Origin of the sequence: Ochrobactrum sp. S1502_03, assembly GCF_044435015.1 — a bacterium.
Taxonomy (GTDB): domain Bacteria; phylum Pseudomonadota; class Alphaproteobacteria; order Rhizobiales; family Rhizobiaceae; genus Brucella; species Brucella chromiisoli.
This window is the reverse complement of the sequence record NZ_JAYEXN010000001.1, coordinates 1-56,997: the sequence shown is the minus strand read 5'-3', so window position 1 is coordinate 56,997 and position 56,997 is coordinate 1. Positions and strand designations below refer to the sequence as shown.

Below are 56,997 nucleotides of genomic sequence, written 5' to 3'. Positions count from 1 at the left end.
CGGACTTGGTCTGGGGCTATTTATTGCGAAAACCTTGCTGGAGCGTTCGGGCGCGCAGATCAGCTTCAGAAACCGCAAGAATCCGGGACAGGGTGCGGAAGTGAAGGTGGTTTGGCCACGCGCCGCCTTCATTGTAAGCCAATGAAACCATTCAATATTCTATAAACCTGCGCCGTGAATTTCTTTTATATAAAAAGAAAAGGCTGTTTTGATCTTTGAGTCTTTGCTTCAAAAGCACGTGTAAATACAAGGATTTGCCTGCCTCTAATATGGCATTTTTTTGTTCGGATTGCCTCAACAATTCAATGGCTATTTGACTTTTTGACGCAGGGGTATCAATAAGGGAATAAAAATACAGGCAGGAAGCACCCATGGAAGACTTGAAGCAGGAAGACACCGAAGCCATTGGCAACGATCCCACCCTCCTTCTGGTTGATGATGACAAGCCTTTCTTGCAGCGTCTGGCGCGTGCCATGGAAGGCCGTGGCTTTCAGGTGACGACTGCAGAATCGGTTGAAGAAGGTATTGCTGCAGCGAAAGCCGCAGCACCCGCTTATGCTGTGGTCGACATGCGCCTTGGCGATGGAAATGGCCTTGATGTCATCGAAGCCATTCGTTCGCGCCGCACCGATACGCGTGCAATCGTGTTGACCGGCTATGGCAATATCGCGACGGCTGTGAACGCAGTGAAGCTTGGTGCAATCGACTATCTTTCCAAGCCTGCCGATGCCGATGAGGTTTTCGCGGCTCTGACCCGGCGTCCGGGCGAAAAAGTCGCGCCACCGGAAAATCCGATGTCTGCCGACCGGGTTCGCTGGGAACATATTCAACGCGTTTATGAAATGTGTGAGCGCAATGTTTCCGAAACGGCGCGCCGTCTCAATATGCATCGCCGTACTTTGCAGCGGATTCTGGCCAAGCGCGCGCCGCGCTAGTCAGTTGGGTTAATCAATGTCTGTCTCGGGGACATTGAGACCTGCAAGCTCTGCTATCGTCAGGCGTGCAGCACCCGCTCGTGCGAAGCGCAGCATCAGCGCCTTGCGGGTCGCGCCGGGAAGCTTGTGTTCCGGCGCATCGCGTAGAATTTCAGCCCCATAACCATCCGATAAGATAAAGCCGCAATCGTCCGGGAAGATGTCGCGTGGCACAGATGGATGTGTCGCAAAAAACAGCCGGTCGCAATAGGCGCGATAGTCCGGCCATTTCCGATCTGCCTTCCAGTCTTCGATGGATGATTTAATCTCAACAATCCAGATTTCGCTTTTGCGACTGACAGCGATCAGATCAGCACGCCGTCCTGAAGCAAGTGGCAATTCGGGCAGCGTTGCCAATCCCATGTCCAGAAACAGGCGTTGTACACCGCGACGCACGAGCATCGCGTTTTCAGATTGCCTTCCATCGGAAAGCGGGTGGGTTTTGTGGGGAATCACGATTGGCATGGCTGTATTGTGCGCTCCTGCCCGCGTGTCGGGCAAACACAAAACACAACCGCGAGGAAAATGGCAAAAAAGAGGCTGCTCATAAATTTTTAAATCACGGTTAACGGCTGGTTAAGAATCCTCCCGCATATTTGCGACCAAGAGAGCAATGCGCTCGTGTTTTTGCTATTTTGGTCTGGGGGAAATTCATGAAGTCTCGCGTCTTGCAACTGGCCGCAACGCTGCTTCTGGGCGGAATGCTCGCCGGCTGTTCCACTGTTGGTGGCACATTCTATACGGCATCCTATTCGTCGGTCAGCGATGCTGGTTATACAATTCCCGCCATTCCGAATGAAAAAATCCCGCAGCAATATCGTCGCCAGATCGTCAAATATCAGACCAACGAAGCGCCGGGCACGATTATCATCGATACGGGCGAGAAGTTCCTTTATCTGGTGCAGCCGGATGGCAAAGCGATGCGTTACGGCATCGGCGTGGGTCGCGAAGGCTTCGGCTGGTCGGGAACAGCGCGTGTTGCCATGAAGCGTGAATGGCCGACATGGACGCCACCAGCGGCTATGATCAAGCGTCAGCCGGAGCTGGCGAAATATCGCAACGGCATGCAACCCGGTCTCAAGAACCCGCTGGGTGCACGTGCGCTTTATCTCTACAATAAGAGCGGCGACACCGGCTATCGTATTCATGGAACGCCGGAATGGTGGTCGATCGGCAAGGCGATGTCATCAGGCTGCGTTCGCATGATGAATCAGGATATTCTAGATCTTTATGAGCGTGCCGAACAAGGAGCCAAGGTTATCGTCCGATAAGATAAGATATAAAAAGGCCGCTGAAAAGCGGCCTTTTCGTTAGCAGTTATAAAGACTTAAATCTGCTCGACCTGCTGCACTTCCGGTACGAAATGGCGCAGAAGGTTCTGAATGCCGTGCTTGAGCGTCGCCGTCGATGACGGGCAACCGGAGCATGCACCCTTCATGTGCAAAAACACGGTCCCGTTTTCAAAACCGCGGAAGGTGATATCGCCGCCATCCTGTGCCACAGCCGGGCGGACGCGGGTTTCGATCAGCTCCTTGATCGTTTCAACGATCTCAACATCGGCTTCATCGAAGAATTCTTCTTCATCATGAGCATCCCCGGCGGCTGCACCGGCATTGCCAGCCATGGCAGCTGCGCCCGACATGAAATGTTCCATGATCGTGCCCAGAATAGCCGGTTTCAGATGCTGCCATTCGCCGTCTTCCTTGGTGACTGTGATAAAATCATAACCAAAGAAAACGCCGGTGACGCCCGGAACTGCGAACAGCTTGGCTGCAAGCGGCGATGTATTGCCTGCGCTTGCGGCATCGCGGAAATCCGCAGTACCCTCTGGCATGACCACTTTACCCGGCAGAAACTTGAGGGTTGCCGGGTTTGGTGTAGTCTCGGTCTGGATGAACATCGTCGTTCTCCGCTTTCACTGTCTGAAATTTTTCGTAAACATGGATAGGCGTAAAGGCAGATTTTGCCAAGAACGGTCCTACATAATCTATCATCAATATAGGGTGATTAGGTCACCGCATCAATGTCTTCATCGGAAAGACTGGATGGAATGACGGTCACAGGGATCTGGAACTGGGCGCGATTGGCAATAGACTGGACGAGAGGGCCGGGGCCGTCTTTGCCGGAACCTGCCGCCAGCACAAGAATGGCTATGTCTTGATCTTCTTCAATGAGGCTAGGCAATTCATCACTGATCAACCCTTCGCGGATGATCAGCTCCGGCTCAATGCCCTGTTCTTCACGCACTTTGGCTGCGAATTTTTCAAGCGTCGAGCGTGCACGTTCTTCAGCTTCAGCACGCATAATTTCGCCAACGCCCAGGATTTGTTGAAAATCGGAATTGTCGATGACAAAAAGCATGACCAACGCGCCATTTGAGTTTTTGGCGCGGCGCGCGGCATAAGCAACGGCACGCCCGCATTCAGGCGTCTCGTCAATCACGGCAAGAAACTTGCGGCGGTGACCGGCTTCCCGGCTAAGTCGTTTTGATACCATGGCGATAATGTGGCATTCTAAGACGTCGCCTGCAAGCAGGCGACGTCAGAATATTACACGTCATATTTATCAGTCTTGCAGCCAGCCGATGATGTCGCGCACATGACGCATATTGGTTTCTGCAACCGTTCTTGCGCGTTCGCCACCATCTTTCAGAACACTGTCGATATAGGCAGGATCAGCCACCAGACGACGCATTTCATGGGTGATTGGCGATAGTTTTGAAACAGCCAGATCAGCAAGAGCTGATTTAAATTCGGAGAACTGACGTCCACCGAATTCACCCAGAATGTCTTCCTTCGACTTTGAAGAAAGGGCTGCATAGATACCGACAAGGTTGTCCGCTTCCGGCCGTCCAGCCAGGCCATCAATTTCCGAAGGCAAGCCTTCCGAGTCGGTCTTGGCCTTGCGGACCTTCTTGTTGATGGTGTCTTCGTCATCAATCAGATTGATGCGCGACAGATCCGACGGATCAGATTTCGACATCTTCTTGGTGCCATCGCGCAGCGACATGATGCGCATGGCCGGACCCGAAATCATCGGCTCGGTCAGCGGGAAGAAGCCGGAAACCTGCTCGTCTCCCACCTGCATATCCACGCCGATACCGAGTGACGCGATGCGGTCGGAATAATCATTGTTGAATTTTTGGGCGATGTCGCGCGTCAGCTCCAGATGCTGTTTCTGATCTTCGCCCACAGGCACATGCGTTGCGCGATAAAGCAGAATGTCAGCCGCCATCAGGCTTGGATAAGCGAAGAGGCCGAGCGAAGCATTTTCGCGATCCTTGCCAGCCTTGTCCTTGAACTGCGTCATGCGGCTCATCCAGCCGATGCGCGCCACGCAGTTGAACACCCATGCAAGCTCGGCGTGCTGCATCACGCGGCTCTGGTTGAAAACGATGCTACGCTTGGGGTCGATACCGGCGGCAAGGAAGGCAGCCGTGACTTCGCGTGTTGACTGAATGAGTTCGAGCGGATCGGGTGAGACGGTCAGCGCGTGCATATCGACCACGCAATAAATGCATTCCTGTGTTTCCTGCACCTCGACCCACCGCTTGATGGCACCCAGATAATTACCAAGGTGAAGGTTTCCGGTCGGTTGAACGCCGGAGAAGACAAGCGGCTTAAACGTGCTCATGATATGATCCTGATGTTGGCCTTCGCCGGTGGAGAGCGAAGGGTATTTATTATGATGCGGTGTTTTCGCAGAGCTGTGATTGCCTTTCAAGGCAATTATTCTTGATTGTCAGACTGTTTCTTTGTGCCACCACGCTTGATGCCGCGACGGATCATAGCCGTGTTCGCGCCGCCCAGTCCGAAGGCCAGACTAAAGTAGACGACCATGGCGCCTGCAACCATTGCCGCGACAGTTCCGGCGCGCACGCCAAAAGACGATGCCGATGACAACTCATGGGCAAAATAGCCAAGAGAAAAATGAATGCCCAAAGCCATGACAGCGGCTGCAATCAACAGGCGTGGAATACGCGTGAGAAGCGCAACATCATTGCCCCAATGACCGCGCTTCACCAGCGTTGCAAACAAAAGCGCTGCATTCACCCAGCCTGCGGTGATTTCTGCAATGGCGATGCCGCTCGGCCCCATGCGCGAAAACAGCGTGATCGCAAGTGTGATGTTCACAGCAACCGAAATGGCTGCGAAGATCATCGGCGTTCGGGTATCTTCGCGGGCAAAGAAGCCCGGAATAAAAGCTTTGATCAGCACATAGGCAGGCAGGCCGATGCCATAAATTGCCAGAATATTGGAGACGACAAGTGTCGATTCCGCACTGAACTGCCCGCGTTCAAACAGCAGTCGAACGATTGGTTCCGACATCACCAAAAGGGCTGCTGCTGCGGGAAGCGTGAGAAACAGCGTGAACTCGACCGAGCGATTTTGTAGGTTTGCGACCTCCTGCATATGCCCGCCGCGCAACGCGCGCGACAATTCCGGCAGAAGCACGGTTGCAACCGCAATGCCCACCACGCCAAGCGGCAACTGATAAATGCGATCAGCATAGACAAGTGACGAGACAGCCCCTTCCATGCCTGACGCAATATTGGTGTTGATCAGCAGATTGATCTGCGTGATGCCGCCGGTAATAGCGGCAGGAAGTGCGAGCACCAGCAGTCGTTTGACACCGGGTGTGAGGCGCGGACGACGAAAGCCGATTTTGATGCCAGCAACGCGCACATCGATCCAGACAATGGCAAGCTGCACAAGCCCCGCCGCCATCACCCCCCACGAAAGCGCATAGCCGACAGCCAGCGCGTCATAGCCCTGCCACCATGCGAAAGCCAGAACAGCAATCAGGATGATGTTGAGAAAGACTGGAGCTACGGCTGCTGCAAAATAGCGATGCAGCGAATTGAGCATACCTGCCATCATCGAAGCCAGCGACATACAGGCGAGATAGGGAAACATGATGATCGCCAGCCGCACCGTATTGTCGAATTTTACCGGATCATCGGTGAAGCCCGGCGCAATGACCGTGCGCACGATAAATGGCATGGAGATTTCCATGACGATGGTGATGAAAAGCAGCACCGTGAACAGAACGCCGAACACTTCTTCGGAAAAGCGGCGCGCGCCATCCATGCCGTTTTTTTCGATTTCCTTGGCAAAAAGCGGCACGAAGGCGGCGTTGAATGCGCCTTCGGCAAACAATCGGCGAAATGTGTTCGGGAAACGGAAAGCCGCATTGAACGCATCCGCAACCGGTCCGGTGCCAAGCGCTGCCGCCATGAACATTTCACGCGTGAAGCCGAAAATGCGGCTCATCAGCGTGCCAGACGCAACGGTTGCGAATTTCTTGACCAAACTCATTGACTAAAAAACCTATGCTGCTGCGCGACCGTTGGTCTTGGCGGTGTTTTCGCCGCTAAGCACGGCAATAAGCTTGCGCCTGATATTGCCCTGACGCGTTGCGTTTGAAATTTTGTGTCCCACGAGATCCGTGACATAGAAACTATCGATGACCTTCTCGCCAAAGGTGGTGATGTGGGCTGAAGCAATATCCAGTGACAAGTCGGAAATAAGGCCAGTCAGTTCCGATAAAAGACCGGGCCGGTCAAGACCTTCCACTTCGACAACAGTGAATTTGTCGGAGAGTGTGTTGTTAATCTCCACATGCGGCTCGACTTTGAAGGCTTTGGTGCCCCTCTTGGGCTTTGTGCGTTTGGCCAGCACATCCGGCAGATGAGCTTTGCCGGACAGCACATCTTCGATCACCTTGCCAACCCGCTCCGCACGGCGGCGTTCGTCTTCGTCGGTATCGAATTCGCGGCTGATCAGGATCGTATCAAGCGCGCGTCCATCGCCGGTGGTGAAAATCTGCGCGTCGACAATATTGCCGCCAGCCGCCGCGCAGGCACCGGTGATAATCGACAGAAGGCGTGGATGGTCGGGTGCAAGGACGGTAATTTCCGTCACTGCCTCAAATGTGTGTGGTTTGGCCATCGTGGCAAGGACGCGACCATTGCGATCTGTTTCGCGGATGAAATGCGCATGGCGCACCTGATCGTCGAGGCTGACGGTCAGGAAATAATTGGTGTAATGCAGGCCAAGATAGGCATCGCGCTCGGCTTCTGGCCAGTCGGCAAGCTTTTCAGCCAAAGCCGCGCGCGCCTGCCGGTCACGGTCTGCGCGCGGGAGTTCCGAGAAGCCCCCTGTCAGCACCAGTTCTGTTTCGTAAAAAAGTGTGCGCAGAAGCTGGCCTTTCCAGCCATTCCACACACCGGGGCCAACACCCTTGATGTCGCAAACAGTGAGGATCAGAAGCAGCCTGAGCCGTTCCATTGTCTGCACGGTATCGGCAAAATCGACAATCGTCTTGCGGTCATTGAGATCGCGCGATTGTGCAACCATGCTCATGGTTAGATGTTCGCGCACCAGCCATTCTACGGTTTTTGTTTCGGACGCGGACAGGCCAAAACGCGGGCAGAGCCTGCGTGCAATGCGGGCACCGGCGATAGAATGATCTTCAGGTCTGCCCTTGGCAATATCATGCAGGAGTAAAGCGACATACAGCACGACGCGATCCCGCCGCATGGCGCTGACGAGATGATTGGCCAGCGGATGCTCGTTTTCCAACTCGCCATGTTCAATCTCGGAAAGCACGGCTATACAGCGCAGAAGATGTTCATCGACCGTATAGTGATGATACATGTTGAATTGCATCATCGCGACGATCTTGCCAAAATCCGGGATGAATTTACCAAGCACGCCGGATTCATTCATGCGCCGCAGGATGAGTTCTGGATTGCGCGGCGAGGTCAGCACTTCTAGAAACAGCTTGTTGGCTTCCGGGTTTTCGCGCAACTCGGCATTGATCAGTTTCAGCGAGCGGGTGAGCTGCTGCATGGCATCAGGATGGAACTCCAGTCCCAGCTTGTCTGCCAGATGAAAAATCCGAATGATATTCACCCGATCGCGTTTGAACACATCGGCATCGGCAATGTTAATGCGATGGTTTTCTGAGACAAAATCATTGCTTCCGGCAAGTTTACGCTTGCGGCGTGAGAAGGTAAGGAAGATGCGGTTAAAGCCCGGCACGTGCTTGGCCTGTTCCTCTTCCAGCGCCGCACAAAGAATGCGCGTCAAATCGCCGACATCCTTGGCGACCAGGAAGTAATGCTTCATGAAGCGCTCGACATAGTTCTGGCCAGGATGGGCGGTATAGCCCAGACGCTGCGCGATTTCCGGCTGAATGTCGAAGGACAGGCGTTCTTCTGCCTTGAGCGTCGCAAAATGCATATGGCAGCGCACCGCCCAGAGGAAATCTTCTGCCTTGTTGAACAGCTTGAGTTCTGCGCGTGAAAGCACGCCAAGCTTGACCAGTTCTTCCTTGCTTTTGACACGGTAGAAATATTTGGCGATCCAGAACAATGTATGCAGATCGCGCAGGCCGCCTTTGCCTTCCTTGACGTTTGGTTCGACCAGATAGCGGGTTTCACCTGCCTTTTTGTGGCGATTGTCGCGTTCGGCAAGCTTGGCCTGAATGAATTCAGGGCCGGTATCTTTGACCACTTCTTCATCAAAACGCGTGTTGAGCGCATTGAACAGATCGCGATTGCCGATGATGAAACGCGCATCCAGAATGGCGGTGCGGATCGTCATGTCTTCGCGCGAAAGGCGGATGCATTCATCGATATTGCGCGTGGAATGGCCGACTTTCAGGCCCATATCCCACAGCATATAGAGCATATATTCGGCGACCTGCTCGCCCCATGGCGTCTGCTTATAGGGTAGCAGAAACAAAAGATCGATGTCGGAGCCGGGAGCAAGTCCGCCGCGCCCATAGCCACCAACGGCGACAATCGCCATGTTTTCGGCTTTGGATGGGTTCGTCATCGGATAGGCTTTGGTGCTGGCAAACTCAAACAGCACGCTGATCAGCGTATCCATGAGATAAGACAGGCGCCGCGCGCAGAGCGTGCCGCCGCCATCTTTCATCAGCAGGCTTTCAGCATTGGCGCGACCGCGGATCAGAGCGTCTTTGAGCGCATGAAGCACAACCTTACGAACAGGCAGGCTTTGATAGCTTTCATCGGCTGAATCCGCCAGCTCATTGAGCTTGCGGCGAAGGGCTTCGGGATTGACGATTTCTTCAAGCTTCAGGTCGTGTGCGCTCATGCGGCTTGTATGTCCGGCTTTGGGGAAGGGACTTGCGATGACGGAACTATCCTATAGCCGGTTTTAAATTGTATGAATATTCAAAAGAAGGGGCCGGGCATTGCCCGGCCTTTCGCTGTTTCAGTTACCGGCATTATAGGCGGTAATCGCTGCCATATTGACGATGTCGGTATCTTTTGCGCCAATGCTCACGATCTGCGCTGGTTTGTCGAGGCCGACCAGCAGAGGGCCGATGATGGTCGCGCCACCCAGTTCCTGAAGCATATTGGCTGCAATCGATGCCGAGTGATTGTCTGGCGTGACGATGACATTGGCAGGGCCCGACAGGCGGATGAATGGATACTGGTCCATCAGTTTCGGGTTGAGAGCAACATCCGCGCTCATTTCGCCATCAAATTCGAAATCGACATGACGGGTGTTGAGAATGCGAACCGCTTCCTGAATGCGCGCCGAGCTTTCGCCACCCATATGGCCAAAGGTCGAAAAGGCGGTGAGTGCAACACGTGGCACATAGCCCATCCGGCGTGCCATGCCCGCGGCTTCCACCGCAATGTCAGCCAGTTCTTCAGCCGTTGGCTTTTCGTGAACAGCAGTGTCGGCGATAAACACCGTGCGGCCACGACAGAGCGCAATGGAGACACCGACCAGACGATGACCCGGCTTTGAATCAATCACGCGACGCACATCTTCAAGACCGGTTGCATAGTTACGGGTGATGCCCGTTACCATGCCATCCGCATCGCCAAGGGCAACCATACAGGCCGCAAAATGATTGCGGTCATTGTTGATCAGGCGGTGGCAATCGCGCGTCAAATAGCCTTTGCGCTGAAGTTTCGCATAGAGATAGTCGGCATAGACCGCGTTGCGGCTCGACAGACGCGCATTGATGATTTCAATGCCCGGACGATTAAGATCAAGACCAGCTTCCTTGGCGGTTTCGGCAACACGCTCTTCGCGCCCAACCAGAATGGCAGTGCCAAGCCCCTGATTGACGTAGGAAACAGCCGCACGCATGGTTGGCTCTTCTTCACCTTCGGCAAAGACGATGCGCTTTGGCTGACGGCGCACGCGCTCGTAAATGCCGCGCAGCGTGGAGGCAATCGGATCGCGGCGGGCGAGCAGTTCCTGCTTATAGGCTTCGATGTCTTCAATTGCGCGCCCGGCGACACCTGTTTCCATCGCGGCCTTGGCCACCGCCGCCGAAACGGTTGCGAGCAGACGCGGATCGAACGGAACCGGAATGATATATTGCGGACCAAAGCGCGGACGGCTGCCCTGATAGGCGGCCACCACATCATCCGGCACGTCTTCGCGGGCCAGTTCTGCGATTGCGTAAACCGCTGCAATCTTCATTTCGTCATTGATCGTGGTGGCACGCACATCGAGTGCGCCACGGAAAATATACGGGAAGCCCAGCACGTTGTTGACCTGGTTCGGATAGTCCGAACGGCCGGTGGCAACGATGGCATCATCACGCACTTCCGCTACGTCTTCTGGGGTCACTTCCGGGTCCGGATTGGCCATGGCGAAGATGATCGGATTTGGTGCCATTGAGCGCACCATTTCCTTGGTCAGCGCGCCTTTTGCCGAAACGCCGAAGAAGATGTCAGCATCTTTCATCGCGTCTTCGAGCGTGCGCTTGGACGTCTTGATGGCATGGGCCGACTTCCACTGGTTCATCCCTTCTTCGCGACCCTGATAGACGACGCCCTTGGTGTCGCAGAGGGTTACGTTTTCGGACGGGAAGCCGATGGCCTTGATCAGTTCAATACAGGCAATGCCTGCCGAGCCAGCACCATTGCAGACAAGCTTGGTATTCTTGATGTCGCGGCCCGTCAGGTGCAGCGCATTGATCATGCCAGCGGCGGCAATGATTGCCGTGCCATGCTGGTCATCATGGAAAACCGGAATATCCATCACTTCGCGCAGACGCTGTTCGATGATGAAGCAATCCGGAGCCTTGATGTCTTCGAGATTGATGCCGCCGAACGATGGGCCGAGATAGCGCACCGCATTGATGAATTCATCAATATTCGTGGTATCGACTTCCAGATCAATGGAATCGACATCCGCAAAGCGCTTGAAAAGGACGGCCTTGCCTTCCATTACAGGCTTGGAAGCCAGCGCGCCAAGATTGCCAAGGCCCAGAATGGCGGTGCCGTTGGAAATGACCGCAACCAGATTGCCCTTGGCGGTATAATCATAGGCGGTGGCGGGATTTTCCGCGATTGCCTTGACGGGTACTGCGACGCCCGGGGAATAGGCCAGCGAAAGGTCGCGCTGCGTGGTCATTGGCTTGGTGGGATTGATTTCCAGCTTGCCGGGGCGACCATGAGCGTGAAAGTCGAGTGCTTCCTTCTCACTGGCTGTGGGTGTGCGTTCTGGCGTGTTGCCCTTCGGCGTCGAGACTGGCATGTTCCCTCCGGTTTCTTCTGCGGGACGAATTCGATAACGCCAGTCCGCGGGAGTGTAAACAACGCATTTTGGAATAGATATTGATCCTAAAAAGCATGATATGGATATTATTATGTCTTTAAATGGATTTAAATCGCAATAAATGAAGGTTTGGCATGGAAGCGAAGGTCGAAGAAAAACAGTTGGAAGCGGGAGAAAATACCGCGCAGGAAACCGCTGTTCGCCTCACGCCCATGATGGAGCAGTATATTGAGATCAAAGCCGCGAATGTTGATTCGCTGCTTTTCTACCGCATGGGCGACTTTTACGAGCTGTTTTTTGACGATGCGGTTGAAGCTTCCAAGGCGCTCGGCATCACTTTGACCAAGCGCGGCAAGCATTTGGGCGACGATATTCCGATGTGCGGCGTGCCGGTCCATGCCTCTGATGATTATCTCCAACGCCTGATCGCCAAAGGTTATCGCGTTGCAGTTTGTGAGCAGATTGAAGACCCGGCGGAAGCCAAAAAGCGCGGCTCAAAATCGGTGGTCCGCCGTGATGTGATCCGGCTTGTAACCCCGGGTACGATCACCGAAGAAAAGCTGCTCGATCCGTCGGAAGCCAATTATCTGATGGCGCTTGGCCGCACCAAAGGCGACGGTGCGCTGGCCCTTGCATGGATTGATATTTCAACCGGCACGTTCCGCGTTGCTGAGACAACGGAAGATCGGCTTTTTGCCGATGTTGCCCGTGTTGACCCGCGTGAACTGGTCGTCGCTGATACGGCCTTTCATGATGCAGACTTGCGCCCGATTTTTGATCTGATTGGAAAGTCGGTTGTGCCGCAGCCTGCGACACTGTTTGACAGCGCTGCCGCTGAAACCCGCATTCAGCGTTATTTCAATGTCGCAACCCTTGACGGTTTCGGACAGTTCAGCCGCTCCGAACTGTCTGCCATTTCCGGTGCCATTGCCTATATTGAAAAGACGCAGATTGCCGAGCGTCCGCCTTTGATGCGACCAGAGCGCGAACATGAGGGCGGTACGATTTTCATCGATCCGGCCACCCGCGCAAGCCTCGAACTTGCCCGTACCATGTCGGGCAATCGCGAGAGCAGTCTGCTCAAGGCCATCGACCGTACGGTGACGGGTGGCGGCGCGCGCTTACTTGCAGAGCGACTGACCGCACCTTTGACTGATCCAAAGGCGATTGCGCTGCGCCTTGATGCTGTTTCATGGTTTCTGAGTGAGCAATCGCTCTGCGAAGGGCTTCGGCTAGAGTTGAAAGGCGTGCCGGATATGCCGCGCGCGCTTTCACGACTTGCGGTGGGTCGCGGCGGGCCGCGTGATCTTGGCGCTTTGCAGCGCGGTTTTGAAGCGGCGAACGGCATTGCCTCGCTTCTTGAAGGCACCATTCTGCCGGATGAACTGGCACATGCGCGCGAAGCCATTGAGACATTGCCTGTTAGCTTTGCGGCCCATATCGACCGCGCGCTTGCCGACGAGATGCCGCTTTTGAAGCGCGACGGCGGTTTTGTACGCGAAGGCTATAATGCAGAACTCGATGAAATGCGCGCTCTGCGTGATCAGTCACGCCGCGTCATTGCCGGGCTTCAGGCGGATTATATTGAGGAAACCGGCATTAAAACGCTGAAAATCAAGCACAACAACGTGCTTGGTTATTTTATCGAAGTGACCGCCAATAATTCCGGCACCATGACGGACAGTGATGAAGCCAAGGGCCGCTTCATCCATCGCCAGACCATGGCCAATGCCATGCGTTTTACAACAACGGAACTGGCAGAACTGGAAAGCAAGATCGCCAATGCAGCTGATCGGGCTTTGTCGATTGAGCTGGCAATCTTTGAGGAACTGACGGCGGAAGCCGTCAGCCATGCGGACAGCATTCGTGCGGCGGCAGTCGCCCTTTCAGTGTTTGACGTTTCTGCTTCGCTTGCCGTTCTTGCCGAAGAGCAGGGCTATTGCCGCCCGCTGGTCGATGACAGCCTGTCGTTTAACATTGTCGCGGGTCGCCATCCGGTGGTTGAGCAGGCATTGCGCCGTCAGGCGGCTAATCCCTTTGTGGCCAATGATTGTGATCTCTCACCGCAATCAGATGGTGGCAATGGCGCGATCTGGCTGCTGACCGGCCCGAATATGGGCGGTAAATCGACCTTCCTGCGCCAGAATGCCTTAATTGCGATTCTTGCGCAGATGGGTTCGTTTGTGCCTGCGGGTTCTGCGCAGATTGGTGTTGTTGACCGACTGTTCAGCCGCGTCGGTGCATCGGATGATCTGGCGCGGGGCCGTTCGACCTTCATGGTGGAAATGGTTGAAACCGCCGCCATTCTCAATCAGGCGGGCGAGCGTTCGCTGGTCATTCTCGATGAAATCGGTCGCGGCACAGCAACCTTTGACGGGCTTTCGATTGCCTGGGCGGCGGTCGAATATCTGCATGAGAAAAACCGCTGCCGTGCGTTGTTCGCGACACACTTCCATGAAATGACGGCTTTGTCTGAAAAGCTTGATCGGCTGTTCAATGTCACCATGCGGGTCAAGGAATGGGACAATGATGTCGTCTTCCTGCATGAAGTGGCAAAGGGCGCGGCTGACCGTTCCTATGGCGTGCAGGTTGCGCGCCTTGCCGGTCTGCCGGAAGCTGTCGTCAATCGTGCGCGCGATGTGCTGCATCAGCTGGAAGCCGGTGAAACATCCGGCAAGGCTGACAAGCTGATTGATGATCTGCCGCTGTTTTCTGTTATTCTGCAACAGGAAAAACCCAAGCCGCAGGCAGCCACAAAAGACAGTGAACTCGCCAAAGCCGTCGCTGAAATCAGCCCCGACGAGCTGACGCCGCGTGAAGCGCTTGAGCTGATCTATAAGCTTAAAGAGCTTTCAGGCAGGGCGTAAAATCAAAAAGGCGAAGCTGGTGCTTCGCCTTTTCTTTTATACAAAGCGGTTAGCGTCCGCGCCGTAATAAGTAATGTAGCGGCTGGAAATGCGCTCAATCGGCAGGATGATGAAAACATCCGTGGTGCCAAAAGCTTCATCGATCACTGCGCCATCACCAATCATCGCACCAAGGCGTAAGTAGCCTTTCACCAGCGGTGGCATCGAGAAGAGTGCTACCTTGGTGTTGATCGCTTCCTTTGGCATCAGATCCATCGGCTGATAGCGATGGGGGAGTGCGCGCACGTCCCAATCCGGCGTTGCACGGCAATTCTGGTACAGGAATGAAAGCCCCAGCGCATGTGCGGCAGGCACGGCACCATGGAACGATGCACAACCAAACATCACATCAATCGAATGGCGACGGCAATAGGCCCACGCACCCTGCCAGAGCAACTCAACCGTGCGCTTGGAACGGTATTCCGCTTTAACGCAGGAGCGTCCAAGTTCGAGAAGCTTGAGGTCGGGACGCGACAGTGCAAGACGCTGCACGTCATATTCGTCGGCTGAATAGAAGCCGAGTGACTTTTCAGCCTGATCGCTGCGCATCAGGCGATAGGTGCCGACGATCTGCTTGTGCTCAGGCACAGGCAGCGCAGTGTCATAAACCAGAAGATGATCGCAAATGGCATCGAACCGGTCGGCGTCTCTCAATTCAACTTCTTCAATGGTTTCCTTGCGGGCGCCCATCTCTTCGAAGAAGACACGAAACCGCAATTCCTGCGCAGCTTCAATCGCTTCGCGGGAGTTTGCAAGTCGTACTTCAAGTGAACCAATGCGTCCCAATACAATGGGGTCACCATTGGTTTCAAAAAGTGCCTGCTGTGCTTCTATACCCGACATGATCGTATCATCGATGATTTGCTGGCTCATTCCAAGCAGAGTTGACATGATGATAAGCTCCTGATCCTGTTATTCACGCATTCCTGAATGGTTTGCAGTGGCAACGGATGATTTGTTTCATTCTCGCCATAGCAATAGAGTGTCAGTGCTACGTGAGGATGACAGAAGCGTGTCACCAATGTGTCAATCGCTGTGAGTGGCGCTTATCCCCTTCAAAAAATTGTTAAATTTGAAATTCAAACTATGACAAAGGGTCATTTGGATCAAGTGCTGCGCTTTGCGTGCAAGAAAGAGCCTATCTCGCTGCCTTTCTTTCACGCCGCCATCCAAGAAACTCTTCGAGAATGATCAGGCCCGCGCCGATGGTAATGAAAGCATCCGCGAGATTGAAGACGGCAAAAGACCATGTCGACAGGTGGAAGAGAATGTAATCCACGACATAGCCATGCATGACGCGGTCGATCAGGTTCCCGATCGCACCACCCACCACAAGCGCAAAGCCATAACGCGCAAAGACCCGGTTGGCCGGATTGGTCCACCAGAGGTAAAGCACGAAAACAATGACGGCGGCAGTGATTGCGACCAGTCCCCAGTCATGCAGCCATGCCAGCATCGAAAACGCGATGCCTTCATTATGCGTGCGAAACAGCGCAAGAAACGGCAGCAGGTCAATCTGTTGCCCATAGCCCATGCGGGTTTCGACAAGATATTTGACGCCCTGATCAATCAGGACTGCGATGATGACAACGAGAAACGACGACAAAACCGCATGACGCTTCATCCGCTGACCCTTTCATCAAGCGTGAGCGCCTCGCGGCGAATTTCATAAAGCATGACACCCGTGGCAATCGCCAGATTGAGCGAATCTGCGCGGCCTGCCTGTGGGATGCGTGCAAGCTTGTCGCAGCTCTCAGCAAGTGTGTCCGGTAGACCCTGCTGTTCATTGCCCATCATCAGAATGACCGGCTTTTTGGCATAAGGGATGGTGCGATAATCGACAGCACCTTTGAGATGGGTGCCAACGAGGAGGCCCGAAAAGCCTTTGCGCCAGCTGAGAAACTCAGTTTCCGTTGTCTTATAGAGCGGCATTGAGAAGACCGAGCCCATCGTGGCGCGCACGGTTTCAAGCGAATAGGGATCAGTGGTATCACCAATCAGGATGATGCCCTTGGCACCGACCGCGTCAGCGGTGCGGATAACCGTACCGAGATTGCCGGGATCGCGCACGCGATCAAGTGCGATGTAAACATCGTCGCCTTTTGGCCTGAGGTTTGCAAGCTGCTGATATTGCTGCTCGAAAACACCAACCACCATCTGCGGATTATCGCGCCGCGTGATCGCAGCCATGATCTTTTCGGTCACTTCGAGCACCAGTCCGCCTTTTGCGAAGGTACGCGCTGCAACCTGTTCGACCATTTTGTTGCCTTTGCCGGACTTGGCAAACACCAGTGTCTTGATGCGCCAGTCCTGTTCAAAGGCATCAATCACCAGCTTCAGACCTTCAGCCAGAAACACGCCCTGCTGATCGCGAAATTTTTTCAGCGCCAGCGAGCGCAGGTCTTTGACAATCGGATTGGTGAGGCTGGTGACTTCCTTCACCTGTCCCACGCGAGGACTTGAATGCATATTGCCGCTTTTGGAGAAATCGTCATTTCGGCTCATTTTGCTACCCAGCGGCTGAACATGGAGGTGGAAAGTGCGCGTTGGCTTGCACGTTCACGAAGAATAAGTTCGCCCGATTCGACCGTCCCGCCAAGGCCGGTAAAACGGTCGCGCACCAGTTCATGAATGGCGAAGAAGGATGCTCGGATCGAATAGGCAGTCAGAATGACGGCCAGCGCGTTTGGCGTGAGAATGGAACGGCAGGTATCGACCATGGCAGGCAGATGTTCGAACAACTGCCAGACTTCGCCGTTCGGCCCACGGCCATAGGCGGGCGGATCAAGCAGGATGATGTCGTAGAAACTGCCGCGGCGCTCTTCGCGCGCGACAAATTTCATAGCGTCTTCGCAGATCCAGCGGATCGGCTTGTCGGAGAGGCCTGCCATTTCCTGATTTTCGCGTGCCCAGATGATCGCCTTCTTGGAGGCGTCAACATGGGTGACTTCAGCACCGGCGCGCGCTGCAACGAGCGAGGCTACACCCGTATAGCCGAACAGATTGAGCACTTTTACCGTGCGGCCCGCCTTGGCTGCTTCACGGATCAGACCGTCCATATAAGACCAGTGGGCAGCCTGTTCCGGAAAAACACCGACATGGCGGAACGACGTGAAGCGGCCATGAAACGAAATGCCGTCATGCTGCATCGGCCATGTTTCGCCTAGGGGCACTTTTGGAAACGCCCAGCGTCCCATGCCTTCTTCATCGGTGTTGCCGGTAAAGACCGCATCAGCCGTATCCCATTCGCTCTTAGGCAAGCTTGGGAGCCAGATTGCCTGACCTTCCGGGCGAATGATGCGATAAGGGCCATATTGTTCGAGCTTGAGACCGTTGCCGCTGTCGAGCAGCGCATAGTCATCCGATGGCGCGGTTTCGAGAATAACCGGTGCGCGCTCGCCCGGACGCGCACCTGCATAAGCTTTGATTTCGCGCTGAGGGGCAGCAATCTGCTTTTCTTCAGCGGGCTTTGGCGTGGCTTTTGCAAATTGCGGACGCGGCTTTTTGAAGAACGCAGCCTTGCTGTCCGGCTTGTTCTCCTGCCTTGCTGCTGAACGCGGTTCATCATGCTTTGCACGGCCTGAACCGCGTTGCTCTTTACCGCCTGTCGGCTTTTTGCCTTTTGCTTTTGGCGCCTTCACCCGAAACTCCGTGATCTATTTGGCCCGTAGGTAGGCCAAATAGTACCGGAACGAAAGTGAAAAAGAAAAGCGAGTGCTATCGGAGAGTAGAAACTGCGTTTGAGGCATGGCGCTTTTCAGCCGTTTCGGCACGTTCCAGAAGCAGCGACGCTTCCTTTTTATAATGGCGTCCGCGGCGGCGATGCTTGCCTTGCGTCAGCCATGTCACAGCCGCGCCGATTAGCGCACCAAGGATAAGCGCCCCAAACAGCCAGATAAACAACGGTGCCTGATAGGTCAGCGCCGGATTGCCGGGATTAAACGGGTCAATTGTCAGACCGACCGTTTCACGGTTGGCAACCGAAAGCGCGATCAGAATGACCGCCAACGGTACTAAAATGACAATCGTGATAACGCGCTTTGCCACCATGATGGATTAGATGGCGCCGTTGAGACGGTCGCGCAGCTCTTTACCGGTTTTGAAGAACGGCACCCACTTTTCTTCGACTTCAACCGTATCGCCGGTGCGCGGATTGCGACCGCTGCGGGCAGGGCGGTTTTTTACCGAGAAAGCGCCGAAGCCGCGCAATTCCACTCGATTTCCCTCGGCAAGTGCGCTGGTGATCTCATCAAAAACCGCGCCAACGATATTTTCAACATCGCGCTGGAAAAGATGCGGATTACGGCTGGCGATAATCTGAACGAGTTCGGATTTGATCACGGCTTTAAACCCCTGTGTTTTCGTTGTCCGCCAAAGGACTCACTTATTTGCCGGGGTGATACCCGACGTTCCATCAACGTGCCAAACCGAAAGAAGTCCGTCAAGGAAGATACGATCATTTGCGATCTCCTTTAGCAATCCATCGGCCTGCTGCGGTACGCCAAGAAGACGCGCACCGGCGTGAATAATCAGATCACGCAGCGAAAAACCTGTGTCGCTGCTTTCCGGCTTCCATTCGAGCTTGGGCAAATCTTTCGACACGCCCTTGCTGTCTAGCCATGCCACAGCTTCTTCTTCACCGCCCAGTCCGTCAATCAGCTTGTTTTGAACGGCTTGACGTCCGGTGAAAACAGCACCATTGGCAAGTGCAAGCGCTTGTTCATGCGTGAAAGAGCGGCGTTCCTGCACGATTCCCACGAACCAATCGTAGGAATCCATGATCATATTGCGGATCATCGCCTTGGCTTCTTCGCTTGCGGGGCTGAAATAATTTGGCTCAGCTTTCAGCGGCGACGACTTGATCGCCTCGACTTTGACGCCAATCGTATCGAGAAGTTTTGAAAGGTCGGGATATTGGAACAGCACACCGATTGATCCGACGATGGACGTCTGGCGCGCAATAATATGATCAGAAGCGCTGGCAATCATATAACCAGCCGATGCTGCAAGTGTCCCAACCTGGGTTACGACGGGCTTTTTTTCGGCAATTTTCCGAACTGCCTCATAAATTGATTCGCCACCAACAGTGGTGCCGCCGGGTGAATCAAGGATCAGAATAACCCCTTTGACCGCATCGTCATTGGCAATTTTATTGAGGCGCTTGAGCAGTTCTTCATTCTCGAAAATGGTGCCTTCAATGCGAACTTTTGCAACATGTGGCGTGGCAAAATTCGGGCCGCGCATGGAATAGGAGGCAATGCCAGCAATCAGTGCCGCCAGCAAAAGCAAAAAAGCAACGCGCCAGATGGTGAGCTTTCTGCGCAGTTTGCGTCTTTCGATCAGTGCTTCGGCATCATGAGCCATGCTTATCCATCCACTTCATACAGTATCACAAACCTCTTTTAATCTATGGCTGGCAATAGGGAAAGGCGGCAATCATTTTATCCCAATTGATCCGAGACTATAATCAAAATCAGTTTTATGTTAACAATGAAGTGATCAGCTTTTTACCTGCATTTTGGGGGCTAAAACATACGTTTTTCGGCCATTTTTTAGTGTCCCGTCACATTTGCATGGCAGGTGCGTTGTTTTGCGGTCTGTAATAGACTTGAGTGTCGGGCTATTGCATCCCAAATAAGCCATATTGAACGAAGACAGCATCAGATGAAAATGTTCATTCCTGATGTTCGTGTAAACAGTTGAGCAATAAACGGACATTAAAAACGCCGACGATTAACATTAAATGATCGAAAGATATGATGAGCGCTGACACACCACATATACATGCTTCGCAAGGCGCTGCCACCGCAGCCCCAAAAGGCGCAGGCATGCATTTTGGAGCGTCTGAAAAGGCTGCTTCTGTTTTTCGTTCGGCCCAGCGGCACTCGATCCGCGTGCGCGTGCTTAAAGCAGCTCTGCCTGTTGCAGCCATTGCGCTTGCAGCCGTGTTTTCCTGGTACACATTTCTGGCAACGCCCTCAGCGCCTGTGAAGGTTGAGGTCAACAATGGCGGCGAGGCTGGAAAGCTTGTGATGAGCAATCCGCAGCTTAACGGCTATACCAAAGACAACCGCCCCTATTCGATGATTGCTCAAAAGGCTGTGCAGGACGCCAAAAACAGCGGTTCGATTGCGCTTGAGGGCATTTCTGCAGAGCTCCCCGTTGGCGAGAATGGCAGCGCCAAGGTTGAGGCTGCTTCCGGTGTTTACGACAATGCGAACGGTCGTTTGCAACTTGATAAGGATTTTACTGTTACGACAAACGAAGGCTTGCGCGCTGTCATGCGTTCTGCGGATGTTAATCTCAAGAGCGGTCAGGTGACGACGGATAAGCCTGTCGATATTCGTAATGGTAGTACACAGATTAGCGCTGACAGCATGCAGATCAAAGAGAGCGGCAAGATCGTGATCTTTGAAAACAAGGTGCGTGTTGTCATTGACGGTGGCGCGGTTTCAGGTGACAACACGCCTGGTTAAAATCGTATTGCCGCTGACTTTGGGCTTCGTTTCTTTCTGCGCAGTCAGATATTTGTATCTGGCTGCGTTCAGTTTAAGATCGGCGTCTAGTGATTATTGCTTGAGGTGGCGGTCTGAAAGGTTGATAGACTTTTCGGACGGGTTTATGCGTCGGGCATTGAATTTTATGCGCTCGGCCTGATTCCTTGGATGGGATATGTAGGGGAGCTAAAAAACATGGAACGCGAGACGGTCAAGATGAACAAGAGCATGAAGACCCGCAGTTTGCGGATAGGATTTGCGGCTTTGGCGCTTGGCCTGCTTGTTGCGCCGGTTTCCGTTCAGGCTCAGGATAGCCAGCAGGTGCCTTTTGGCAGTCTCAAGCTTTCCGGCGGCAAGGACCCGATCAAGATTGATGCCGACAAGCTTGAAATGCTCGATAAGGAAGGCAAGGCCATTTTCACGGGCAATGTTTCCGTGATGCAGGGCGATGCGCTTCTGAAGTCGGGCAAGATGATTGTCTTTTATAATAAGGACGCGCAGGGCGGAGGCACACAGCCCGCAGGCGGTACTGCCGGTTTGAGCGGATCGGGCATTGATCGCCTTGAAATCAGTGGCAAGGTTTATCTGAAATCCGGCACGCAGGTCGCAACCGGTGACACCGGAACCTATGATGGCAAAAGCCAGGTCATGGTGTTGCAAGGCCAGAAGGTCGTTCTGACCGATGGCGATAATGTTGCAACCGGCTGCAAGCTCACAGCCCATATGGACACCGGCAAGGCTTTCCTCGAAAGCTGCAAGGGCCAGAGCAAGGGCCGCGTCTCCATCATCATGGCGCCCGGCGATAAACAGCAGGGCGGTGCCGCGCCCAAATCGAATTAAGCGGAGCGTGCGTGGGATTGTTCTCGAACAAGAAGGCCGAAGAGTCGCAGACCGTTTCCGAGGATGTTGAAGGCGTCATGCCATCGCAGCCTGGCAAAGTGGCCCGTCTCAAAGGGACTTTGGTTGCCCGTGGCCTATGCAAAAGCTATCGCGGACGACAGGTTGTCAACGGCGTGTCATTTGGTGTGCGCGCTGGTGAAGCTGTGGGCATTCTTGGCCCCAACGGTGCCGGTAAGACCACCTGTTTCTATATGGTGACAGGCCTTGTTCCGGCGGATGCCGGTGCCATTGAGATCGATGGTTATGATGTAACTTCAATGCCGATGTATCGCCGCTCGCGTCTTGGTATCGGTTATCTGCCACAGGAAGCCTCGATTTTCCGTGGCCTTTCTGTTGAAAACAACATCAAGGCCGTGCTGGAAGTTGTCGAAAAAGACCGCAAGAAACGCGCGATAGAACTCGATGCCTTGCTCGAAGAGTTTCACATTGCGCATCTGCGTAAAGCACCCGCCATTTCGTTGTCTGGCGGTGAGCGTCGCCGTCTGGAAATTGCCCGTGCGCTCGCATCGCGCCCGAATTTCATGTTGCTTGACGAACCCTTTGCCGGTGTTGATCCGATTGCGGTTTCCGATATTCAGCAGCTTGTGCGTCATCTGACCAGCCGTGGCATCGGCGTCCTGATCACCGACCACAATGTGCGTGAAACGCTCGGCCTGATTGATCGTGCCTATATCATCCATGCGGGGCAGGTTCTGACTCATGGCCGTCCTGCGGAAATTGTCGCCAATCCTGACGTGCGCAGGCTCTATCTCGGCGATCAGTTCACCCTCTGATTCAATCTGATTGCAACGTGTGCTCTGAAATCGCAGTCCATGCGTTTTCTTTCCTGCGACTATTTTCCACTTTTGCCCGTAAAACGCACATTCTGAATTGACAAGCAAGGTTCGTACCAGTTTTGATGACTGACACGCCTTGATTGAAAAGAAATTTGGAAATGGCGGTTTTGCCAGCCTTTGATGTGTTGGCAGGGGGAAACCGGGGGAATTACACAACGCATGGCCCTATCGCCGAAGCTTGATTTTCGCCAGTCGCAGTCGCTGGTGATGACGCCTCAGCTGATGCAGTCTATCAAGCTGCTTCAGATGACGCATGTCGAGCTGGATCAGTTTCTTAATCTTGAAATTGAAAAAAATCCGCTGCTGGACAGAATAGAGGCAGCGAATGATGATTTTTCAGACGCAGAGCCTCAACGCGACAATGAGGATGCTGGCGCATCTGATCCCACAGCAGATGACGACTGGTTCAAGACAGAAGCTGTCGAGGATGCGCAGGGGCTCTCATCTGCTTTCGACAGTTCGCTGGAGAATATCTTTCCCGATGATCCGGGCCGCAGCGATGATGCACATATGGACGTTGCCGCACAGTGGAAGACGTCCGCAGGCGAAACTTATAGTGCAGGCGGCAGCTATGACATTGATCAGGTTACGGCAAGTCGCATCTCGCTGAGCGCGCATGTTGCCGAGCAAATAGCAATGACATTTGCCAGCGTCCCTGACCGCTTCATTGCAACCGCTCTGGCCGATGCTTTGGATGAGAGCGGTTATCTGCGTGCTGATGTGACATTGCTTGCCCAGAATCTTGGCGTTGAGACAGGCCATGTCGATCGCATTCTTCATGAAATGCAGAGCTTTGATCCTGCTGGACTTTTTGCGCGTGATCTGCGCGAATGTCTCGCCATACAGCTTCGTCTCAAGGATCGGTTTGATCCGGCGATGGAAGCCCTGGTTGACAATCTTGACCTGCTCGCGCGGCGGGATTTTGCAGCGCTTAAAAAGCTTTGCGGGGTCGATCAGGCCGATATTCTCGATATGCTCAATGAGATTCGGATGCTTGATCCCAAGCCTGGAACCCAGTTTGAGGTTTCGGTGGCGGATGTCATCATCCCGGATGTGCTGGTGGCGATGGTGCGTGATGGAACCTGGGGGATTGAGCTTAATCCAGCCTCACAGCCCCGATTGATCGTGAATAATGAATATTATGCTGAAGTCAGCCCTTCCATCAAAGGTGAGGAAAAGGCATTTCTGGCTGATTGCATGCAGTCGGCCAACTGGCTTATGCGCAGCCTCGATCAGCGGGCGCGCACGATCCTGAAAGTGGCGCAGGAAATTGTGCGTCAGCAGGATGGATTTCTGCGTCACGGCGTAACGCACCTCAAGCCGCTTAATCTGCGCACCGTGGCCGATGCCGTTGGCATGCATGAATCAACGATCAGTCGCGTGACGGCCAACAAATTCATGGCAACACCGCGCGGCGTGTTTGAACTGCGCTATTTCTTCAATGCATCCATCGCTTCTTCCGAAGGAGGCGATGCGCATTCGTCCGAGAGTGTGCGGCATCGTATCCGTCAGATGATCGACGCGGAAAAGCCTGAGGATGTCTTATCCGATGATGCGATCGTTGATGCCTTGAAAAAGGACGGCGTGGATATTGCACGCAGAACGGTAGCGAAATACCGCGAAGCGATGAATATTCCATCATCGGTTCAACGCAGGCGGGAAAAGAAAGCGCGATTGTCTGCGCGCTAAAGTTTATCTGGGGGAGCTTTCGCAAAAAATGGCTGCCAGAAGCTGTGATTGACAATTAACCTTTAAGCCAATAGAAGCCCCGCTCGCGTTAGGATACGCATTTGTAAAGGTCGGCATTTTGGTGTCTGGCCGACAAAACGAAAGGCTCGGTAATATTTCGGGAAACGCTTCCGCGTTTCCGGCGTTACATAAAAGAACGATGTGCAGCGATCTTCTCATTCATGTGTTTTGAAGGCACATGGGGGAAATAAATTCAAAAGCCGCTTTGGAGCAGATATTCGGTCGGGTGTTTTGGCACGGTGTCCGAATTTGTGAAACGGGGCTTGAAAATAGCACAGGACGAAAAGCAAATTTGATGCTGGTTCGCTTTGCGCTTCGCTCACCTTGTGGTTAGACTGCGTCCTGTTGTGTAACGCAAATGAGGTGTACCAAATGACTCTGCGTGTATCTGGAAAGCATATGGACGTCGGCGAGGCTTTTACGACCCGGATCATTGATCGGGTTAATGAAGCGGTCGGCAAATATTTTGATCATGGCTTTTCCGGGCAGGTAACGGTCACCAAGTCCGGATCGCGCTACAGCGCAGATTGCACTTTGCATCTTGATAGCGGTGCCACTCTTCAGAGCACCGGGGATGCACAGGACCCGCAATTGGCGTTCGATGCGGCTGCAGAAAAGATTGAAACACGCTTGCGTCGGTACAAGCGTCGTTTGAAATCCCGCCCTGCGACTGCACCAAATGCGATCTATGATGATGTGGCATATCGTGTTATGGCACCGCTGCCGGAGGAAGAGGAGGATCTTCCGGTGGATTACGCGCCAACTATTGTTGCGGAATCGTCTGTCGCTCTTCGCACCCTTTCGGTCGCGTCGGCGGTTGTGGAACTTGACCTGATTGAAAATCCGGTTCTGGTCTTCCGCAATGCAGGCAATGATGAAGTGAATATCGTCTACCGTCGTGCGGACGGGAATATTGGCTGGGTTGATCCGTCAACGGTGACCCGTCAGTCCGCACCACGCGCCTGACGGCAAACCGAAGCGCACGCAGTCTTTCTCGCTGTCGTGCGCTTCTCTAAACCGGGCCCAAATGGCCTGATTGAAGAAGGAACGGAGAGAATGGATCTTAGTGATCTGATTCAGCCTGGGGCGATTATCCCGGCGCTGAAAGCCAGCTCCAAAAAGCAGCTTTTGCAGATTCTGTCTGAAAAGGCTGCGGAACTGACCGGTCTCCCGGAGCGTGAAGTTTTCGAAACGATTCTCCAGCGCGAACGCCTTGGTTCTACAGGCGTTGGCAATGGCGTTGCCATTCCTCATGGTAAGCTCGCAAGCATCGACAAGATTGCAGGGATTTTTGCGCGCCTTGAAACGCCAGTGGATTTTGAAGCATTGGACGATCAGCCCGTTGATCTTGTGTTCTTGCTTCTGGCACCTGAAAATGCAGGTGCCGACCATCTGAAGGCCCTGTCGCGTATCGCTCGCATGTTACGCGATGCCGACACCGTGGCAAAGCTGCGCGGAACCCATGATGCGCAGGCACTTTATTCATTCCTGACATCGCATCCGGCGTCAAACGCCGCCTGAGGTCAAATAAGCGTCTGTTAAAAAAACCGCTGTTCTCACTGAACGGCGGTTTTTACTTATTCTAGCATCTTGCGGGCCAAGAATTCATCCTTCATTCTTTCGATTTTCAAATTGGAACAAAAGTTTAACCAAAATCTTCGCCCAGCTAGTTTATCGATCTTATTGTTTAAGCTGCCAATGCTTCGTAAAACCAGCAAAGTCTTTGGTCCATTTACGAAAAAAGCTGCTGGTTACCAGCTTTTTAAAAGACTTAGAAACGTGTTCAAGTTGAAGACTGGAGCCTACGCATGAAGTTTCGTATTGCCCGCCCGTCTGATGCTGCAATATTGGCAGCTATCTCAATTGAAGTCTGGTTGGGGACCTATATCAGGCGGGGGGTAAACGCGTTTTTTGCTGATTATGCACTAAATGAGTTTACATCCGATAAGTTCGCCACGCTGCTCGATGATCCCCAAGAACATATTATCGTGTCAGAGAATGAAGATGGTATCGATGGATTTATTCGCATCAGCGGTGGGAAAGCGGCTCCTGTCGCAGATTGTTCCACTATGGAGATTTCCACCCTGTACGTTCAGCCCCGTCACCACGGCAGGGGGCTCGGAGGACTGCTGTTGGAACAGGGGTTGAAATATGCGCGAGATGCCGACAGTCCATCGGTCTGGTTGACGACCAATTCTGAAAATAGCCCCGCCATAGCCTTCTATCTTAAGCACTGCTTTGAAAAAGTTGGAACTACGCATTTCCGCATTCAGGATCAAGTCTATCTGAACGATGTTTTCAGGCTTGGCCTCAGGCAGGAAATAAAAAGACCACGGGACAGCAATAAGCCTTATGACTGCTAAAGTGCCGTTTTGTTACAACTGAGACCGGCACCCTTTTACGGAAAGCAGCAATGCCGGTCCGTTGACGGACCGGCATCACGCAAAGAATTTAATGCAGCATAACCGTGCGCAATTCATGTTCATGCGCGCCCTGCAAGGCGGTGGCACGGACATCGGACAGGACGATAGGCTCGCCGCTGGCGCCAAACAGCGCCCAGATTTCTATACCTGGAGCAATCGGGGGGAGGGCCGGGAAGGTGCGGGTGAGATCGTCGGAACGAATCTTGCGCACATAAGCCACTTCACCTTCACCCAGATGAGCGAATTCATGTTCCGTGAGGATGTGTCTGTTCATCATCGTAGCCTCCGTTTTCGCGGCATATCATTTGCGATCATGGCGCTTAAGAGCTTAATAAATCCCTATAGCAGTTTTTAGTTGAACATAAGCTGAACCAGCTTCACTCTTTCACTGCTATATTGATACGTTTGATCAGCCGTTCTGGTTCAGGTCGATCAAGATCAATGGCGAGAAGTCCATTTTTCAGTTCACACCCGACAACCCGCATACCATCGGCCAGAACAAAGACGCGTTGAAACTGACGCGCAGCAATGCCGCGATGCAGAAATTCGCGCTCCGTATCGTCGTTTTGGCGTCCGCGGATGACAAGCTGATTGTCTTCCGTCATGACTTCAAGATCGTCGCTGGCAAATCCTGCAACTGCAAGCGTGATACGCAGGCGTTCAGAGCCAGTCTCGCCACGCAGACGTTCTATATTATAAGGCGGGTAACCATCACCGGATTTGGCAATCCGTTCCAGCGTCTTTTCCATTGTGTCGAATCCGAGCAAAAGCGGGCTCGAAAACGGGGTAATTCTTGTCATTGCATCAGTCCTTATCGAAGCGACCGTCTTGGAAAGAACCCTTGCGGCGTATCTTTCACTCAACTGATATGGCTTGTGAAAGGTCCGACTTCAAGAGCCGAAGTCCAATTCCTCCCATCACACTGTAAATCCGATGGGTTCGATGCAAAACTTGTCAATATGTGTGGAAAAACATGAGAGTGCGACCGCCCTCTTGGGCGCACAAAGCTCGTTTTAACGCCGTGCTTCGCTCAGCGCGTGGCCAAAAGCCGTTGCAAAGCTTTCGCGATCATCCGGATTGAGAAAGCCGCCGATGAGAACGCGATACGGGCGGCTTTCCACATGCATGGATGTAATGCCGAATTCCGGCTTTCGTGCTATTGTGAACCGTGCCCGGAACGGATGAAACTCATGTTCGATCAATTTTCCTGAAGGCTCAAATTTGCGGATATGCAGGGCCGCGCGTGAAACGGATATTTCCTCGCGCGCTTTCGCCGTATGGTAATTCCAGCGAAAAGCCAGATAGATCAGCAAGACATCAAGACCAAAAAAGCCGATGATCGGCCATGCACCGATTGACCAGAACAGAACGCAGACAAACAGCCAGCAACTGATCAGCCCGCCCATCAGTACCCGAAAACCCGTTTTCCCCAATGAGCGATAGGGCGTCAGCAGGGCTTTAAAAATTGGGGTGTCAAACGCGTCTGGGTTTGCGCCGTCTGGATGGTGCATGGATTTCACGACCATTCCGGTCGCCTCAATTTGCGGAGTGTTTGGGGGCTGCGTCAAGCTGTGAACTGTTTTCCGCGGATGCAGCCAAGTATAGAGGCAAAATGGAAAACGCCAAAATCAAATCCTCCGTGACTGTAAGCGCGCCCACGCGCCGCGCGCGCCGTGTGGCTGGTACGCTTTATACGGCTGACGAGATTCACGAAATTTTCCGCCGCTTTTCCATTATTCGCCCTGAACCCAAGGGCGAGCTTGAGCATGTGAATGCTTTCACGCTGCTGGTGGCTGTGGCCTTGTCAGCGCAGGCAACCGATGCGGGGGTGAACAAGGCAACCCGAGCGCTTTTTGCCATCGCTGACACACCGCAAAAGATGCTGGCGCTGGGCGAAGACACGGTTGGCAACTATATCCGCACCATCGGCCTTTGGCGCAACAAGGCGAAGAATGTCATTTTGCTGTCTGAAGCGCTGATCCGTGATCATGGCGGCGAAGTGCCGGATGATCTTGATGCGCTGGTGAAACTGCCCGGCGTTGGCCGCAAGACGGCCAATGTCGTGCTGAGCATGGCCTTTGGTCATGCAACGATGGCGGTGGACACACATATCCTGCGCATTGGCAACCGGATCGGGCTTGCACCGGCCAAGACGCCGGATGCGATGGAAGCCATTCTGATGCGGATTATCCCGAAAGAATATCTCTTCCATGCGCATCACTGGCTGATCCTGCATGGACGCTATACCTGTAAGGCACGCAAGCCCACATGCGAGAATTGCGTGATTGCCGATATCTGCAAATTTCCGGGAAAGACGTGCGATATTCCTGCGGCGCTCATTGCGCTATCGCCGCAGCCTTAAAGTCTCTTTTGCAGAAATTGCCTTGTGCAGATGGATCATCATGGCAGCTGCAAAAAGCGGTGTCAGCAGATTGAGCAGCGGGATCGCAAGAAAGGCCGCGATGACCAGCCCCGCAAGGAAGACTGTCACACCATATTGCGAGCGTAACGCTTTCGCTTCCGCTTCTGACCGGTAGCGCATGGCGGCAAATTCAAAGAACTCGCGCCCCAGCAGATAGGCATTGATCACGAAAAAGGCGATCAGGTTGACACCCGGCACAAACAGCAGAAGCAGCGCTATAATATTGCCGAGAATGACCACGCCTAAAAATTTGAGCGACGCCACAACGGCGCGTCCGAGCGGTAACGCTGTGCCTTGAGGTTCACCCGGATAATCCTCGCGCTCGACCACATCAGCAACATCATCAAGGAAAATGCCAGCAACAAGAGCTGTGACGGGCGCGATCATCAAAGCAAGAACGAGCGCCAACCCAAGACCTGCAACGATAGCCGCAACAATGCCAAGCCAACCGGCCCAATCGGGCATTCCGGGCAGGATTTGCTCCATCCAGGGCCAAGCCAAAGTAAAAAATATTTGACGAATGGTGACCCATAGCCCGACGAGCAGGAGAAGCGTCAGCCCCAATGTTTTCCATAAAACAGAACGAAATTCCGGCGTTGGAAGGCGCTTTAACGCTTTTAGTGCCGCTTCAATGATCATTCAGGTCCACTTTCCGTGATCTCACAGGATCAAAATAGGAATATCAGCGCTGCTGTGCAATATGCGCTACCCACAGAAGGCAGGCTTAACAGGGTAGTCAAAAGACTTGCAAAAGGCTAAACCCGCCCCACATGACTGCCGCCGTACCGCTTGTCTGAATGTCTCGGACAGAGGCGGGCAGCAGACAAAAGGGGAGCCCCAGATCAAGCTCATGGCTACATTCGACGTTCTTTGCATTGGCAATGCCATTGTCGATATTATCTCGCGCACAGAGGATGCATTCCTTGAAACAAACGGCATCATCAAAGGTGCCATGAACCTGATTGATGGTGACCGGGCAGAATTGCTTTATAGTCGCATCAAAGGTCAGGTCACCGAAATGTCTGGCGGCAGCGCAGGCAACACGGCGGCTGGCGTTGCAAGCTTTGGCGGTCGCTCCGCCTATTTTGGTAAAGTCGCAACCGATCATCTAGGCCGCGTCTTTGCGCATGATATTCGCGCGCAGGGTGTCGCTTTTGATACGCGTCCTCTGGAAAAGGGATCGCCGACAGCGCGTTGCACGATTTTCGTTACTCCGGATGGCGAGCGTTCGATGAACACCTATCTTGGTGCCTGCGTCGAGCTGGGGCCGGAAGATATTGAAACCTCGAAGGTAGCGGACGCTAAGGTCACTTATTTCGAGGGTTATCTGTGGGACCCACCCCGTGCCAAGGAAGCCATTGTTCTGGCCTCCAAGATTGCCCATGAACATGGCCGCAAGGTCGCCATGACGCTTTCTGATCCATTCTGTGTTGATCGCTATCGCGAGGAATTCCTTGATCTGATGCGTAAAGGAACGGTCGATATCGTTTTCGCAAATGAAGACGAGGCCAAGTCGCTTTATCAGACCCACGCGCTGGATGACGCCATCGAATCGTTGCGCAAAGACTGTCCGCTGGTCATTGTGACGCGTTCGGAAAAAGGTGCGGTGGTCATCACTGAAGACCAGACTCTTGTCGTTCCGGCGATCGAAATCGAAGAGCTGGTCGATACGACCGGCGCGGGTGATCTCTACGCTGCCGGTTTTCTGTATGGCTATACCAATGACCGTTCGCTGGAAGATTGCGCCCGTCTTGGTTCGCTTGCAGCCGGTATGATTATTCAGCAGATGGGCCCGCGCCCACTGGCCAATCTTCAGGCCGTGGCGGCTCAGGCCAAGCTTATCTGATTATTCATCCGGTCTTACAATCCGGTCGCGCTTGAGCTCTTCTTCAGTGCGACCGGGGCGGCTTTTATAAACTGGCAGATTCCAGCCGAAATAGAGCGCCCCGCCGCGCACGATGAATGCGGTGAGCGCCGCTGAGAGGCCTGCAAAAACCGGGTCAACACCAAAACGTTCCAGCAAGACATAGAGACATGCACCGGCCAGTGCTGCGCTGACATAAATTTCCCGTCGCATCAGAACGGATGGCTCACCGGCCACCATATCGCGCAAAATTCCGCCAAGAGTTGCTGTGAAAATACCCGTAACGATGGCGACGGACGGCCCAAAGCCAAGCGCAAGCCCTTTGGCCGCGCCCACAACCGTATAGGCTGCCATACCGATAGCGTCACACCAAAGCAGAAGCCGGTAGCGCGATTCGAAGAGATGCGCCGTGAAATAGACGATGATGGCGGCCGATGTGCCAGCCAGCAAATAGAACGGTTCAATCACCCAGAACACCGGTGCGCCCAGAAGCAGATCGCGAATCGTCCCCCCACCAATACCTGTTATATTGGCGAGAAAGATGAAGCCGATAATGTCGAGCTGGCGGCGTGAGGCGGCAAGCGCGCCGGTGGCGGCGAAGACAAACACACCTGCAAAATTTGCAAAATCAAAGATCGTCACGCATGTCTCCCGACTGACATTCTGTCGATATTCCGATGGTTAGGGACAAAAAGAAAGAGCGGCGATAAACCCGCCGCTCTTTGTTTGAATAGGTGTCAGCAATAGATAGGCTTAGGCATCGCCCTCAGGTGTCGCAGTGTTTTCCGCCGCAACCTTTGGACCGCCCTTCGAAACGCCAACCATGGCCGGACGCAGCACGCGATCACCAATGGCGTAGCCTGCCTGAACAACCTGAACAACGGTGTTGTTCGGAAGCTCGGGATTTGGAACTTCAAACATCGCCTGATGGAAGTTCGGGTCGAACTTCTGACCTTCTGGATCAAGCTTCGTTACGCCGTGGCGTTCCAATGCCTGCAGCATGGCGCGCTCGGTCATTTCCACGCCTTCGGCCAGCGACTTGAGATTGGCATCGCTTTCCAGTGCGTCTGCGGGGATCGCATCCTGTGCGCGGCGCAGATTGTCGGACACTGAGAGCATATCGCGGGCAAAATTCGTCACGGCATAGGTGCGCGCGTCCTGAACATCGCGCTGGGTGCGCTTGCGCAGATTTTCCATCTCGGCAACCAGACGCAGCATCTGGTCTTTCAGCTCTGCATTGTCAGCTTCCAGCGCTGCAATGGTGTTGGCGGCCAGATTTTCAGCGTCAACAGTTGCGTCTTCTTCGACCTCAGCGCGTGCCTCAGCCTTGCGGCTTTTCAGAAAATCATCGGCAGCACGCTTCAGCGCATCACGATCACGAGGATTGTTGATATCGCGCTGCTCAAGATCGGGGTTTTCAGGTGTGTTTTTTTCATCAGCCATAATGCTTCTTCCGTCTTGAAGTGTGTTTGCCCGGATATTGAGTTTCGCGGGATTAAAATCAAGGTCTAATTTCCCGGCCTTGTTAAGTCTGACACTTATATCAGGAATTAACGCAACAATCGGGAGACAATTTGCGCAGTATAATCGACCATTGGCACGATGCGCGCATAGTTTAGCCGGGTCGGGCCAATGACACCCAAAGCACCAACGATGCGCTGTTCGCTGTCACGATAAGGGGCAACCACCAGCGAAGAGCCGGAAAGGGAAAACAGTTTGTTTTCCGAACCGATGAAAATCCGCACCCCGGACCCCGATTCAGCCAGATCAAGCAACTGGATCATACCATCCTTGGTCTCTAAATCATCAAACAGATGCCTGAGACGCTCAATATCTTCCTGCGCATGAATGTTTTCAAGTAGATTGGCTCGGCCACGCACGATCAGCCGAGCTGGCTGATCCGAGCCTGCGCCACTCCAGACTGCTATGCCTTGCTCAACCAGTTCCTGCGAGAGCTGATCAAGCTCCAGCCTGGTTTCTTCCGACAGCTTTTCGAGCTCCGACTTTGCTTCCGACAGTGTGTGGCCATGAATATGCGCGTTAAGAAAGTTGGAAGCTTCCACCAGTTGCGATGCGGAAATGCCAGCTGGCAGATTGATGACGCGGTTTTCGACATCGCCATTTTGCATCACCAGCACCGCAAGCGCACGCGTCGGCTCTAAACGCACGAACTCGATATGTTTGAGCGCGCCTTCCGTCTTGGTTGCAAGCACAAGGCCTGCGCCGCGCGACAGGCCGGAGAGAACCTGACTGGCTTCGGTGAGCACGCTTTCAACTGAATTGTTCGTGCCGGCCGAGCGAACCTGTGCCTCAATGGATGAGCGTTCATCGGGCGGCAGATCACCCACTTCCATGAATGCATCGACAAAGAAACGCAGCCCGATCTGCGTCGGTAGACGCCCGGCGGAAATATGCGGGGCATAAATCAGGCCGAGATGTTCCAGATCGCTCATCACGTTGCGAATGGTGGCGGGTGAAAGACTCCGTGGCAACAGACGCGATAAATTGCGCGAACCGACCGGATCGCCATCATTGAGATAGCTGTCGACGATCAGCCGGAATATATCGCGCGACCGTTGATCGAGCGAACTGAGCAACTGATGTTCTGGTGACTTGATCATGGTCTGAATGCGAACCCTTTGAATTGAAGGCTCTAAATATAAGGCGGCGCGCCGAAGCGTCAAAGGCCTAAGCGCATTCTAACAGGTGCTCTCAACACTTGTATCGTTATTAATGGCGAAATTTCTTTCTATTTGCTACCGAGCAGCCTAAAAAGCCGCAACGAAAATCGAAGTGAGGAATTACCATGCGTCCATCCAAGCGCGCTGCTGACGAAATGCGTGCCGTGTCTTTTGAGCGCGGCGTCTCCAAACATGCGGAAGGCTCGTGCCTTGTGAAGTTCGGCGACACCCACGTCCTGTGCACGGCAAGCTTAGAGGAAAAGGTTCCGGGCTGGATGCGCAATTCCGGCAAGGGCTGGGTCACGGCAGAATATGGCATGCTGCCACGCTCGACCGGTGATCGTATGCGCCGTGAAGCAGCAGCCGGCAAGCAGGGCGGACGCACGCAGGAAATTCAGCGTCTGATCGGCCGTTCGCTGCGCGCTGTCGTTGACTTGCAGGCACTTGGCGAATTTCAGATCACAGTCGACTGCGATGTCATTCAGGCTGATGGCGGCACTCGCACCGCTGCTATCACGGGTGGTTTCATCGCTCTGCATGATTGTCTGCGCTGGATGGAAGCGCGCCAGATGATCCGCATCGAAAAAGTGCTCAAAGATCATATTGCAGCTATTTCCTGCGGCATTCACGAAGGTCAGCCTGTGCTTGATCTCGATTATGCGGAAGATTCGGCTGCTGAAACCGACAGCAATTTCGTCATGACCGGTAAGGGCGGCATTGTCGAAATTCAGGGTACGGCTGAAGGGGCACCATTCTCGGAAGAAGAGTTTGCAGCGCTCATGAAGCTTGCACGCGGCGGCATTAATCAGCTCGTTGAGTTGCAGAAGGCAGCACTTGCCTGATAGGGAAGGCCATCTCCATTGAAGAGGTGGCCGAAAATGCAGGCATCCCGTATTCTTGAAACCGCGCTCTATGTCCGTGATGTTGCTGAGGCGATTAAATTCTATCGCGACATTATCGGGCTCGAGCCGGTGGGCAAGGTCAGTGAACGCAATGCATTCTTCCGCTGTGGCGATGGCATTCTGCTGTTGTTTAAAGCGGAAGAAACGCTGAAACCAGCGGCACCCGGATCGTTGCCAGTGCCACCGCATGGAACGAGTGGGCCGGGGCATATGTGCTTTGCGGCCACGCGTGATGAGATTGACGACTGGCGCAAGCATCTTGCGATGCACGGCATCGCAATTGAGTCTGAATTAGAATGGCCTAACGGCGCGCGTTCGATTTATTTTCGCGACCCTTCCGGCAATTCGCTGGAATTCGCCGAGCCGAAACTTTGGAGTTAAAGCATGATCCCGAAAAGTGGCATCCGGTTTTCGGATAAGATCATGCGTAAAAAGGTAGAACTGAAATGAGAAACCTCGAAAAAGGCAAACTGATCGTTGCATCGCACAATGCAGGTAAGCTGCGCGAGTTTGATGGACTGATTGCCCCGTTTGGCTTCGAGGTCAGCTCTGTTGCGGCTCTTGGCCTGCCGGAGCCGGAAGAAACCGGCACAACCTTCGAGCAGAATGCTTACATCAAGGCGCTTGCTGCGGCAAAAGCCACTGGCCTGCCGTCGTTGTCCGATGATTCCGGCCTGATGGTTGATGCGCTGGATGGTGAACCCGGCGTTTACACCGCTGATTGGGCTGAAACCGAAGACGGCACGCGTGATTTTAACATGGCGATGCGCAAGGTCGAAGATCTTTTGCAGGAGAAGGGTGCTCTCACGCCTGCCGATCGCAAGGCGCGCTTTGTTTCTGTGATCTGCCTTGCATGGCCGGATGGTGAAGCACAATATTATCGCGGTGAAGTCGAAGGTACACTGATCTGGCCGCCACGCGGCGATATTGGCTTTGGCTATGATCCGGTCTTCAAGCCGGAAGGTTATGAGAAGACCTTTGGTGAAATGACGGCTGACGAAAAGCATGGCTGGAAGCCGGGTGATGCGTCAGCCCTTTCGCATCGTGCGCGTGCTTTCAAGCTGTTTGCTGAAAAAGCGCTCGGCGTTGTTTCGGATGCGGTTGAATGAACCATCATTTTTCTCCATCTGCTAAAAGTGTCGATATTCTGCCGATAGCACGTGCAGATGGAGAAACGGCGTTTGGCGTTTATCTGCACTGGCCATTTTGCCTCGCCAAATGTCCTTATTGCGACTTTAACAGTCATGTGCGCCATCAGCCGGTTGATCAGCCGCGCTTTGCTGAAGCTTTTAACCGCGAGATGGACACATTGCGCGCCCGCACAGGCCCGCGCACCGTCACCAGCATCTTTTTGGGCGGCGGTACGCCGTCGCTGATGCAGCCCTCGACGGTTGGCAGCCTGCTTGATGGTATTGCGTCGCGCTGGACTGTCGCGCCTGATATTGAAGTGACACTGGAAGCCAATCCGACAAGCGTGGAGGCTGATCGTTTCCGTGGCTATCGTGCTGCGGGCGTCAATCGTGTCTCGCTTGGCATTCAGGCGCTTAATGATCCTGATCTGCGCCGTCTTGGGCGTATGCATTCGGTTGAAGAGGCCAAGGCGGCAATCCGGCTTGCGCGTGAAATTTTCCCGCGTCTGTCTTTCGATCTCATCTATGCGCGGCCCAATCAGACGATTGAAGCCTGGCGTGAGGAGCTGAAAGAAGCCATTGGTCTGGCTGCCGATCATCTCTCGCTCTACCAGCTGACAATTGAAGAAGGCACGCAGTTTTATAATCTCTGGAAGGCGGGCAAGCTCACCACGCCGGACCCGGATCACGCGGCTGCTCTTTACGAAGAAACGCAAAAGATCACAGCGGAACATGGTCTTCCGGCCTATGAGATTTCAAACCATGCGGTGCCGGGGCGCGAGTCGCAGCACAATCTGGTCTACTGGCGCTATGGACAATATGTCGGCATTGGTCCCGGTGCACATGGCCGCTTTATCGAAAACGGCTTGCGCACGGTCACAATGACAGAAAAGCATCCTGAAACATGGCTGGAAAAAGTGGCAACCCATGGCCACGGTATTGTCGAGGAAGAGCATCTCGACGGTGAACCGCAGGGCGATGAGTTTCTGATGATGGGCTTGCGGTTGCGCGAAGGCATTGATCTTGCGCGTTATCAGGGTCTGACAGGCCATGATATTGATCGCAAACGCCTTGAACGACTGATCGCATCGGGCATGATTGAAAAAATGGATGGTAGCTTCATCCGTGCAACGCCGGATGGTGCGCTGGTGCTTGATGCGCTTGTGGCGGATTTGGCGGCTTAGGAAATTAGATGAGTGAATTTTTGGACGAACAGAAACGCGAATTTGTCGTCGGTGGCACTGCCCAGCGTGCGCGTCCGATCGAACCCGCGCTCTATATCGTCTCGACCCCGATTGGTAATCTTGGCGACATGACGCTGCGCGGGCTGGAAGTGCTGGCAAGTGCCGACATTGTGGCCTGTGAAGACACCCGTGTGACCCGTGTGCTGCTTGATCGCTACGGCATTTCGCGCCGTCCCATCAGCTATCATGAGCATAATGCTGCTGAGGCAGGCGCAAAGCTGATCGCAGCCCTTGAAAGCGGAAAAAGTGTTGCGCTGGTGTCCGATGCAGGCACACCGCTGGTTTCCGATCCGGGCTTCCGACTTGTCGGCGAGGCTCGCGAGGCGGGTATCCGCGTGGTGCCTGTTCCGGGTGCATCTGCGCTTCTTGCAGCACTCGCCGCGTCCGGCCTGCCAACAGATTCTTTCATGTTCTGTGGCTTTTTGCCGGTCAAACACGGTCAGAAGACATCCAAGCTCGAAAGCCTCAAGAATATCGAAGCAACGCTTGTGTTCTATGAATCGCCCAACCGTACCGCCACAACACTTGCCGATATGTCAGAGGTTTTTGGCGATGCGCGTGAAGCAGCTCTTTGTCGCGAGCTGACCAAAGCTTATGAAACCATTGTCACGGCGACGCTTGGTGAGTTGAAACAGCAATTTGATGGCGAAGACCGTATTCGCGGTGAAGTCGTGCTGCTGGTTGGCCCACCTTCTGGCGAAGCTGGTCCGCAGAGTGAAGAAGACATCGACAAGCTGCTTCTGTCGCTCGTGCAGGAATTGCCACCATCGAAAGCGGCAGGTGAAGCGGCAAAAATGACCGGCGGGCAGAAGTCGGTTCTTTATCAGCGTCTGATGCAGTTGAAGGCGCAGGGCTGATGAGTGAGTTCCGCGAGAAAAAGCGCATGGCTTTCTTTCGCGGACACAGCGCCGAGCGGCTGGCTGCGCTTGCACTGATGCTTAAAGGCTTTCGCATCGTGGCGCGCCGCTATCGCACGCGGCTTGGCGAGATTGATCTGATAGCCCGACGCGGCAACCTTATTCTCATTGTTGAAGTCAAAGCACGGATAAGCGTTGAAGCAGCGCAACTTGCCGTTACGCCGCAGGCCATGCGCCGTATCGAGGCGGCTGCCGATATGTGGCTGCAACGCCAAAAGGATTACGCACAATTATCGCTGCGCTTTGACCTCGTAGCTGTTCTGCCACGTCGCTGGCCAAAGCATATTCCAGCCTTTTTCACATCCGGCACGTATCACTAAGTCAATGTAAATCCTATAAAAATTATGGGATATAATTTGCAGCTTTTAGGAATTAAAATCCTCAAAATCTGTTTTTTGAGAAAAAGTGATGCTCCGCGTGATTTGCGCGCGCAAGCCCGTTTCTTATAAATTCTGAGCAGTCCGGGGATAATGCCAGCAGTCTTAAAAAGGATACTGCTGTGGCTCTTTCGTCCCAACGACTTCTGGCTGATTTTCCTACCTTCTTCCGTGTTTCGGAAGAGGTGGTTGTTGTCGTCGGTGGTGGCGAAGAAGCGCTCAACAAAGCACGGCTCGTGGCCCAGACGTCCGCTCGTTTGCGTATCGTTGCGGAAGAGTTTGAGCCAGCTTTGGTGAGCTTTATCGAAAGCCACGGTGCAGAGCGCATAACAGAAGCTTTTGAACCAAAGCACCTCGAAGGCGCGAAGCTGGTTTTTGTTGCCACGGGTAGCGAGTCTCAGGATCGCGCAATTGCAGCACAAGCGAAGGCGCAAAAAATCCCGGTCAATGTTGTTGATCGTCCGGCACTCTGCGATTTTCTGACCCCTGCCATCGTCAACCGTGCGCCGATTGCAATTGCCATTGGCACCGAAGGCTCAGCTCCGGTTCTGGCGCAGATGGTGCGTGCGCGCATTGATGCGGCCTTTTCACCACGCCTTGGTGAACTGGCGCATTTTGCCGAAAGCTGGCGTCCGCTGGTCGAAAAGATTTTACCGAAAGGTTTGGCACGCCGCAGTTTCTGGCGCGGGTTCTTTTCTGGCTCCGTTGCGCGCGCCGTTGAAAATGGCGACCGCGAAGAAGCTTACAAAGCTGCAAATGAGCTAATCGAGAGGCCGCAAGGTGCTGCTGGCTATGTCTGGCTTGTTGGTGCTGGTCCAGGTGCAGAAGATTTGCTGACCTTGCGCGCGCATCGCGTGCTAATGGAAGCCGATGTCATCGTGCATGACGCACTGGTGCCGGAAGGCGTAATTGCCATGGGGCGTCGCGATGCAGAGCGTCTTTCGGTCGGCAAGCGCAAGGGATGCCATTCCAAGAGTCAGAACGAGATCAATGAACTGCTCGTCAACCTTGGTCGTGAAGGCAAGCGCGTGGTGCGTCTGAAAGCGGGCGATCCGCTGGTTTTTGGTCGTGCGGGCGAAGAAATGGCAGCATTGCGTTCAGCTGGTATCGGCTTTGAAATCGTGCCGGGCATAACGTCTGCTTTCGCAGCCGCTGCCGATATGGAACTGCCGCTCACCCTGCGTGGTGTGGCCTCCTCACTGGTGTTCACAACGGGCCACGATATGGCAGGTGATGTGCTGCCGGGCTGGGCCAAGCTTGCCGTCTCCGGCGCAACAATCGCCGTTTATATGGGCTCAAGCGTTGCTGCCTCTGTTGCAAACCGTCTGATCTCTGCGGGTCTGCATGAAGACACGGCGGTGGCTGTTGTTGAGAATGCCAGCCGGAAGGATAAGCGGCTGTTTCATGGAACATTGAAAGATCTGCCATCGCTGGAAGAGCGCAAAGAGCTTGCAGGTCCAGTCATGGTTATCATCGGCGATGCTGTTGCAGGTGCCGCTATCGACAAAGCAGAAGCATTGGCGCGGAAGCCTGTGCCAGTGGCAGCTTAAATCAGGAGTTGGGAAAATGGTTGTAAAAGTTCTCACCGCAAACCGGCTCATTGATGGACAGGCCGTGTGGCTTGGCGCTGACGGATCATGGCAGGAAACCATTGAAGGTGCGCTGGTTGCGCGCCACGCGGAAGCCGTCTCAGCGCTTGAAGAAGCGGGTAAGGTTGCCGCGAAAGCCAATCTGGTTGTCGATGTGAATGTGATTGATGTCGAAGAGCGCGACGAAGGGCTTTATCCCATTCGCCTGCGCGAGCGCATCCGGCTCTCCGGCCCCACCATCATTACGCTTGGTCAGCCATCACTGAAAATTGCTTCCTGATCTGAATATCGGAAATCACTATGTATCGTTATGATGAATTTGACCGCGATTTTGTTGCGGCCCGTGTTGCACAGTTCAAGGATCAGGTCGGGCGTCGCCTTTCTGGCGAATTGACGGAAGATCAGTTCAAGCCGCTGCGTTTGATGAACGGTCTTTATCTGCAATTGCATGCCTATATGCTGCGTGTTGCGATCCCTTACGGCACATTGTCGAGCCGCCAGCTGCGCAAGCTTGGCTCGATAGCCCGCGATTATGATCGGGGTTTTGCCCATTTCACGACCCGTCAGAATGTTCAGTACAACTGGCCAGCCCTGAAAGATGTGCCGCAAATTCTCGAAGAGCTTGCCGAAGTCGAAATGCATGCGATCCAGACGTCGGGCAACTGCATTCGCAATGTGACGGCCGATCATTTTGCTGGTGCAGCCGCTGATGAAGTTGCCGATCCTCGCCCCTTTGCAGAAATTCTGCGTCAGTGGTCCTCGCTGCATCCGGAATTTTCCTATCTGCCGCGCAAGTTCAAAATTGCGATTGTTGGCTCCGAGCATGATCGTGCGGCCATTCAGGTGCATGACATCGGCTTGCAGCTTAAAAAGAATGAAGCAGGTGAACTTGGTCTTGCCGTTTATATTGGCGGCGGGCAGGGGCGCACGCCGATGGTCGCGAAGAAGATCCGCGATTTTCTGCCGCTCGAAGACATGCTGACCTATGTGACGGCGATTGTCCGCGTCTATAATCTCTATGGTCGCCGCGATAATAAATATAAGGCACGCATCAAGATCCTCGTTCATGAAACAGGCGTCGAGCCGCTGGTTCAGGAGATTAACGCTGAATGGGAACAGATCCGTTACAGTGATTTGCGGCTGCCGCAGCACGACATTGATGCGATTGAAAGCTATTTCCGGATGTCGGATCTTCCGCAACGTCCCGAAGGGTGGGAAATTCTGGCGGTCACGCAGAAATCCGACGCCGATTTTGCCGCCTGGACACAGCGCAATGTTACGCCACATAAGAACCCGGACTATGCCGTCGTCACGATTTCGCTGAAACCCATTGGCGGGATTCCCGGCGATGCCAGCGCCGAGCAGATGGAGCTGGTTGCGGATATAGCGCAAACCTATTCGTCTGATGAAATCCGCGTCAGCCACGAGCAAAATCTGGTTCTGCCGCATGTTGCCAAGGCTGATTTGCCAGCCGTCTATGATCTGCTTGCGTCCGATGGTCTGGTGACGGCCAATGCTGGTCTCATCACCGATATTATTGCCTGCCCGGGCCTTGATTACTGCGCGCTTGCCAATGCGCGGTCGATCCCTGTTGCACAGCGTATTTCAGAGCGCTTTGGCGACCAGCAGCGGCAGCTTGAAATCGGTGATCTCAAAATCAAGATTTCCGGCTGCATCAATGCCTGTGGTCATCACCATGTCGGCCATATCGGTATTCTGGGCGTTGAGAAGAAGGGCGAAGAACTTTATCAGATCACGCTTGGCGGTTCCGGCGATGAGCATACGTCGATTGGCGACATTACTGGACGCGGTTTCTCATCCGAAGAAGTGGTCGATGCGATTGAAACCGTTGTCGATACCTATCTTGGGCTTCGTGAAAATGCGGACGAAACCTTTATCGCTGCCTATCGCCGTGTTGGTATGGAGCCGTTCAAACGCGCGCTCTATGGCGAGGTGAGCCGTGCAGCTTGATGCGGATGAACGTGCTCAGGCGCAGGCCCGTTTGCTGGAGGCAAGCCATGGCGCTTCGACCCCGCAGGAGGTGATTGCGCTCAGCACGCGAGAATTGTTCGAAGGCGGAATTGCTGTCGTTTCATCGTTTGGTGCGGAATCGGCTGTGCTGCTGCACATGATTTCTAAGGTTGATCCGGCCATCCCGGTTCTGTTTCTCGATACGGGCAAGCATTTTCGTGCAACGCTTGATTATCGCCACGATCTTGCAGAGCGTTTGGGTCTTCTCGATGTGCAGGACATTCTGCCGCTTGAGGAAAGCGTGAAAGCGGATGATCCGTTCGGCGCATTGTCGATGACCGACAAGGACCACTGCTGCTTCATTCGCAAGGTGGAGCCGATGGCGCGCGCGGTTTCGCCTTATCGCGCATGGATGACAGGCCGGAAGCAGTTTCAGGCTTCGACCCGCAATGCTTTGCCAGTCTTTGAATCAGTTGGCCCGCGCATTCGCATCAATCCGCTTGCGCGCATGAGTTCGGACGATTTGCGTGCCTATGCGCAATCCCATGACCTTCCTGTGCATCCGCTGACAGAACAGGGCTATCGGTCCATCGGCTGCATGCCCTGCACACGTCCAGTCAATGATGGTGAAGATCAGCGCGCCGGACGCTGGGCTGGATCGGAAAAGACCGAATGCGGCATCCATCTGACCGGCCTCACGGACAGCTTGAAAAACCTTGGAGCTTTGGACCAGAAATGAGCGAAACCAAACTTTGGTCCGAGCAGGGCTTTCGTGAAGACCATTATATTTTTGCGGATGATCTTGAAGCCGCAGGCGATGCACCCGCAATCATCATCCCTCTGGCCATCTGGCTGGGGCTTGATGAAGAACTGCTTCGCGCCTCCAATCGCCGCATTGGTGTTTTGGTTACGCCGGGCGAGAAGATCGAGCCACTGCTTGATCGTCTCGACAGTCTGCCGGTGATTGCCCTGCAATTTCCAGCTTTCAATGATGGTCGCTCCTACTCAAAAGCAGAAGTTTTGCGCCGCGCAGGTTTTGCGGGTGAATTGCGTGCAACGGGCGACGTGTTGATCGATCAGGCAGCTCTTATGCTGCGCACGGGTTTTGACAGTCTGCAAGTGACCAACAAAGTCGCACAAACCCGCCTTGGCGAACAGCGACTTGTGGATACGCCCGGCTATTATCAGCCCGGTCGCGGTTCGGTGCAGCAGGAGGGTGGATTCGCCTGGCGGCGTGTTAAATCGCAGGCATAAGCGTTTTGTGGTTTTGCTTGTCGGTTTGATGAGGTAGATACGCGTCAATAATTTTTGGAGACATGACGTGATCCGCCACATTGTTTTCTTCAGCGTTAAGTCTGATCAGGATGTCGAAACCGTCCGTAAGGGTCTGGAGCAGTTGGGCACCATTCCTTATTCGGACGTATTTGAAGTTCTGCCGAATTCGAAGGTAGACCCGATGGGCAACGCGATTGATCTCGTTGTTTATGCCGAGTTCAAGGATGAAGAAGCGCTTTTCGCTTATAAAAACCATCCGACCTACGACGCAGCCACGCAATATGTGCGCCCGATGCGTGAACTGCGTTTTTCTGCCGATGTCGAGAGCGACAAGAGTTAATCAATCTGCGGTGGTGCCTGCAACGGCAGGCCACCAAACAAGTCTGGTTCGAGCGATGTTCTGGCGCGTTCGATATTGAGCAGACGCAGCTTGGTCACTGTGCCGCCAGCAGCCGAAAAGCCGCCGATCTTGCCATTGGAGCCTAACACCCGATGGCAGGGCACAATGATCGGAAATGGATTTTTGCCAAGCGCATAGCCAACGGCCTGCGAAAGACTGACATCGCCAAGCCTGCGTGCGATTGCGCCATAGGTGATGGTCTCACCCGCTTTCAGTTTCAGCAGGATTTCATAGACTTTTCGGTTGAGGTCTGGCACAGAATCAAGCGCCAGCGGCGTTTGCGAAAAGTCTGGATCGCCACCTTCAAGCAGCACACGAACCTTATCGATAGTTTCCGCGACATAAGGGGGCGGGTTGGATACCTCTGTATCCGAAAAGCGCGACTGAAGCCGATAACGCGTTTCGTTTTCATCGGCATCGCCGATTTCCACGCCGATTATTTTGCCCTCATGCCAGGCCATGCCACACGGGCCGATAGGCGTGTCGAATATGTTGATACCGGTCGAATCCATGAACAACGATATAGCATAATTCGCAACAATTGCTGCGGATGGTGTTGCGAAATGGTTGAAGAACGCAGCAAATAATGATTGTGTGGAAACAGCCGCCATGGGCGCGACCATGGGTCATGTCTTTAAATGGCCATATGATTGAGCAATACCTTCCGGCGCGCGTTTGATGTGATCGGAACGAGGAATTTGAGATGGACGATTACGAACGCTATGCCACAGGGCTGATGATCGTTTTTGGTGCGCTGATTGTCGGCGCGCTGATGGCAGCCAATCTTTATCATGGCGACAAGCCCGGCTTTCTTTTCGCACTGGGTGCGGCGGTGGTGGGCTGGTTCTCTGCCTTTGCCGTGCTTTTTGATAAGCCGCGTGTTTATGGCGTCATGATCGCTATCGCCATCGGTCTCGTCGCTGCTTCGATTGGTGCTTTCGTAACCTGATTTTTGCGATATATGCTCATAAAAAGCCCCGGATTTCCGGGGCTTCTTTGTTTAGATATATGGTGAGTAGCACTGGCGGCGTGGGCCGTAATTGGGCTGGAACGTATTGTCGTAAGCCCGATAAGACCGATAACGGTTATAGCACCAGCGTACATGCGCATTGCCGCCGCCGCGATAGACTGGTGCCGGGCGATAGCGCGGTGGGTGATGACGGTAGCGTGGCGGTGGTGGCCCCCAATTCCGGTAATGCGGCCTGTATCCATCCCGATAACGCGGGTGATGGTGTCGCCAATGACGGCGGTCTCCACGATAATCGTAATATTGAACATTCTCGATTGGAGCCTGTGCACCATGGCTGACGGCTGGGGCTGTAAGTGTTGTTGGTTGCGCAGCATTGGCGCTTGCAGTGACACCAGGCACGCCTATGCCGAGTGACAGACACGCTGCGAAGAAGGAAGATGCAAATTTCTTCATCGGTTTCTCCCTGATAAAGTGGTTTTTATCAACGTCCCTGACGTGATTTTGCTCCCGCAATGTGGCGGGTAGGTGGCTCACAAAACTCACTTTTTCTTCAAGCTGGCAACAGTTCGGTGAAGGTGGACACGTTCGCTCAAAGCGCGCCGTTATAATTGACATAAAGATATGTTTATGTCATTAAGCGGTTCTTATGTGCGGCCCGTTCGCTCAGAGCGATCAGGCATGCGCCCAAGAAAGCAATCTGCGCATCGCGTTTTCAGAAAATCCTTTGCGGATTTCGGGTGGTGTTGTAGCGATGAAGCGTATCAGAATACAGGCGGTAATCCCCTATGACGTCTTCCCTTGATAATCTTTTTGGTTCAGCGGCTGCAAAGCCGGACGGTTCGGAAGTGCTTGCTGCGCTGACCCAGGCCGCAAGTGAGCGCATTCTGATTCTCGACGGGGCTATGGGTACGCAGATTCAAGGGTTAGGCTTTCACGAAGAGCATTTTCGCGGCGAGCGCTTCGGGGCCTGCGATTGCCAGCTTCAGGGTAACAACGACCTTCTGACGCTCACCCAGCCAAAGGCGATTGAAGAAATTCACTATGCTTATGCCATGGCTGGCGCTGATATTCTTGAAACCAATACATTTTCTTCGACCACCATCGCGCAGGCTGATTATGGCATGGAAGATGCCGTCTATGAGCTGAACCGTGATGGCGCGCGCTTGGCACGTCGCGCAGCAATTCGTGCGCAGCAAAAAGACGGTCGCCGCCGCTTTGTTGCTGGTGCCTTGGGGCCCACAAACCGAACTGCATCGCTGTCACCGGATGTCAACAATCCCGGCTATCGTGCCGTCACCTTCGATGATCTACGCGTTGCCTATGCCGACCAGATTTGCGGGCTGATCGATGGTGGATCCGACATTATTCTCATTGAAACGATCTTCGATACGCTGAACGCCAAGGCCGCTGTCTTTGCGGCCGAAGAAGTGTTCATTGAGAAGGGCGTGCATCTGCCGATGATGATTTCCGGCACGATCACCGACCTTTCGGGCCGCACACTTTCCGGTCAGACGCCAACGGCGTTCTGGTATTCGCTGCGCCATGCCAAGCCTTTCACCATCGGGCTGAATTGCGCGCTCGGTGCCAATGCGATGCGCGAACATCTCGCGGAAATCGCTGGCATTGCCGATACATTTGTCTGCGCCTATCCGAATGCTGGCTTGCCAAACGAGTTCGGCCAGTATGACGAAAGCCCGGAAGCCATGGCAGCTCAGATTGAGGACTTCGCCCGCGAAGGCCTCGTCAATGTGGTGGGTGGCTGCTGTGGTTCGACGCCGGAACATATCCGTGCAATAGCCGCTGCTGTTGCCAAGCATCCACCGCGCAAGCCGGTCAAGGTGCCGCCGCTGATGCGTCTGTCGGGCCTTGAGCCTTTCATGCTGACCAAGGATATTCCTTTCGTCAATGTCGGCGAGCGTACCAACGTTACAGGCTCTGCCCGTTTCCGTAAGCTGATCAAGGCCGGAGATTATTCCACAGCGCTTGATGTGGCGCGTGATCAGGTGGAGAACGGCGCTCAGATCATCGACATCAACATGGATGAAGGTCTGATCGACTCGCAGCGAATCATGGTTGAATATCTCAACCTGATTGCGGCAGAGCCGGATATTGCGCGCGTGCCGGTGATGATCGACAGCTCTAAGTGGGATGTGATCGAAGCAGGCCTGAAATGCGTTCAGGGCAAGCCCATCGTCAATTCGATTTCGCTCAAAGAAGGCGAAGAAGCCTTCCTGCATCATGCGCGTCTGGTGCGTGCTTACGGTGCGGCAGTTGTCATCATGGCATTTGACGAAACCGGACAGGCGGACACGGAAGAGCGCAAGGTCGAAATCTGTACCCGCGCTTATAAGATTTTGACCGAGCAGGTGGGCTTCCCGCCCGAAGACATCATTTTCGATCCGAACGTCTTTGCGGTCGCAACCGGCATTGACGAGCACAATAATTATGGCGTCGATTTCATCGAAGCCACGCGCAAGATTACCGAGACCTTGCCGCACGTCCATATTTCGGGCGGCGTCTCAAACCTGTCTTTCTCGTTCCGCGGCAATGAGCCGGTGCGCGAAGCCATGCACGCCGTCTTCCTTTATCATGCCATTCAGGTCGGCATGGATATGGGTATCGTCAATGCGGGTCAGCTGGCGGTCTATGACACGATTGATCCCGAATTGCGTGAAGCCTGCGAAGATGTGGTGCTGAACCGCCGCGATGACGCAACGGAGCGACTGCTCGAAATCGCTGAGCGTTTTCGCGATAGCGGAACCAAGGAGGCCAAGGCTCAGGATTTAAGCTGGCGCGAATGGCCGGTGGAAAAGCGTCTGGAACATGCGCTGGTCAACGGAATTACCGAATATATCGAAGCCGATACCGAAGAAGCGCGGCAGGCAGCTGCGCGTCCGCTGCATGTTATCGAAGGTCCACTGATGGCCGGCATGAACGTGGTTGGCGATCTGTTTGGGTCCGGCAAGATGTTCCTGCCGCAGGTGGTTAAATCCGCTCGCGTGATGAAGCAGGCAGTGGCTGTGCTTTTGCCTTACATGGAAGAAGAAAAGCGCCTGAGCGGCGGTGAAGGTCGCCAGAGCGCCGGTAAGGTGCTGATGGCTACCGTGAAGGGCGACGTGCATGACATCGGCAAGAACATTGTCGGCGTGGTCCTCGCCTGCAACAATTACGAGATCATTGATCTCGGCGTGATGGTGCCAGCGCAGAAAATCCTCGAAACCGCAAAGGCGGAAAATGTCGATGTGATCGGCCTTTCCGGGCTGATTACGCCGTCGCTCGATGAAATGGTGCATGTGGCGGCTGAAATGGAACGCGAAGGCTTCAATGTGCCGCTTTTGATCGGTGGCGCTACGACCAGCCGTGTGCATACGGCGGTAAAAATCCATCCGCGTTATGAGCAGGGACAGGCGGTCTATGTGATCGATGCCAGCCGCGCAGTGGGCGTTGTCTCCAATCTGCTGTCGCCTGAAAACAAGGATGCCTATGTTGAAGGTATTCGTGCTGAATATGCCAAGGTCGCAGCCGCGCACGCCCGCAACGAGGCGGAAAAGAAGCGTCTGCCGCTGGCTCGCGCACGCGAAAACGCCCACAAGCTCGATTGGGATGCCTACACGCCGCCAAAGCCGACCTTCCTTGGCACCAAGACCTTCGAGAACTATGATCTCGCAGAGATTGCGCGTTATATCGACTGGACGCCATTCTTCCAGACATGGGAGATGAAGGGCCGTTATCCCGCCATTCTTGAAGATGAAAAGCAGGGCGAAGCAGCGCGTCAGCTATGGGCGGATGCGCAGGCCATGCTTGCAAAGATCATCGATGAGAAGTGGTTTGCACCGCGTGGCATAATCGGTTTCTGGCCTGCCAATACGGTGGGTGATGATATCCGTCTCTTTACCGATGAAAGCCGCAAGGAAGAGTTAGCCACCTTCTTCACATTGCGCCAGCAATTATCAAAACGCGATGGCCGTCCGAATGTCGCCATGTCCGATTTTGTGGCCCCTGCCGATAGCGGCAAGCAGGATTATGTCGGCGGCTTCGTCGTCACGGCAGGCATTGAGGAAGTGGCAATTGCCGAACGCTTTGAACGCGCGAATGACGATTATTCGTCCATTCTTGTCAAAGCACTGGCTGACCGTTTCGCCGAAGCCTTTGCCGAACTGATGCACCAGCGCGTTCGTAACGAGTTCTGGGGCTATGCGCCGGGTGAAGATCTGTCGAATGACGATCTGATCCACGAGCGTTATGCCGGTATTCGTCCGGCACCGGGTTATCCGGCACAGCCTGATCACACCGAAAAGAAGACCTTGTTCGAGCTGCTGGATGCAACAGCGCAAACCGGCGTCGAACTGACGGAAAGCTATTCCATGTGGCCGGGTTCGTCTGTGTCTGGCCTCTATATCGGCCACCCGGAAAGTTATTACTTCGGCGTTGCCAAGGTCGAGCGTGATCAAGTCGAAGATTACGCGCACCGCAAGGGCATGAGCGTTGAGGAGGTCGAGCGCTGGCTTGGCCCGATCCTCAATTACATTCCCGGTCAGGCACCGGAGCCGGTTGAAGCGGCAGCCTAGCGCATTTCCAATGTTTCAATCAAAACAGGAATGACTTCGAACCCGAAATGAGCGCAGAGAGTTGCTTCAAAGTGATGCGCATTTCGGGAAAGATGCGCGTTAAAATAAATGATTAAAGTGCTTAATTGCTCCAATCAGATTGAAGCCATTCTAATCTAGGTCGAGTGGCCTGATGCAGAAGAGCATCAGTTCCTTTTTATGTTCGGAGATTCTGGTCTATCTGCTCGGCTCGTTTGTCAAAAAATCTCGAAAACGAAAAGCATTTCCTTCACCCTGTCTCCCCATATTTAAGCAAATGACCCTACATCCATCTCGTTAAACGAGAGCATAATTCTTTTTGGAGTGAAACGAGGTGCGATAAAATTATGCTTAAAATTAAAGGATTTATCGAGAATCTCTGTTTCAATTAGAATGGAATTCTCCTTGAGAAGGATTTTTTCCGCATATATTAAAGATATACTAATTTAGATCTTGCGATGCGTAATCTTTGTATTTGTATTTACTAAAGTCCGATAATACCTGTAATAAATAATTGTTTTATGTTATTATCGTAGGATATTATAATAGTTATAGGTAGATGGTCCGAGAATCATATGTTATGTTGAACAGGTGGCTTACGGTATTGTGGTCTATAAACACACATACGGGTTCCGGCGCCATAGAATCCTAAAAAAATTGATATTTGTTTTTCCTGGTCGATCCATTCGGCCCAGAATGTGCCTGCTTGAATAAAATTCACGTGAATAATCCGGTTCATCGAAACAATATTAGGATTCCAGCTATGAATTGCGAAGTTTTTTACGACACGCTTCAGTCATCTGATAGTGCGGATGATTTGTTCGAGCATATCAAGTCCTATGCAGCACAGTTGGGCTTTTCCTACGTGTCTTATGCAATGTGCGTACCGTCTCTTGATAGCATTTCGCGCTGGATACGCTATGAGACGACGCCAGTGGCTTGGCAGAAACATTATGCTTTAAAGAAATACGTCGAAATTGATCCCGTTGTGCGCCGTGGAATGAACAGCATTGAACCGCTGGTATGGTCGCAAAGGCTGTTTGCGGAAGCACCCCAGATATGGGCGGACGCGCAGGAGTTTGGTCTGCGGTCGGCTATTTCGCAGCCAAGCTGGGCAGCGCAGGGCGTTTTTGGGATTCTCACATTTCTGCGGGAAAAGCCTTCACTTTCAGAAGGTGAGGTCTCCATGCTGCGCAGACAGATGCAGGTCGTTGCCAATCTTCTCCATCTTGCCATGTATGAGCATCTTGATGTTCCAAGCATCAATTGTGTAGGCGAGGTTAATCTCACCGCGCGCGAACGTGAAATTCTGCGTTGGACAAGCGAAGGCAAGACCGCCGAGATTATCGGAACAATTCTCAGCATCTCGACCCGAACAGTCAATTTTCATATCAGCAATGTTCTCTCCAAACTTGTTGCGGTCAACAAGGTGCAGGCCGTAGCCAAGGCACGCACTTTTGGTCTTCTATAACGGCTCTTAATCCTTCGGCGGTTTGGTTCGAAGGATGTTCATGCCCTTCAGAATTTAGCTTAATACTATAAAATTTGTAGTATTTTCCGTAACTTGAGCCAGGATTTGACTTTTCGCTTCAGCGCAAGTTTCTTCCTCCAACGGGCTTAAAACAGGCACGTTTTCGCTTAACGCCCTCGCAATACGCGATAGCATACTTTTCCTTTTGTTCTGTCTTTCACGACAATGCGCTCACAGTGGCTTAGCCACATCTGCGCCGGACCAAGGCTCGCGCCATCCTCCCGCCAGTTTATTTAAGATTAAGCCGGTTTCCCGGGAGAAACAGACGTGCATCATGCATCCCTGACCAAAAACCTGACACATCTTCAGCGCTTGGAAGCAGAAGCAATTCACATTTTTCGCGAAGTTGCCGCGACCTTTGAAAATCCGGTCATGCTTTATTCGGTGGGCAAGGATTCCTCCGTTATGCTGCATCTGGCGATGAAGGCATTCTATCCCGCGCCGCCGCCATTCCCCTTCCTGCATGTCGACACGACGTGGAAATTCCGCGAAATGATCGAATTTCGCGATGCACAGGCGCGCGAAAAGGGTTTTGAGCTGCTGGTTCATATCAATGAAGATGGCGTGCGGGATGGTGTTGGTCCATTCACGCATGGCTCAAACGTCCATACCCATGTCATGAAGACGGTTGGTCTCCGTCAGGCTCTCGATAAATATAAGTTCGATGCCGCCTTTGGCGGTGCGCGCCGCGATGAGGAAAAGTCGCGCGCCAAGGAGCGCATTTTTTCATTCCGCAATATGCAGCACGGCTGGGACCCGAAGAACCAGCGGCCGGAAATGTGGAAGATCTATAATACCCGCATTGCAAAGGGTGAATCGATCCGCGTCTTCCCGCTTTCCAACTGGACCGAGCTCGATATCTGGCAGTATATTTTGCAGGAAAATATCCCGATTGTGCCGCTCTATTTTGCAGCAAAGCGCCCTGTGGTCGAGCGCGACGGCATGTTGATCAAAGTCGACGATGACCGCATGACTTTGCGCCCCGGCGAAACGGTCGAGGAACGGCTGGTACGCTTCCGCACACTTGGCTGTTATCCGCTGACGGGCGCGATTGAATCACGTGCCACCAATCTTTCTGACATTGTTGAAGAAATGCTGATCGCCCGTACATCCGAGCGTCAGGGCCGCGCCATTGATCGCGATGAAGCGGGTTCCATGGAAAAGAAGAAGCGCGAGGGCTATTTCTGATGAATGCCTTATTAGAGTCTTCTGTAACAAGTGCAGCTGTGAGCGATTTTCTCGCCGATCAGGAACGCAAGACGCTGCTCCGTTTTCTCACTTGCGGTTCAGTCGATGATGGTAAATCCACGCTGATCGGGCGGCTGCTTTATGACACCAAGCTGATCTTTGAGGATCAGCTGGCGACGCTGAAGAATGACAGCCGCAAATTCGGCACCACGGACGACGATTTTGACTTCGCGCTGCTGGTCGATGGTCTGGAAGCCGAACGCGAGCAGGGCATTACCATCGATGTGGCCTATCGCTTTTTCTCAACGCCGCGCCGCAAATTCATCGTGGCCGACACGCCGGGCCATGCGCAATACACGCGTAACATGGCAACAGGCGCGTCAACCGCTGATCTGGCGGTGGTGCTGATCGATGCGCGGCAGGGCGTGTTGACACAGACACGCCGTCACAGCTTCATTGCTTCGCTGTTGGGCATCCGGCATATCGTGGTGGCGGTCAACAAGATCGATCTGGTTGATTTCTCGCAAAGCGCTTTTGATCATATTGTCGCTGATTATATGAGTTTCGCCAAAGATTTGGGCTTTGCCAGCATTCAGGCAATTCCGCTCTCAGCGCGCTTTGGCGATAATGTCAGCAGCCATTCCCCACGAATCCATTGGTATGAAGGGCCGTATCTGCTGGAACATCTGGAAACGGTGCGTCTTGATGGGGATGCAGTCGGCAAGCCTTTTCGCTTTCCGGTGCAATATGTGAACCGGCCAAACCTTGATTTCCGCGGCTTTTCCGGCACCGTTGCCTCCGGATCGATTGCTGAAGGCGATACCGTCGTGGTCGCAAAGTCGGGCAAGCAATCGAAGGTGAAACGCATCGCCACCTATGACGGCGACTTGGCCCGTGCAACCGAAGGGCAGGCGGTTACGATTGTGCTGGAAGACGAGATCGAAGTCTCTCGCGGCAATATGCTTGTGGGTGCAGAATCGCGCCCGGAAGTGGCCGACCGTTTCAGTGCCAATATCGTCTGGTTTGGCGAAGAAGTCTTGCAGCCAGGGCGCTCCTATCTGCTGCGCACCGAAACCGACCAGACGCCGGTGACGATCAGCGAGATTAAATATCGCACCGATGTGAATAGTTTCGCGCGAGAAGAGGCGACACGGCTTGATTTGAATGAAGTTGGTCTTTGCCATCTTCAAACAGCGGATCAGATTGCTTTCGACCCCTATTCGGACAACCGCGTGACGGGTGTTTTCGTGCTGATTGATCGTCTCACCAATGCGACGGTGGGCGCTGGTATGATCAAAGAGGCGCTGCGTCAGGCAACCAATGTGCATTTGCAGGCTTTCGATCTTGATAAACAAGCGCGTGCGGAACAAAAATTCCAGAAACCAGCGGTGCTCTGGTTCACAGGCCTGTCTGCTTCTGGCAAATCGACCATTGCCAACCGGCTTGAACAGCGGCTTCATGCGTTGGGCAAGCACACCTATTTGCTGGATGGCGATAATGTCCGTCATGGCCTTAACAGCGATCTTGGCTTCTCTGATGAAGACCGGGCCGAGAATATCCGCCGCGTTGGCGAGGTCGCGGGGCTTATGGCCGATGCCGGGTTGATCACGCTGGTTTCTTTCATTTCGCCGTTCCGTTCCGAACGCGATCGCGTACGCTCGCTTCTGCCTGAGGGTGAATTCATCGAAATCTTTGTCGATACGCCGATTGAAGAATGCATGGCGCGTGATCCGAAGGGGCTTTATGCGCAGGCTCTGCGTGGCGAGATCAAGGCATTCACCGGCATCGATTCGCCCTATGAAGCGCCGTTTTCGCCGGAGCTGCATCTTCACACCGCAGGTCGCGACATTGACGAACTCGTTGCGGAGGTGGAAAAGTATCTGGCCGAACGTGGTATTATCGGCAGCTATGGCAGTGATTCCTGGTCGATTTGAGAAATGACAACAGCAACCTTCCCCAAAGCCGATCCAAACAGCAAAGCTTTGCTCAAAGTACTTGAGGATACAGCCCTTGAGGCTGGTCGTGTCATTATCAAACATTACACGGATGGCTGTGCGGTTCATTCCAAGAAGGATCAATCGCCGGTAACGGAAGCAGATCACGCGGCAGAAGCGATTATCCTTTCTGCCCTTGCGTCTTTCGCACCGGGCATTCCGGTGGTGGCCGAGGAAGAAGCCGCCGCAGGGCGTCTGCCAGAACAGCTGGGTGAGACATTCTTTTTGATTGATCCGCTTGACGGTACGCGTGAGTTTCTGCTGCGTAATGGCGATTTTACGGTGAATATCGCACTCATTGAGAATGGCGTGCCGGTGCTGGGCCTCGTCTATGCCCCGGTGCGCAACCTGCTTTATGTGGGTGGCCGTGACGGTGCGCAGGAAGTGGTCACGTCCGCCGATCATCAGATTATCAGCAGGCGTCCGATTGCTGTCCGCATTGCACCGCCTGAAAAGGTAGTGGTTTGTAGCCGCTCTCACCTGACGCCTGAAACAGAAGAGTTTCTGAAACGCAATCACGGTGGCAAATGTGTTTCTGTCGGCTCATCACTCAAATTCTGCATGATCGCACGTGGCGAGGCTGATCTTTATCCACGCTTCGGTCCGACGATGGAGTGGGACACGGCAGCCGGTGACGCCGTTCTGCGCGCGGCAGGTGGCATGACGACGACATTTGATGGCAAACCGATGATCTATGGCGCGCGTTCTGATGGAACGGTCAAAGGTTTTGCGAACCCGGATTTTGTGGCTTTTGGCGCAGGAGAAGCACCTGTTTTTGCATCGATAAGCCAGCTAATCAGGTGACAGGCAAAAATAGCTGAAAAAAAGCGGGATGTTCCCCTTGCGGGTTCAAAAGAGCGGCGCTATAAGCCGCTCACAGCCGGACGATAGAGTCTTGGTTTTATGGTCGCGGAGCGTAGCGCAGCCTGGTAGCGCACCTGATTTGGGATCAGGGGGTCGGAGGTTCGAATCCTCTCGCTCCGACCATTTTCTCCCCTTCGACACGCCCTCAAGCATTTCCTGTTTTGACTGGATCATTGGAAATGCCCTATCTATTTATTTTCACGCATTATCCCACGCAAAGCCGCTTCGCACTTTTGCTGGAAATGCTCTAGTTTGATTTGCCGAAGACTGACATCCGCATAAACTCCCCGTTATATTCAGCGATTTCGACCAACCTGGGCCTGTCGAGAATTTCGACTTTTGACGCCTTGAATATTAAAAGTCCTTCTTCGCGCAGTTCGCGCAGCATGCGGTTGAGATGAATTGGCGTTAATCCAAGCGCATCAGCCAGCTGGTATTGCGTCAAGGGGCAGTAAAACGCGTCCGGTTCCTCGCTCATACCGCAGGCACGTACGCGGTCTGCCAGCTCCAGCAAAAGATGTGCTGTGCGGACAAAAGCGCTCCGGCATCCGACATTGGTCAGATGCTCCACCAGCATAGCGCGTTGTCTTGAGAGCATTTCAATGAAGATCATGCCGAGCCGCGGCATTTTCCAGATGGTTTCTCCAAGCGACGTCAGCGGTATCTCGTAAGCTGACATCGGGGTGATTGTCTTAATCGTGTTGTAACTATAGCCGTCAGCGGTTCTCAGCCCGATAAAATCACATCGCATCGGAAAGTCGATGATCTGACGTTCGCCACCCGAAAGGTCACGATAAACACATCCCCAGCCTGAACGCACCAGATGGATGCTGCGGACCGACGCACCCTGATTGATGATGACGGCATCTGCCGGGTAACTGGCTTCGGTGATTGTCAGTGACAGAAGGGTTTCTTTTTCCTGCACGTTGAGTTTGGCCAGGATTGGAGGCGATTCCAATAAGCTGACCAAGCCGTCAATCATGAGGGCTGTGGTGTTTTGGTTCCCACTTTGCATCCGCCGCCTATGCCCCACGAAAGTTATAGAATTTATAACTTTCAGTTCCCGAAGTCGTTCTTATGGTCAGCTTATTTTTTTATAAAACGCTAACATAAGTTAATGACACGTTTATTTAACAATAGCAATATTTAGACCAGTCTTCATCATGATTAGCAATAAAAACCAGAATAAACTGTCGTAGTTTTTGTCATGCCTAGTGTTTTGCGTTGAATGCAAACCTGAGTAACAGGGGAAACTAAAGCAATGTTTGAAGTTAGGGAACTGTCTTTATGGGCCGCCCCCGATGGGGCAGGGAATGGAACTTCGGTTATCGGCGGCGCAAGAATAAGGGACCGAGAATATGCGGCCGGTTTGCCTGTGCAGAGTGAGCCTCATCTGATGCTGGTCTGCAAAAGCAATCTGGAGCGTGAGTGCCTCTTCAATGGGCTGGTGATGAACGGGTTTAAACTGCCTGTCGTCAGCTATGCCGCAGTCGATAAGAATATGCCGTTAAACGGCGCAATCGTCGTTCTCATGCATATTGGTTCTAAGCGGCTTGCTGATCCTTTTTTTTCTGACGAAATTGAGGCGACAGTCAAAGCCTGGCATCCGATACCCGTTGTCCTTCTTGCTGAGCGCGAAGAGTGGCAGCAGGTACTCCGCGCTATGGAACTGGGCGCGCGCGGTTATATCCCAACATCGGTTGATATAAAGATTTGCGTGGAAGCGATCCATCTTGCAATGGCCGGTGGCATGTATGTGCCTGCATCCATGCTCATGAAACCTGCGGCGCAGAATATGGATGATGATGTGCTGGGGGAATTGCTGACTGCGCGTGAGGTTGAGGTCGTTCATGCAATCAGGGTAGGAAAGTCCAATAAAATTATCGCTTTTGAGCTTGGAATGAGCGAAGGCACGGTAAAAGCGCATGTTCATAATATCATGCGAAAGATCGGGGCTGCAAATCGAACGGAAGTTGTCTGCAAGCTCCATCAGATGTATGGAACTCAATTGAACGCAGAATGAAGGCCTGTCCAATATTCGAACATGAATACACAAACAAAAAATGCGGTATTATCCAATAGCTGCGTTTTGACGGGGTCGCGTTGTTGGAGGAAATAAGTATATTTTTCAAAAATTAGAATAAGCTAGCGCTCGTGGACAAAGGGTATCCATAGTTTGACTGCAGCGATTGCGACGAAACCGAGGTAGGATTCCTTGGTCTTGTCATAGCGCGTCGCAACGCGC

General features: G+C 53.6%; 56 protein-coding genes and 1 tRNA gene (1 of these 57 only partly in view). 33 read left to right on the top strand and 24 right to left on the bottom strand.

The features are described 5' to 3' along the window. Both VBH83_RS00285 and regA read left to right on the top strand, forming a co-directional pair. Positions 1-145, top strand: the 3' end of a protein-coding gene (locus VBH83_RS00285; protein ID WP_265982704.1) for an ActS/PrrB/RegB family redox-sensitive histidine kinase. Its footprint begins 1,166 nt before the window's first position; the window shows 145 of its 1,311 coding nt (coding positions 1,167-1,311); the start codon falls outside the window, past its left edge; its stop codon occupies positions 143-145. A 226-nt stretch (positions 146-371) separates the two neighbouring features. Continuing rightward, a complete protein-coding gene (gene regA / locus VBH83_RS00280; protein ID WP_024898183.1) occupies positions 372-935 on the top strand; it encodes a global response regulator transcription factor RegA in 564 nt (187 codons plus the stop codon). Between the two features lie 9 nt (positions 936-944). On the opposite strand, the gene VBH83_RS00275 is transcribed toward regA, so the two are convergent. Beyond that, complete coding sequence (locus tag VBH83_RS00275) at positions 945-1,439, bottom strand: MmcB family DNA repair protein (protein ID WP_265982705.1); 495 nt, start codon at positions 1,437-1,439, stop codon at positions 945-947. 188 nt (positions 1,440-1,627) lie between these two features. On the opposite strand from VBH83_RS00275, the gene VBH83_RS00270 reads away from it, so the two are divergent. Further along, positions 1,628-2,245 (top strand): L,D-transpeptidase, encoded by a 618-nt coding sequence (locus VBH83_RS00270; protein ID WP_265982706.1) that lies wholly within the window; start codon positions 1,628-1,630, stop codon positions 2,243-2,245. Between the two features lie 56 nt (positions 2,246-2,301). Here VBH83_RS00270 and VBH83_RS00265 read toward each other — a convergent pair whose 3' ends face one another. From VBH83_RS00265 to VBH83_RS00240, 6 genes are all read right to left on the bottom strand, one after another. Further along, entirely contained in the window at positions 2,302-2,874 is a 573-nt protein-coding gene (locus VBH83_RS00265) for a NifU family protein (protein WP_265982707.1), read from the bottom strand. Positions 2,875-2,981: 107 nt separating this feature from the next. Further along, positions 2,982-3,470, bottom strand: coding sequence for a universal stress protein (locus VBH83_RS00260; protein WP_265982708.1), 489 nt, complete (start codon positions 3,468-3,470; stop codon positions 2,982-2,984). Between the two features lie 69 nt (positions 3,471-3,539). Continuing rightward, positions 3,540-4,607, bottom strand: coding sequence for a tryptophan--tRNA ligase (gene trpS, locus VBH83_RS00255; RefSeq protein WP_265982709.1), 1,068 nt, complete (start codon positions 4,605-4,607; stop codon positions 3,540-3,542). A 95-nt stretch (positions 4,608-4,702) separates the two neighbouring features. After that, entirely contained in the window at positions 4,703-6,292 is a 1,590-nt protein-coding gene (gene murJ, locus VBH83_RS00250; RefSeq protein ID WP_396995884.1) for a murein biosynthesis integral membrane protein MurJ, read from the bottom strand. Positions 6,293-6,304: 12 nt separating this feature from the next. Beyond that, a complete protein-coding gene (locus tag VBH83_RS00245) occupies positions 6,305-9,100 on the bottom strand; it encodes a [protein-PII] uridylyltransferase (RefSeq protein ID WP_265982711.1) in 2,796 nt (931 codons plus the stop codon). 120 nt (positions 9,101-9,220) lie between these two features. Further along, the gene (locus VBH83_RS00240) at positions 9,221-11,515 is read right to left on the bottom strand and encodes an NADP-dependent malic enzyme (RefSeq protein ID WP_265982712.1); all 2,295 of its coding nucleotides are present in this window, start codon (positions 11,513-11,515) and stop codon (positions 9,221-9,223) included. A 155-nt stretch (positions 11,516-11,670) separates the two neighbouring features. Here VBH83_RS00240 and mutS point away from each other — a divergent pair, with 155 nt between their 5' ends. After that, a complete protein-coding gene (mutS, locus tag VBH83_RS00235) occupies positions 11,671-14,403 on the top strand; it encodes a DNA mismatch repair protein MutS (protein ID WP_396995881.1) in 2,733 nt (910 codons plus the stop codon). A 36-nt stretch (positions 14,404-14,439) separates the two neighbouring features. Here mutS and VBH83_RS00230 read toward each other — a convergent pair whose 3' ends face one another. The 7 genes from VBH83_RS00230 to sppA form a co-directional block, all read right to left on the bottom strand. After that, positions 14,440-15,333: a GNAT family N-acetyltransferase gene (locus VBH83_RS00230; RefSeq protein ID WP_265982714.1), complete on the bottom strand. Its 894-nt coding sequence runs from the start codon at positions 15,331-15,333 to the stop codon at positions 14,440-14,442. 247 nt (positions 15,334-15,580) lie between these two features. After that, positions 15,581-16,066 (bottom strand): signal peptidase II, encoded by a 486-nt coding sequence (lspA, locus tag VBH83_RS00225; protein WP_396995879.1) that lies wholly within the window; start codon positions 16,064-16,066, stop codon positions 15,581-15,583. Beyond that, positions 16,063-16,947: an RNA methyltransferase gene (locus VBH83_RS00220; RefSeq protein ID WP_265982716.1), complete on the bottom strand. Its 885-nt coding sequence runs from the start codon at positions 16,945-16,947 to the stop codon at positions 16,063-16,065. Before VBH83_RS00220 ends, lspA begins: the two co-directional genes overlap by 4 nt. Next, on the bottom strand, positions 16,944-18,083 hold the full coding sequence (locus tag VBH83_RS00215; RefSeq protein ID WP_265982717.1) for a class I SAM-dependent methyltransferase: 1,140 nt from the start codon (positions 18,081-18,083) through the stop codon (positions 16,944-16,946). Before VBH83_RS00215 ends, VBH83_RS00220 begins: the two co-directional genes overlap by 4 nt. Before the next feature lie 76 nt (positions 18,084-18,159). Then, on the bottom strand, positions 18,160-18,492 hold the full coding sequence (locus VBH83_RS00210) for a LapA family protein (RefSeq protein WP_265982718.1): 333 nt from the start codon (positions 18,490-18,492) through the stop codon (positions 18,160-18,162). A gap of 6 nt (positions 18,493-18,498) precedes the next feature. Continuing rightward, positions 18,499-18,783 carry an integration host factor subunit beta gene (locus VBH83_RS00205; protein WP_265982719.1) on the bottom strand — a complete coding sequence of 95 codons (285 nt, stop codon included), beginning with the start codon at positions 18,781-18,783 and terminating at the stop codon, positions 18,499-18,501. Positions 18,784-18,822: 39 nt separating this feature from the next. After that, positions 18,823-19,806, bottom strand: coding sequence for a signal peptide peptidase SppA (gene sppA, locus VBH83_RS00200; RefSeq protein ID WP_265982720.1), 984 nt, complete (start codon positions 19,804-19,806; stop codon positions 18,823-18,825). Positions 19,807-20,201: 395 nt separating this feature from the next. Here sppA and lptC point away from each other — a divergent pair, with 395 nt between their 5' ends. From lptC to VBH83_RS00165, 7 genes are all read left to right on the top strand, one after another. Next, the gene (gene lptC / locus VBH83_RS00195) at positions 20,202-20,918 is read left to right on the top strand and encodes an LPS export ABC transporter periplasmic protein LptC (protein ID WP_265983821.1); all 717 of its coding nucleotides are present in this window, start codon (positions 20,202-20,204) and stop codon (positions 20,916-20,918) included. Positions 20,919-21,134: 216 nt separating this feature from the next. Continuing rightward, on the top strand, positions 21,135-21,779 hold the full coding sequence (locus tag VBH83_RS00190; RefSeq protein ID WP_265982721.1) for an LptA/OstA family protein: 645 nt from the start codon (positions 21,135-21,137) through the stop codon (positions 21,777-21,779). Between the two features lie 11 nt (positions 21,780-21,790). Further along, on the top strand, positions 21,791-22,612 hold the full coding sequence (gene lptB / locus VBH83_RS00185; protein ID WP_396995875.1) for an LPS export ABC transporter ATP-binding protein: 822 nt from the start codon (positions 21,791-21,793) through the stop codon (positions 22,610-22,612). Positions 22,613-22,834: 222 nt separating this feature from the next. Beyond that, positions 22,835-24,364 carry an RNA polymerase factor sigma-54 gene (gene rpoN / locus VBH83_RS00180; protein WP_265982722.1) on the top strand — a complete coding sequence of 510 codons (1,530 nt, stop codon included), beginning with the start codon at positions 22,835-22,837 and terminating at the stop codon, positions 24,362-24,364. 432 nt (positions 24,365-24,796) lie between these two features. Next, positions 24,797-25,390, top strand: a complete 594-nt coding sequence (gene hpf, locus VBH83_RS00175; RefSeq protein ID WP_265982723.1) for a ribosome hibernation-promoting factor, HPF/YfiA family — start codon at positions 24,797-24,799, stop codon at positions 25,388-25,390. Between the two features lie 90 nt (positions 25,391-25,480). Further along, complete coding sequence (ptsN, locus tag VBH83_RS00170; protein WP_265982724.1) at positions 25,481-25,945, top strand: PTS IIA-like nitrogen regulatory protein PtsN; 465 nt, start codon at positions 25,481-25,483, stop codon at positions 25,943-25,945. 287 nt (positions 25,946-26,232) lie between these two features. After that, on the top strand, positions 26,233-26,787 hold the full coding sequence (locus VBH83_RS00165; RefSeq protein WP_265982725.1) for a GNAT family N-acetyltransferase: 555 nt from the start codon (positions 26,233-26,235) through the stop codon (positions 26,785-26,787). A gap of 88 nt (positions 26,788-26,875) precedes the next feature. On the opposite strand, the gene VBH83_RS00160 is transcribed toward VBH83_RS00165, so the two are convergent. From VBH83_RS00160 to VBH83_RS00150, 3 genes are all read right to left on the bottom strand, one after another. Further along, a complete protein-coding gene (locus tag VBH83_RS00160) occupies positions 26,876-27,121 on the bottom strand; it encodes a DUF1150 family protein (RefSeq protein ID WP_265983824.1) in 246 nt (81 codons plus the stop codon). A gap of 103 nt (positions 27,122-27,224) precedes the next feature. Next, on the bottom strand, positions 27,225-27,647 hold the full coding sequence (locus tag VBH83_RS00155; protein ID WP_265982726.1) for an Hsp20 family protein: 423 nt from the start codon (positions 27,645-27,647) through the stop codon (positions 27,225-27,227). A 213-nt stretch (positions 27,648-27,860) separates the two neighbouring features. Beyond that, a complete protein-coding gene (locus VBH83_RS00150; RefSeq protein WP_265983825.1) occupies positions 27,861-28,358 on the bottom strand; it encodes a DUF2244 domain-containing protein in 498 nt (165 codons plus the stop codon). 101 nt (positions 28,359-28,459) lie between these two features. On the opposite strand from VBH83_RS00150, the gene nth reads away from it, so the two are divergent. Beyond that, on the top strand, positions 28,460-29,209 hold the full coding sequence (gene nth, locus VBH83_RS00145; protein WP_396995871.1) for an endonuclease III: 750 nt from the start codon (positions 28,460-28,462) through the stop codon (positions 29,207-29,209). Here nth and VBH83_RS00140 read toward each other — a convergent pair. Then, a complete protein-coding gene (locus VBH83_RS00140; RefSeq protein ID WP_265982728.1) occupies positions 29,192-29,908 on the bottom strand; it encodes a sulfate transporter family protein in 717 nt (238 codons plus the stop codon). The genes nth and VBH83_RS00140 overlap by 18 nt on opposite strands. A gap of 211 nt (positions 29,909-30,119) precedes the next feature. Between VBH83_RS00140 and VBH83_RS00135 the strand changes: the two genes are divergently transcribed. Then, positions 30,120-31,115 (top strand): adenosine kinase, encoded by a 996-nt coding sequence (locus VBH83_RS00135; protein WP_265982729.1) that lies wholly within the window; start codon positions 30,120-30,122, stop codon positions 31,113-31,115. On the opposite strand, the gene VBH83_RS00130 is transcribed toward VBH83_RS00135, so the two are convergent. From VBH83_RS00130 to hrcA, 3 genes are all read right to left on the bottom strand, one after another. Next, complete coding sequence (locus VBH83_RS00130) at positions 31,116-31,775, bottom strand: trimeric intracellular cation channel family protein (RefSeq protein WP_265982730.1); 660 nt, start codon at positions 31,773-31,775, stop codon at positions 31,116-31,118. 111 nt (positions 31,776-31,886) lie between these two features. Beyond that, the gene (gene grpE / locus VBH83_RS00125; RefSeq protein WP_265982731.1) at positions 31,887-32,576 is read right to left on the bottom strand and encodes a nucleotide exchange factor GrpE; all 690 of its coding nucleotides are present in this window, start codon (positions 32,574-32,576) and stop codon (positions 31,887-31,889) included. A gap of 107 nt (positions 32,577-32,683) precedes the next feature. Further along, positions 32,684-33,754, bottom strand: a complete 1,071-nt coding sequence (hrcA, locus tag VBH83_RS00120; protein ID WP_265982732.1) for a heat-inducible transcriptional repressor HrcA — start codon at positions 33,752-33,754, stop codon at positions 32,684-32,686. A gap of 185 nt (positions 33,755-33,939) precedes the next feature. On the opposite strand from hrcA, the gene rph reads away from it, so the two are divergent. The 12 genes from rph to VBH83_RS00060 all read left to right on the top strand — a co-directional run bounded on the left by rph (position 33,940) and on the right by VBH83_RS00060 (position 43,559). Next, complete coding sequence (rph, locus tag VBH83_RS00115; protein WP_265982733.1) at positions 33,940-34,656, top strand: ribonuclease PH; 717 nt, start codon at positions 33,940-33,942, stop codon at positions 34,654-34,656. A gap of 36 nt (positions 34,657-34,692) precedes the next feature. Beyond that, the gene (locus VBH83_RS00110) at positions 34,693-35,097 is read left to right on the top strand and encodes a VOC family protein (protein WP_265982734.1); all 405 of its coding nucleotides are present in this window, start codon (positions 34,693-34,695) and stop codon (positions 35,095-35,097) included. A 65-nt stretch (positions 35,098-35,162) separates the two neighbouring features. Next, a complete protein-coding gene (rdgB, locus tag VBH83_RS00105; protein WP_265982735.1) occupies positions 35,163-35,825 on the top strand; it encodes an RdgB/HAM1 family non-canonical purine NTP pyrophosphatase in 663 nt (220 codons plus the stop codon). Then, positions 35,822-37,030 (top strand): radical SAM family heme chaperone HemW, encoded by a 1,209-nt coding sequence (gene hemW / locus VBH83_RS00100; RefSeq protein ID WP_265982737.1) that lies wholly within the window; start codon positions 35,822-35,824, stop codon positions 37,028-37,030. Before rdgB ends, hemW begins: the two co-directional genes overlap by 4 nt. Before the next feature lie 8 nt (positions 37,031-37,038). After that, positions 37,039-37,947 (top strand): 16S rRNA (cytidine(1402)-2'-O)-methyltransferase, encoded by a 909-nt coding sequence (rsmI, locus tag VBH83_RS00095; protein ID WP_265982739.1) that lies wholly within the window; start codon positions 37,039-37,041, stop codon positions 37,945-37,947. Then, positions 37,947-38,327 (top strand): YraN family protein, encoded by a 381-nt coding sequence (locus VBH83_RS00090; protein ID WP_265982741.1) that lies wholly within the window; start codon positions 37,947-37,949, stop codon positions 38,325-38,327. The genes rsmI and VBH83_RS00090 overlap by 1 nt, the downstream gene beginning before the upstream one ends. Positions 38,328-38,506: 179 nt before the next feature. Continuing rightward, on the top strand, positions 38,507-39,934 hold the full coding sequence (gene cysG / locus VBH83_RS00085; protein ID WP_265982743.1) for a siroheme synthase CysG: 1,428 nt from the start codon (positions 38,507-38,509) through the stop codon (positions 39,932-39,934). A gap of 16 nt (positions 39,935-39,950) precedes the next feature. Next, positions 39,951-40,253: a DUF2849 domain-containing protein gene (locus VBH83_RS00080; protein ID WP_265982744.1), complete on the top strand. Its 303-nt coding sequence runs from the start codon at positions 39,951-39,953 to the stop codon at positions 40,251-40,253. A 20-nt stretch (positions 40,254-40,273) separates the two neighbouring features. Beyond that, complete coding sequence (locus VBH83_RS00075; protein WP_265982745.1) at positions 40,274-41,944, top strand: nitrite/sulfite reductase; 1,671 nt, start codon at positions 40,274-40,276, stop codon at positions 41,942-41,944. Continuing rightward, positions 41,934-42,683, top strand: a complete 750-nt coding sequence (locus VBH83_RS00070) for a phosphoadenylyl-sulfate reductase (RefSeq protein WP_265982747.1) — start codon at positions 41,934-41,936, stop codon at positions 42,681-42,683. Before VBH83_RS00075 ends, VBH83_RS00070 begins: the two co-directional genes overlap by 11 nt. Further along, positions 42,680-43,198: a DUF934 domain-containing protein gene (locus tag VBH83_RS00065; protein ID WP_265982749.1), complete on the top strand. Its 519-nt coding sequence runs from the start codon at positions 42,680-42,682 to the stop codon at positions 43,196-43,198. Before VBH83_RS00070 ends, VBH83_RS00065 begins: the two co-directional genes overlap by 4 nt. A 67-nt stretch (positions 43,199-43,265) precedes the next feature. Continuing rightward, positions 43,266-43,559 carry a Dabb family protein gene (locus tag VBH83_RS00060; RefSeq protein WP_265982751.1) on the top strand — a complete coding sequence of 98 codons (294 nt, stop codon included), beginning with the start codon at positions 43,266-43,268 and terminating at the stop codon, positions 43,557-43,559. On the opposite strand, the gene VBH83_RS00055 is transcribed toward VBH83_RS00060, so the two are convergent. Then, entirely contained in the window at positions 43,556-44,131 is a 576-nt protein-coding gene (locus VBH83_RS00055) for a methylated-DNA--[protein]-cysteine S-methyltransferase (protein ID WP_265983826.1), read from the bottom strand. The genes VBH83_RS00060 and VBH83_RS00055 overlap by 4 nt on opposite strands. Positions 44,132-44,322: 191 nt before the next feature. Here VBH83_RS00055 and VBH83_RS00050 point away from each other — a divergent pair, with 191 nt between their 5' ends. Beyond that, a complete protein-coding gene (locus VBH83_RS00050; RefSeq protein ID WP_134153770.1) occupies positions 44,323-44,568 on the top strand; it encodes a hypothetical protein in 246 nt (81 codons plus the stop codon). Between the two features lie 51 nt (positions 44,569-44,619). Here VBH83_RS00050 and VBH83_RS00045 read toward each other — a convergent pair whose 3' ends face one another. Next, complete coding sequence (locus tag VBH83_RS00045) at positions 44,620-45,042, bottom strand: BA14K family protein (protein ID WP_265982754.1); 423 nt, start codon at positions 45,040-45,042, stop codon at positions 44,620-44,622. Positions 45,043-45,374: 332 nt separating this feature from the next. Between VBH83_RS00045 and metH the strand changes: the two genes are divergently transcribed. The 6 genes from metH (at position 45,375) to VBH83_RS00015 (ending at position 54,875) form a co-directional block, all read left to right on the top strand. Next, a complete protein-coding gene (gene metH / locus VBH83_RS00040) occupies positions 45,375-49,157 on the top strand; it encodes a methionine synthase (protein WP_265982757.1) in 3,783 nt (1,260 codons plus the stop codon). A gap of 781 nt (positions 49,158-49,938) precedes the next feature. Continuing rightward, positions 49,939-50,646, top strand: a complete 708-nt coding sequence (locus VBH83_RS00035) for a LuxR family transcriptional regulator (protein ID WP_265982759.1) — start codon at positions 49,939-49,941, stop codon at positions 50,644-50,646. A gap of 327 nt (positions 50,647-50,973) precedes the next feature. Continuing rightward, positions 50,974-51,894 carry a sulfate adenylyltransferase subunit CysD gene (gene cysD / locus VBH83_RS00030; RefSeq protein WP_265982760.1) on the top strand — a complete coding sequence of 307 codons (921 nt, stop codon included), beginning with the start codon at positions 50,974-50,976 and terminating at the stop codon, positions 51,892-51,894. Beyond that, positions 51,894-53,828 (top strand): sulfate adenylyltransferase subunit CysN, encoded by a 1,935-nt coding sequence (cysN, locus tag VBH83_RS00025; protein WP_265982761.1) that lies wholly within the window; start codon positions 51,894-51,896, stop codon positions 53,826-53,828. The genes cysD and cysN overlap by 1 nt, the downstream gene beginning before the upstream one ends. Positions 53,829-53,831: 3 nt before the next feature. Then, positions 53,832-54,692: a 3'(2'),5'-bisphosphate nucleotidase CysQ gene (gene cysQ, locus VBH83_RS00020; RefSeq protein WP_265982762.1), complete on the top strand. Its 861-nt coding sequence runs from the start codon at positions 53,832-53,834 to the stop codon at positions 54,690-54,692. 106 nt (positions 54,693-54,798) lie between these two features. After that, positions 54,799-54,875: transfer RNA gene (locus VBH83_RS00015), tRNA-Pro, on the top strand. Positions 54,876-54,999: 124 nt separating this feature from the next. On the opposite strand, the gene VBH83_RS00010 is transcribed toward VBH83_RS00015, so the two are convergent. Further along, complete coding sequence (locus VBH83_RS00010; RefSeq protein ID WP_265982763.1) at positions 55,000-55,767, bottom strand: Crp/Fnr family transcriptional regulator; 768 nt, start codon at positions 55,765-55,767, stop codon at positions 55,000-55,002. A 246-nt stretch (positions 55,768-56,013) separates the two neighbouring features. On the opposite strand from VBH83_RS00010, the gene VBH83_RS00005 reads away from it, so the two are divergent. Further along, positions 56,014-56,775: a response regulator transcription factor gene (locus tag VBH83_RS00005; RefSeq protein ID WP_265982764.1), complete on the top strand. Its 762-nt coding sequence runs from the start codon at positions 56,014-56,016 to the stop codon at positions 56,773-56,775. Positions 56,776-56,997: the final 222 nt, after the last annotated feature.

What these genes read in the sequence shown, in the direction of transcription:
- regA (WP_024898183.1), top strand. Translation starts at nt 372, where the DNA reads ATGGAAGACTTGAAGCAGGAAGACACCGAAGCCATTGGCAACGATCCC.
- VBH83_RS00275 (WP_265982705.1), bottom strand. Translation starts at nt 1,439, where the DNA reads ATGCCAATCGTGATTCCCCACAAAACCCACCCGCTTTCCGATGGAAGG.
- VBH83_RS00270 (WP_265982706.1), top strand. Translation starts at nt 1,628, where the DNA reads ATGAAGTCTCGCGTCTTGCAACTGGCCGCAACGCTGCTTCTGGGCGGA.
- VBH83_RS00265 (WP_265982707.1), bottom strand. Translation starts at nt 2,874, where the DNA reads ATGTTCATCCAGACCGAGACTACACCAAACCCGGCAACCCTCAAGTTT.
- VBH83_RS00260 (WP_265982708.1), bottom strand. Translation starts at nt 3,470, where the DNA reads ATGGTATCAAAACGACTTAGCCGGGAAGCCGGTCACCGCCGCAAGTTT.
- trpS (WP_265982709.1), bottom strand. Translation starts at nt 4,607, where the DNA reads ATGAGCACGTTTAAGCCGCTTGTCTTCTCCGGCGTTCAACCGACCGGA.
- murJ (WP_396995884.1), bottom strand. Translation starts at nt 6,292, where the DNA reads ATGAGTTTGGTCAAGAAATTCGCAACCGTTGCGTCTGGCACGCTGATG.
- VBH83_RS00245 (WP_265982711.1), bottom strand. Translation starts at nt 9,100, where the DNA reads ATGAGCGCACACGACCTGAAGCTTGAAGAAATCGTCAATCCCGAAGCC.
- VBH83_RS00240 (WP_265982712.1), bottom strand. Translation starts at nt 11,515, where the DNA reads ATGCCAGTCTCGACGCCGAAGGGCAACACGCCAGAACGCACACCCACA.
- mutS (WP_396995881.1), top strand. Translation starts at nt 11,671, where the DNA reads ATGGAAGCGAAGGTCGAAGAAAAACAGTTGGAAGCGGGAGAAAATACC.
- VBH83_RS00230 (WP_265982714.1), bottom strand. Translation starts at nt 15,333, where the DNA reads ATGTCAACTCTGCTTGGAATGAGCCAGCAAATCATCGATGATACGATC.
- lspA (WP_396995879.1), bottom strand. Translation starts at nt 16,066, where the DNA reads ATGAAGCGTCATGCGGTTTTGTCGTCGTTTCTCGTTGTCATCATCGCA.
- VBH83_RS00220 (WP_265982716.1), bottom strand. Translation starts at nt 16,947, where the DNA reads ATGAGCCGAAATGACGATTTCTCCAAAAGCGGCAATATGCATTCAAGT.
- VBH83_RS00210 (WP_265982718.1), bottom strand. Translation starts at nt 18,492, where the DNA reads ATGGTGGCAAAGCGCGTTATCACGATTGTCATTTTAGTACCGTTGGCG.
- sppA (WP_265982720.1), bottom strand. Translation starts at nt 19,806, where the DNA reads ATGGCTCATGATGCCGAAGCACTGATCGAAAGACGCAAACTGCGCAGA.
- lptC (WP_265983821.1), top strand. Translation starts at nt 20,202, where the DNA reads ATGAGCGCTGACACACCACATATACATGCTTCGCAAGGCGCTGCCACC.
- VBH83_RS00190 (WP_265982721.1), top strand. Translation starts at nt 21,135, where the DNA reads ATGGAACGCGAGACGGTCAAGATGAACAAGAGCATGAAGACCCGCAGT.
- rpoN (WP_265982722.1), top strand. Translation starts at nt 22,835, where the DNA reads ATGGCCCTATCGCCGAAGCTTGATTTTCGCCAGTCGCAGTCGCTGGTG.
- hpf (WP_265982723.1), top strand. Translation starts at nt 24,797, where the DNA reads ATGACTCTGCGTGTATCTGGAAAGCATATGGACGTCGGCGAGGCTTTT.
- ptsN (WP_265982724.1), top strand. Translation starts at nt 25,481, where the DNA reads ATGGATCTTAGTGATCTGATTCAGCCTGGGGCGATTATCCCGGCGCTG.
- VBH83_RS00165 (WP_265982725.1), top strand. Translation starts at nt 26,233, where the DNA reads ATGAAGTTTCGTATTGCCCGCCCGTCTGATGCTGCAATATTGGCAGCT.
- VBH83_RS00160 (WP_265983824.1), bottom strand. Translation starts at nt 27,121, where the DNA reads ATGAACAGACACATCCTCACGGAACATGAATTCGCTCATCTGGGTGAA.
- VBH83_RS00155 (WP_265982726.1), bottom strand. Translation starts at nt 27,647, where the DNA reads ATGACAAGAATTACCCCGTTTTCGAGCCCGCTTTTGCTCGGATTCGAC.
- VBH83_RS00150 (WP_265983825.1), bottom strand. Translation starts at nt 28,358, where the DNA reads ATGCACCATCCAGACGGCGCAAACCCAGACGCGTTTGACACCCCAATT.
- nth (WP_396995871.1), top strand. Translation starts at nt 28,460, where the DNA reads ATGGAAAACGCCAAAATCAAATCCTCCGTGACTGTAAGCGCGCCCACG.
- VBH83_RS00140 (WP_265982728.1), bottom strand. Translation starts at nt 29,908, where the DNA reads ATGATCATTGAAGCGGCACTAAAAGCGTTAAAGCGCCTTCCAACGCCG.
- VBH83_RS00135 (WP_265982729.1), top strand. Translation starts at nt 30,120, where the DNA reads ATGGCTACATTCGACGTTCTTTGCATTGGCAATGCCATTGTCGATATT.
- grpE (WP_265982731.1), bottom strand. Translation starts at nt 32,576, where the DNA reads ATGGCTGATGAAAAAAACACACCTGAAAACCCCGATCTTGAGCAGCGC.
- hrcA (WP_265982732.1), bottom strand. Translation starts at nt 33,754, where the DNA reads ATGATCAAGTCACCAGAACATCAGTTGCTCAGTTCGCTCGATCAACGG.
- rph (WP_265982733.1), top strand. Translation starts at nt 33,940, where the DNA reads ATGCGTCCATCCAAGCGCGCTGCTGACGAAATGCGTGCCGTGTCTTTT.
- VBH83_RS00110 (WP_265982734.1), top strand. Translation starts at nt 34,693, where the DNA reads ATGCAGGCATCCCGTATTCTTGAAACCGCGCTCTATGTCCGTGATGTT.
- rdgB (WP_265982735.1), top strand. Translation starts at nt 35,163, where the DNA reads ATGAGAAACCTCGAAAAAGGCAAACTGATCGTTGCATCGCACAATGCA.
- hemW (WP_265982737.1), top strand. Translation starts at nt 35,822, where the DNA reads ATGAACCATCATTTTTCTCCATCTGCTAAAAGTGTCGATATTCTGCCG.
- rsmI (WP_265982739.1), top strand. Translation starts at nt 37,039, where the DNA reads ATGAGTGAATTTTTGGACGAACAGAAACGCGAATTTGTCGTCGGTGGC.
- VBH83_RS00090 (WP_265982741.1), top strand. Translation starts at nt 37,947, where the DNA reads ATGAGTGAGTTCCGCGAGAAAAAGCGCATGGCTTTCTTTCGCGGACAC.
- VBH83_RS00080 (WP_265982744.1), top strand. Translation starts at nt 39,951, where the DNA reads ATGGTTGTAAAAGTTCTCACCGCAAACCGGCTCATTGATGGACAGGCC.
- VBH83_RS00075 (WP_265982745.1), top strand. Translation starts at nt 40,274, where the DNA reads ATGTATCGTTATGATGAATTTGACCGCGATTTTGTTGCGGCCCGTGTT.
- VBH83_RS00065 (WP_265982749.1), top strand. Translation starts at nt 42,680, where the DNA reads ATGAGCGAAACCAAACTTTGGTCCGAGCAGGGCTTTCGTGAAGACCAT.
- VBH83_RS00055 (WP_265983826.1), bottom strand. Translation starts at nt 44,131, where the DNA reads ATGGATTCGACCGGTATCAACATATTCGACACGCCTATCGGCCCGTGT.
- VBH83_RS00050 (WP_134153770.1), top strand. Translation starts at nt 44,323, where the DNA reads ATGGACGATTACGAACGCTATGCCACAGGGCTGATGATCGTTTTTGGT.
- VBH83_RS00045 (WP_265982754.1), bottom strand. Translation starts at nt 45,042, where the DNA reads ATGAAGAAATTTGCATCTTCCTTCTTCGCAGCGTGTCTGTCACTCGGC.
- metH (WP_265982757.1), top strand. Translation starts at nt 45,375, where the DNA reads ATGACGTCTTCCCTTGATAATCTTTTTGGTTCAGCGGCTGCAAAGCCG.
- VBH83_RS00035 (WP_265982759.1), top strand. Translation starts at nt 49,939, where the DNA reads ATGAATTGCGAAGTTTTTTACGACACGCTTCAGTCATCTGATAGTGCG.
- cysN (WP_265982761.1), top strand. Translation starts at nt 51,894, where the DNA reads ATGAATGCCTTATTAGAGTCTTCTGTAACAAGTGCAGCTGTGAGCGAT.
- cysQ (WP_265982762.1), top strand. Translation starts at nt 53,832, where the DNA reads ATGACAACAGCAACCTTCCCCAAAGCCGATCCAAACAGCAAAGCTTTG.
- VBH83_RS00010 (WP_265982763.1), bottom strand. Translation starts at nt 55,767, where the DNA reads ATGCAAAGTGGGAACCAAAACACCACAGCCCTCATGATTGACGGCTTG.
- VBH83_RS00005 (WP_265982764.1), top strand. Translation starts at nt 56,014, where the DNA reads ATGTTTGAAGTTAGGGAACTGTCTTTATGGGCCGCCCCCGATGGGGCA.